This is a genomic window from Streptomyces sp. NPDC050085 (assembly GCF_044460595.1).
Lineage (GTDB): Bacteria > Actinomycetota > Actinomycetes > Streptomycetales > Streptomycetaceae > Streptomyces.
This window is the reverse complement of sequence record NZ_JBITJZ010000005.1, coordinates 641,606-696,193: the sequence shown is the minus strand read 5'-3', so window position 1 is coordinate 696,193 and position 54,588 is coordinate 641,606. Positions and strand designations below refer to the sequence as shown.

The 54,588-nt window shown below is 70.4% G+C and carries 58 protein-coding genes (2 of these 58 only partly in view); 27 read left to right on the top strand and 31 right to left on the bottom strand.

The window, feature by feature from the left end; translation table 11 throughout:
* The 3 genes from ACIBUY_RS22835 to ACIBUY_RS22825 all read right to left on the bottom strand — a co-directional run.
* Positions 1–185: the start of a TerD family protein gene (locus tag ACIBUY_RS22835; protein WP_365569760.1), read on the bottom strand. 382 nt of this gene lie to the left of the window's left edge; the window shows 185 of its 567 coding nt (coding positions 1–185); it begins with the start codon at positions 183–185; the stop codon falls past the left edge of the window.
* Between the two features lie 189 nt (positions 186–374).
* On the bottom strand, positions 375–2,510 hold the full coding sequence (uvrB, locus tag ACIBUY_RS22830) for an excinuclease ABC subunit UvrB (RefSeq protein WP_365569757.1): 2,136 nt from the start codon (positions 2,508–2,510) through the stop codon (positions 375–377).
* A gap of 40 nt (positions 2,511–2,550) precedes the next feature.
* Positions 2,551–3,414, bottom strand: a complete 864-nt coding sequence (locus tag ACIBUY_RS22825; RefSeq protein ID WP_399153467.1) for an MHYT domain-containing protein — start codon at positions 3,412–3,414, stop codon at positions 2,551–2,553.
* Between the two features lie 270 nt (positions 3,415–3,684).
* On the opposite strand from ACIBUY_RS22825, the gene ACIBUY_RS22820 reads away from it, so the two are divergent.
* Together ACIBUY_RS22820 and ACIBUY_RS22815 are read left to right on the top strand one after the other, a co-directional pair.
* On the top strand, positions 3,685–4,560 hold the full coding sequence (locus tag ACIBUY_RS22820; protein ID WP_399153466.1) for a glycerophosphodiester phosphodiesterase: 876 nt from the start codon (positions 3,685–3,687) through the stop codon (positions 4,558–4,560).
* Between the two features lie 54 nt (positions 4,561–4,614).
* On the top strand, positions 4,615–5,175 hold the full coding sequence (locus tag ACIBUY_RS22815; RefSeq protein ID WP_365569751.1) for a methylated-DNA--[protein]-cysteine S-methyltransferase: 561 nt from the start codon (positions 4,615–4,617) through the stop codon (positions 5,173–5,175).
* Between the two features lie 73 nt (positions 5,176–5,248).
* Here the strand turns inward: ACIBUY_RS22815 and ACIBUY_RS22810 are convergent, their stop codons facing one another.
* Positions 5,249–5,608: a cupin domain-containing protein gene (locus ACIBUY_RS22810; protein WP_399153465.1), complete on the bottom strand. Its 360-nt coding sequence runs from the start codon at positions 5,606–5,608 to the stop codon at positions 5,249–5,251.
* A gap of 145 nt (positions 5,609–5,753) precedes the next feature.
* Between ACIBUY_RS22810 and ACIBUY_RS22805 the strand changes: the two genes are divergently transcribed.
* The 4 genes from ACIBUY_RS22805 to ACIBUY_RS22790 all read left to right on the top strand — a co-directional run bounded on the left by ACIBUY_RS22805 (position 5,754) and on the right by ACIBUY_RS22790 (position 9,449).
* Positions 5,754–6,017, top strand: a complete 264-nt coding sequence (locus ACIBUY_RS22805; RefSeq protein ID WP_365569745.1) for a GlsB/YeaQ/YmgE family stress response membrane protein — start codon at positions 5,754–5,756, stop codon at positions 6,015–6,017.
* 202 nt (positions 6,018–6,219) lie between these two features.
* Positions 6,220–7,446: a formaldehyde dehydrogenase, glutathione-independent gene (gene fdhA, locus ACIBUY_RS22800; RefSeq protein WP_399153464.1), complete on the top strand. Its 1,227-nt coding sequence runs from the start codon at positions 6,220–6,222 to the stop codon at positions 7,444–7,446.
* A 180-nt stretch (positions 7,447–7,626) separates the two neighbouring features.
* Positions 7,627–8,532 carry a pseudouridine-5'-phosphate glycosidase gene (locus tag ACIBUY_RS22795; RefSeq protein ID WP_399153463.1) on the top strand — a complete coding sequence of 302 codons (906 nt, stop codon included), beginning with the start codon at positions 7,627–7,629 and terminating at the stop codon, positions 8,530–8,532.
* Entirely contained in the window at positions 8,529–9,449 is a 921-nt protein-coding gene (locus ACIBUY_RS22790) for a carbohydrate kinase family protein (protein ID WP_399153462.1), read from the top strand. The genes ACIBUY_RS22795 and ACIBUY_RS22790 overlap by 4 nt, the downstream gene beginning before the upstream one ends.
* Positions 9,450–10,314: 865 nt before the next feature.
* On the opposite strand, the gene ACIBUY_RS22785 is transcribed toward ACIBUY_RS22790, so the two are convergent.
* Positions 10,315–11,115 carry a methyltransferase domain-containing protein gene (locus ACIBUY_RS22785; RefSeq protein ID WP_399153461.1) on the bottom strand — a complete coding sequence of 267 codons (801 nt, stop codon included), beginning with the start codon at positions 11,113–11,115 and terminating at the stop codon, positions 10,315–10,317.
* A 214-nt stretch (positions 11,116–11,329) separates the two neighbouring features.
* Here ACIBUY_RS22785 and ACIBUY_RS22780 point away from each other — a divergent pair, with 214 nt between their 5' ends.
* Complete coding sequence (locus tag ACIBUY_RS22780; protein ID WP_365569487.1) at positions 11,330–12,421, top strand: magnesium and cobalt transport protein CorA; 1,092 nt, start codon at positions 11,330–11,332, stop codon at positions 12,419–12,421.
* A 95-nt stretch (positions 12,422–12,516) separates the two neighbouring features.
* Here ACIBUY_RS22780 and ACIBUY_RS22775 read toward each other — a convergent pair whose 3' ends face one another.
* Entirely contained in the window at positions 12,517–12,936 is a 420-nt protein-coding gene (locus ACIBUY_RS22775; RefSeq protein ID WP_365569484.1) for a CBS domain-containing protein, read from the bottom strand.
* Positions 12,937–13,021: 85 nt separating this feature from the next.
* Complete coding sequence (locus tag ACIBUY_RS22770; protein ID WP_365569915.1) at positions 13,022–13,666, bottom strand: uridine kinase; 645 nt, start codon at positions 13,664–13,666, stop codon at positions 13,022–13,024.
* Between the two features lie 84 nt (positions 13,667–13,750).
* Here ACIBUY_RS22770 and ACIBUY_RS22765 point away from each other — a divergent pair, with 84 nt between their 5' ends.
* The 3 genes from ACIBUY_RS22765 to ACIBUY_RS22755 all read left to right on the top strand — a co-directional run bounded on the left by ACIBUY_RS22765 (position 13,751) and on the right by ACIBUY_RS22755 (position 16,651).
* Complete coding sequence (locus tag ACIBUY_RS22765) at positions 13,751–14,473, top strand: DUF2293 domain-containing protein (RefSeq protein WP_399153460.1); 723 nt, start codon at positions 13,751–13,753, stop codon at positions 14,471–14,473.
* A gap of 29 nt (positions 14,474–14,502) precedes the next feature.
* The gene (locus tag ACIBUY_RS22760; RefSeq protein ID WP_399153459.1) at positions 14,503–14,988 is read left to right on the top strand and encodes a DUF1772 domain-containing protein; all 486 of its coding nucleotides are present in this window, start codon (positions 14,503–14,505) and stop codon (positions 14,986–14,988) included.
* A gap of 172 nt (positions 14,989–15,160) precedes the next feature.
* Positions 15,161–16,651: a glutamate synthase subunit beta gene (locus ACIBUY_RS22755; RefSeq protein WP_399153458.1), complete on the top strand. Its 1,491-nt coding sequence runs from the start codon at positions 15,161–15,163 to the stop codon at positions 16,649–16,651.
* A 55-nt stretch (positions 16,652–16,706) separates the two neighbouring features.
* Here the strand turns inward: ACIBUY_RS22755 and ACIBUY_RS22750 are convergent, their stop codons facing one another.
* Positions 16,707–17,174, bottom strand: coding sequence for a carboxymuconolactone decarboxylase family protein (locus ACIBUY_RS22750; protein WP_365569475.1), 468 nt, complete (start codon positions 17,172–17,174; stop codon positions 16,707–16,709).
* Positions 17,175–17,221: 47 nt separating this feature from the next.
* On the opposite strand from ACIBUY_RS22750, the gene ACIBUY_RS22745 reads away from it, so the two are divergent.
* Entirely contained in the window at positions 17,222–18,661 is a 1,440-nt protein-coding gene (locus ACIBUY_RS22745) for a PLP-dependent aminotransferase family protein (RefSeq protein ID WP_399153457.1), read from the top strand.
* Positions 18,662–18,794: 133 nt separating this feature from the next.
* On the opposite strand, the gene ACIBUY_RS22740 is transcribed toward ACIBUY_RS22745, so the two are convergent.
* Both ACIBUY_RS22740 and ACIBUY_RS22735 read right to left on the bottom strand, forming a co-directional pair.
* Entirely contained in the window at positions 18,795–19,067 is a 273-nt protein-coding gene (locus ACIBUY_RS22740) for a DUF397 domain-containing protein (RefSeq protein WP_365569469.1), read from the bottom strand.
* Positions 19,068–19,937, bottom strand: coding sequence for a helix-turn-helix domain-containing protein (locus ACIBUY_RS22735; RefSeq protein WP_399153456.1), 870 nt, complete (start codon positions 19,935–19,937; stop codon positions 19,068–19,070).
* Between the two features lie 346 nt (positions 19,938–20,283).
* Here ACIBUY_RS22735 and ACIBUY_RS22730 point away from each other — a divergent pair, with 346 nt between their 5' ends.
* Both ACIBUY_RS22730 and ACIBUY_RS22725 read left to right on the top strand, forming a co-directional pair.
* Positions 20,284–20,724, top strand: coding sequence for an ATP-binding protein (locus tag ACIBUY_RS22730; protein WP_365569912.1), 441 nt, complete (start codon positions 20,284–20,286; stop codon positions 20,722–20,724).
* A gap of 78 nt (positions 20,725–20,802) precedes the next feature.
* Complete coding sequence (locus tag ACIBUY_RS22725; protein ID WP_365569463.1) at positions 20,803–21,219, top strand: hypothetical protein; 417 nt, start codon at positions 20,803–20,805, stop codon at positions 21,217–21,219.
* Between the two features lie 85 nt (positions 21,220–21,304).
* On the opposite strand, the gene ACIBUY_RS22720 is transcribed toward ACIBUY_RS22725, so the two are convergent.
* The 5 genes from ACIBUY_RS22720 to ACIBUY_RS22700 form a co-directional block, all read right to left on the bottom strand.
* Positions 21,305–21,823, bottom strand: a complete 519-nt coding sequence (locus ACIBUY_RS22720; RefSeq protein ID WP_365580752.1) for a hypothetical protein — start codon at positions 21,821–21,823, stop codon at positions 21,305–21,307.
* Between the two features lie 44 nt (positions 21,824–21,867).
* Positions 21,868–22,721, bottom strand: a protein-coding gene (locus ACIBUY_RS22715; RefSeq protein ID WP_399153455.1) for an IS5 family transposase whose coding sequence is annotated in 2 segments (ribosomal slippage) — positions 21,868–22,409 and positions 22,409–22,721 — 855 coding nt in all. Because the reading frame shifts where the segments join, the coding sequence is not laid out codon by codon here.
* A gap of 67 nt (positions 22,722–22,788) precedes the next feature.
* A complete protein-coding gene (locus ACIBUY_RS22710) occupies positions 22,789–23,952 on the bottom strand; it encodes an acetoin dehydrogenase dihydrolipoyllysine-residue acetyltransferase subunit (RefSeq protein WP_399153454.1) in 1,164 nt (387 codons plus the stop codon).
* Position 23,953: 1 nt separating this feature from the next.
* Positions 23,954–24,982: an alpha-ketoacid dehydrogenase subunit beta gene (locus ACIBUY_RS22705; protein ID WP_365564583.1), complete on the bottom strand. Its 1,029-nt coding sequence runs from the start codon at positions 24,980–24,982 to the stop codon at positions 23,954–23,956.
* Positions 24,983–25,057: 75 nt separating this feature from the next.
* Positions 25,058–26,065: a thiamine pyrophosphate-dependent dehydrogenase E1 component subunit alpha gene (locus ACIBUY_RS22700; protein WP_399153453.1), complete on the bottom strand. Its 1,008-nt coding sequence runs from the start codon at positions 26,063–26,065 to the stop codon at positions 25,058–25,060.
* Between the two features lie 120 nt (positions 26,066–26,185).
* Between ACIBUY_RS22700 and ACIBUY_RS22695 the strand changes: the two genes are divergently transcribed.
* Positions 26,186–28,177 carry an ABC transporter ATP-binding protein gene (locus tag ACIBUY_RS22695; protein WP_399153452.1) on the top strand — a complete coding sequence of 664 codons (1,992 nt, stop codon included), beginning with the start codon at positions 26,186–26,188 and terminating at the stop codon, positions 28,175–28,177.
* On the opposite strand, the gene ACIBUY_RS22690 is transcribed toward ACIBUY_RS22695, so the two are convergent.
* The 3 genes from ACIBUY_RS22690 to ACIBUY_RS22680 form a co-directional block, all read right to left on the bottom strand.
* A complete protein-coding gene (locus ACIBUY_RS22690) occupies positions 28,110–28,292 on the bottom strand; it encodes a hypothetical protein (RefSeq protein WP_365564032.1) in 183 nt (60 codons plus the stop codon). The two genes, ACIBUY_RS22695 and ACIBUY_RS22690, sit on opposite strands and share 68 nt — an antisense overlap.
* 161 nt (positions 28,293–28,453) lie before the next feature.
* On the bottom strand, positions 28,454–29,146 hold the full coding sequence (locus ACIBUY_RS22685; protein ID WP_365564034.1) for a DUF899 domain-containing protein: 693 nt from the start codon (positions 29,144–29,146) through the stop codon (positions 28,454–28,456).
* 135 nt (positions 29,147–29,281) lie between these two features.
* Positions 29,282–30,667 (bottom strand): amidohydrolase, encoded by a 1,386-nt coding sequence (locus ACIBUY_RS22680; RefSeq protein WP_399153451.1) that lies wholly within the window; start codon positions 30,665–30,667, stop codon positions 29,282–29,284.
* A 359-nt stretch (positions 30,668–31,026) separates the two neighbouring features.
* Between ACIBUY_RS22680 and ACIBUY_RS22675 the strand changes: the two genes are divergently transcribed.
* A complete protein-coding gene (locus ACIBUY_RS22675; RefSeq protein ID WP_399153450.1) occupies positions 31,027–31,989 on the top strand; it encodes an endonuclease/exonuclease/phosphatase family protein in 963 nt (320 codons plus the stop codon).
* Positions 31,990–32,137: 148 nt separating this feature from the next.
* Positions 32,138–33,004: a serine protease gene (locus ACIBUY_RS22670; RefSeq protein ID WP_399153449.1), complete on the top strand. Its 867-nt coding sequence runs from the start codon at positions 32,138–32,140 to the stop codon at positions 33,002–33,004.
* Between the two features lie 38 nt (positions 33,005–33,042).
* On the opposite strand, the gene ACIBUY_RS22665 is transcribed toward ACIBUY_RS22670, so the two are convergent.
* Positions 33,043–34,818: an FUSC family protein gene (locus ACIBUY_RS22665; RefSeq protein ID WP_399153501.1), complete on the bottom strand. Its 1,776-nt coding sequence runs from the start codon at positions 34,816–34,818 to the stop codon at positions 33,043–33,045.
* Between the two features lie 158 nt (positions 34,819–34,976).
* On the opposite strand from ACIBUY_RS22665, the gene ACIBUY_RS22660 reads away from it, so the two are divergent.
* Positions 34,977–35,594 (top strand): 2'-5' RNA ligase family protein, encoded by a 618-nt coding sequence (locus tag ACIBUY_RS22660; RefSeq protein WP_399153448.1) that lies wholly within the window; start codon positions 34,977–34,979, stop codon positions 35,592–35,594.
* Here ACIBUY_RS22660 and ACIBUY_RS22655 read toward each other — a convergent pair.
* Both ACIBUY_RS22655 and ACIBUY_RS22650 read right to left on the bottom strand, forming a co-directional pair.
* Positions 35,501–36,277, bottom strand: a complete 777-nt coding sequence (locus tag ACIBUY_RS22655) for a nucleotidyltransferase domain-containing protein (RefSeq protein ID WP_399153447.1) — start codon at positions 36,275–36,277, stop codon at positions 35,501–35,503. The genes ACIBUY_RS22660 and ACIBUY_RS22655 overlap by 94 nt on opposite strands.
* A 23-nt stretch (positions 36,278–36,300) precedes the next feature.
* On the bottom strand, positions 36,301–36,738 hold the full coding sequence (locus ACIBUY_RS22650) for a hypothetical protein (RefSeq protein WP_399153446.1): 438 nt from the start codon (positions 36,736–36,738) through the stop codon (positions 36,301–36,303).
* A gap of 180 nt (positions 36,739–36,918) precedes the next feature.
* Here ACIBUY_RS22650 and ACIBUY_RS22645 point away from each other — a divergent pair, with 180 nt between their 5' ends.
* From ACIBUY_RS22645 to ACIBUY_RS22625, 5 genes are all read left to right on the top strand, one after another.
* Positions 36,919–37,293 (top strand): hypothetical protein, encoded by a 375-nt coding sequence (locus ACIBUY_RS22645; protein ID WP_399153445.1) that lies wholly within the window; start codon positions 36,919–36,921, stop codon positions 37,291–37,293.
* A gap of 232 nt (positions 37,294–37,525) precedes the next feature.
* Positions 37,526–37,654 carry a DUF6408 family protein gene (locus tag ACIBUY_RS22640; protein ID WP_365564052.1) on the top strand — a complete coding sequence of 43 codons (129 nt, stop codon included), beginning with the start codon at positions 37,526–37,528 and terminating at the stop codon, positions 37,652–37,654.
* Positions 37,655–37,979: 325 nt separating this feature from the next.
* Positions 37,980–39,995, top strand: a complete 2,016-nt coding sequence (locus ACIBUY_RS22635; RefSeq protein ID WP_399153444.1) for a DNA/RNA helicase domain-containing protein — start codon at positions 37,980–37,982, stop codon at positions 39,993–39,995.
* Positions 39,996–40,096: 101 nt separating this feature from the next.
* Positions 40,097–41,989: a DNA/RNA helicase domain-containing protein gene (locus tag ACIBUY_RS22630; protein WP_399153443.1), complete on the top strand. Its 1,893-nt coding sequence runs from the start codon at positions 40,097–40,099 to the stop codon at positions 41,987–41,989.
* Entirely contained in the window at positions 41,986–42,180 is a 195-nt protein-coding gene (locus ACIBUY_RS22625; RefSeq protein ID WP_365564059.1) for a hypothetical protein, read from the top strand. The genes ACIBUY_RS22630 and ACIBUY_RS22625 overlap by 4 nt, the downstream gene beginning before the upstream one ends.
* A gap of 44 nt (positions 42,181–42,224) precedes the next feature.
* Here ACIBUY_RS22625 and ACIBUY_RS22620 read toward each other — a convergent pair whose 3' ends face one another.
* Entirely contained in the window at positions 42,225–42,821 is a 597-nt protein-coding gene (locus ACIBUY_RS22620; RefSeq protein ID WP_399153442.1) for a Uma2 family endonuclease, read from the bottom strand.
* 71 nt (positions 42,822–42,892) lie between these two features.
* The gene (locus ACIBUY_RS22615; protein ID WP_365564065.1) at positions 42,893–43,504 is read right to left on the bottom strand and encodes an ATP-binding protein; all 612 of its coding nucleotides are present in this window, start codon (positions 43,502–43,504) and stop codon (positions 42,893–42,895) included.
* Between ACIBUY_RS22615 and ACIBUY_RS22610 the strand changes: the two genes are divergently transcribed.
* Genes ACIBUY_RS22610 through ACIBUY_RS22600 form a run of 3 tightly spaced genes read left to right on the top strand, consistent with a single transcriptional unit; the run spans position 43,436 to position 44,564 of the window.
* The gene (locus ACIBUY_RS22610) at positions 43,436–43,861 is read left to right on the top strand and encodes a helix-turn-helix transcriptional regulator (protein WP_365564068.1); all 426 of its coding nucleotides are present in this window, start codon (positions 43,436–43,438) and stop codon (positions 43,859–43,861) included. The genes ACIBUY_RS22615 and ACIBUY_RS22610 overlap by 69 nt on opposite strands.
* The gene (locus tag ACIBUY_RS22605) at positions 43,816–44,364 is read left to right on the top strand and encodes a DUF5753 domain-containing protein (protein ID WP_365564071.1); all 549 of its coding nucleotides are present in this window, start codon (positions 43,816–43,818) and stop codon (positions 44,362–44,364) included. Before ACIBUY_RS22610 ends, ACIBUY_RS22605 begins: the two co-directional genes overlap by 46 nt.
* The gene (locus ACIBUY_RS22600; RefSeq protein WP_399153441.1) at positions 44,361–44,564 is read left to right on the top strand and encodes a DUF397 domain-containing protein; all 204 of its coding nucleotides are present in this window, start codon (positions 44,361–44,363) and stop codon (positions 44,562–44,564) included. Before ACIBUY_RS22605 ends, ACIBUY_RS22600 begins: the two co-directional genes overlap by 4 nt.
* 216 nt (positions 44,565–44,780) lie before the next feature.
* Here the strand turns inward: ACIBUY_RS22600 and ACIBUY_RS22595 are convergent, their stop codons facing one another.
* Positions 44,781–45,749, bottom strand: a complete 969-nt coding sequence (locus ACIBUY_RS22595) for a glycoside hydrolase family 6 protein (protein WP_399153440.1) — start codon at positions 45,747–45,749, stop codon at positions 44,781–44,783.
* A 66-nt stretch (positions 45,750–45,815) separates the two neighbouring features.
* Positions 45,816–47,303, bottom strand: a complete 1,488-nt coding sequence (locus ACIBUY_RS22590; protein WP_399153439.1) for an NCS1 family nucleobase:cation symporter-1 — start codon at positions 47,301–47,303, stop codon at positions 45,816–45,818.
* A gap of 168 nt (positions 47,304–47,471) precedes the next feature.
* On the opposite strand from ACIBUY_RS22590, the gene ACIBUY_RS22585 reads away from it, so the two are divergent.
* Complete coding sequence (locus ACIBUY_RS22585; protein ID WP_365564080.1) at positions 47,472–48,146, top strand: GntR family transcriptional regulator; 675 nt, start codon at positions 47,472–47,474, stop codon at positions 48,144–48,146.
* 58 nt (positions 48,147–48,204) lie between these two features.
* Here the strand turns inward: ACIBUY_RS22585 and ACIBUY_RS22580 are convergent, their stop codons facing one another.
* Genes ACIBUY_RS22580 through ACIBUY_RS22570 form a run of 3 tightly spaced genes read right to left on the bottom strand, consistent with a single transcriptional unit; the run spans position 48,205 to position 52,354 of the window.
* Positions 48,205–49,440, bottom strand: coding sequence for a nitrate/nitrite transporter (locus ACIBUY_RS22580; RefSeq protein ID WP_399153438.1), 1,236 nt, complete (start codon positions 49,438–49,440; stop codon positions 48,205–48,207).
* On the bottom strand, positions 49,437–50,966 hold the full coding sequence (locus ACIBUY_RS22575) for a YfcC family protein (protein WP_399153437.1): 1,530 nt from the start codon (positions 50,964–50,966) through the stop codon (positions 49,437–49,439). The genes ACIBUY_RS22580 and ACIBUY_RS22575 overlap by 4 nt, the downstream gene beginning before the upstream one ends.
* Complete coding sequence (locus tag ACIBUY_RS22570) at positions 50,963–52,354, bottom strand: M20/M25/M40 family metallo-hydrolase (RefSeq protein ID WP_399153500.1); 1,392 nt, start codon at positions 52,352–52,354, stop codon at positions 50,963–50,965. Before ACIBUY_RS22570 ends, ACIBUY_RS22575 begins: the two co-directional genes overlap by 4 nt.
* 123 nt (positions 52,355–52,477) lie before the next feature.
* Between ACIBUY_RS22570 and ACIBUY_RS22565 the strand changes: the two genes are divergently transcribed.
* Complete coding sequence (locus ACIBUY_RS22565) at positions 52,478–52,939, top strand: RNA-binding S4 domain-containing protein (protein WP_399153436.1); 462 nt, start codon at positions 52,478–52,480, stop codon at positions 52,937–52,939.
* Between the two features lie 101 nt (positions 52,940–53,040).
* On the opposite strand, the gene ACIBUY_RS22560 is transcribed toward ACIBUY_RS22565, so the two are convergent.
* The 3 genes from ACIBUY_RS22560 to ACIBUY_RS22550 all read right to left on the bottom strand — a co-directional run.
* Entirely contained in the window at positions 53,041–53,472 is a 432-nt protein-coding gene (locus ACIBUY_RS22560) for a DoxX family protein (RefSeq protein WP_399153499.1), read from the bottom strand.
* Between the two features lie 104 nt (positions 53,473–53,576).
* Positions 53,577–54,269, bottom strand: coding sequence for a class I SAM-dependent methyltransferase (locus tag ACIBUY_RS22555; protein WP_399153435.1), 693 nt, complete (start codon positions 54,267–54,269; stop codon positions 53,577–53,579).
* Between the two features lie 39 nt (positions 54,270–54,308).
* Positions 54,309–54,588: the 3' portion of an acyltransferase domain-containing protein gene (locus ACIBUY_RS22550; protein WP_399153434.1), read on the bottom strand. It continues 710 nt past the right edge of the window; only the last 280 of its 990 coding nucleotides appear in the window; its start codon lies beyond the right edge, outside the window; its stop codon occupies positions 54,309–54,311.

The window sequence follows — 54,588 nt, the reverse complement described above, 5'->3', positions numbered from 1 at the left end:
AAGAAAACGACGTCCACGGGCTGCTTGTCGGCGAAGAGGACCGCGGAGGCGTCGAGGTCGATCTCGCGCGTGCGGGTGCCGAACAGTCCGCGGCGCGGGGCCGCCTGCCAGCCGAGGCCCATCCGTACGGCGGTGAGGGTGCCTCCGCCCTGCTTCTCCAGGCTGATGGCCTGGCCCTTGGTCAAGCTGATGCCGGGGCCTTTGGAAAAACCTGAAGCCGTCACGCGCTGTCCCCTCCTCGAACCGTCCCCTGTTGCCGCGTGTGCACGCGGTTGGTCAAACCCTAGAGGTCGGCACTGACAGCACCGCCACCGCGGGCGGGGTTTTGTGGCGGTCTTGCAACACACCCACACAACCCCGCCCGTTGGGGCAGGTCAGGCGATGCCCGCCTCCTTCATCTGACGCAGTTCCTTCTTCATCTCGGACACCTCGTCTCGCAGGCGCGCCGCGATCTCGAACTGCAGGTCCGCCGCCGCGGCCCGCATCCGCTCCGTCAACTGCTCGATCTGCTCGGAGAGTTCGGCCGCGGGACGGTCGGTGGGCACGGTCGGCTCCGCCTTGCCGCGCTTCTTCTTGCCCGTGTCCGCCGTGCCGAGCGAGGGGACGGGGGCCTTGGCACCCTTTCCGTCCTTGCCGCCCTTGCGGTAGCCGCTGCCGAGCAGCTCCTCGGTGTCGACGTCCTCGCGCGCGATGGACGCCACGATGTCGTTGATCTTCTTGCGCAGGGGCTGCGGGTCGATCCCGTTCGCCTCGTTGTACGCGACCTGCTTCTCACGGCGGCGGTTGGTCTCGTCGATGGCCTTCTCCATCGCCGGGGTGATCTTGTCGGCGTACATGTGGACCTGGCCCGACACGTTACGAGCGGCACGGCCGATCGTCTGGATCAGGGACGTGCCGGAGCGCAGGAAGCCCTCCTTGTCCGCGTCGAGGATCGCAACGAGGGAGACCTCGGGCAGGTCGAGGCCCTCACGCAGCAGGTTGATGCCGACCAGGACGTCGTACTCACCGGCGCGCAGTTCGCGCAGCAGCTCGACGCGGCGCAGGGTGTCGACGTCGCTGTGCAGATAGCGGACCTGGATGCCGAGTTCGAGGAAGTAGTCCGTGAGGTCCTCGGCCATCTTCTTGGTCAGCGTGGTGACCAGGACGCGCTCGTCCTTCTCGGTGCGCGTGCGGATCTCGTGCACCAGGTCGTCGATCTGCCCCTCGGTGGGCTTGACGACGACCTCCGGGTCGATGAGTCCCGTGGGGCGGATGATCTGCTCGACGAAGCCGTCCCCGCGCGCGAGTTCGTAATTTCCCGGTGTCGCCGACAGGTAGACGGTCTGGCCGATGCGCTCCTGGAACTCCTCCCACTTCAGCGGGCGGTTGTCGAGCGCGGACGGCAGCCGGAAGCCGTGGTCGACGAGGGTGCGCTTGCGGGAGGCGTCGCCCTCGTACATGGCGCCGATCTGCGGGACGGTGACGTGCGACTCGTCGATGACGAGCAGGAAGTCGTCCGGGAAGTAGTCGAGCAGCGTGTTCGGCGGGGAGCCGGGCTCGCGGCCGTCGAAGTGCATCGAGTAGTTCTCCACGCCGGAGCAGGAGCCGATCTGGCGGAGCATCTCGAGGTCGTACGTGGTGCGCATGCGCAGGCGCTGGGCCTCGAGCATCTTGCCCTGCTTCTCGAGCGTGGCCAGGCGCTCGCCGAGCTCCTTCTCGATGTCGTTCGCCGCGCGCTCCAGGCGCTCGGGGCCCGCCACGTAGTGCGTCGCCGGGAAGATGTACAGCGAGTCGTCCTCGCTGATGACCTCGCCGGTGAGCGGGTGCAGCGTGGACAGCGACTCGATCTCGTCGCCGAACATCTCGATGCGGACCGCGAGCTCCTCGTAGACCGGGAAGATCTCGATGGTGTCGCCGCGCACCCGGAAGGTGCCGCGCTGGAAGGCCACGTCGTTGCGCGTGTACTGGATGTCGACGAAGCGGCGCAGCAGGTCGTCCCGGTCGATCTCGTCGCCGACCTTGAGCGGGACCATGCGGTCCACGTACTCCTGCGGCGTACCGAGGCCGTAGATGCACGAGACGGAGGCGACCACCACGACGTCACGGCGGGTCAGCAGCGAGTTCGTCGCGGAGTGGCGCAGGCGCTCCACCTCCTCGTTGATCGAGGAGTCCTTCTCAATGTACGTGTCCGACTGCGGGACGTACGCCTCGGGTTGGTAGTAGTCGTAGTACGAGACGAAGTACTCGACCGCATTGTTCGGCAGGAGCTCACGGAACTCGTTGGCCAGCTGGGCGGCCAGCGTCTTGTTCGGCGCCATCACCAGGGTGGGGCGCTGGAGCTTCTCGATCATCCACGCCGTGGTGGCGGACTTGCCGGTGCCGGTCGCGCCGAGCAGGACGACGTCCTTCTCGCCTGCTGTGATGCGCTTCTCCAGCTCGGCGATGGCCGCGGGCTGGTCACCGCTGGGCTGGTACGGGCTGACGACCTCGAAAGGCGCCACCGTGCGTTCGATCTTCGATACGGGCCGCATGGAATCCACCGTACGACCCGCCACTGACAACCGGGTCCGCTCACCAGTCCTGCGGGGTGCGCGGCCGCTGTCCGTCGGGGGCGCGGCGGGGGCGCGGGACGGTGCGGCGCTGGGGGCGGTCGTCCCGGCCCGTGGCCTGCTGGGCCTGCTGGGCGTCGCGCCAGTCGGGGCGGCCCATGACCATCAGCGGGTCGAACATGACGACCACGCCGGCCAGGAGCAGGAAGCACAGGGGGCCGATCAGCATGGGCGCCAGGATGCCGGCGGGCGAGTCCCCTCCGGGGGAACCGGCGATGCCGCCCTGCGTCTGGACGTGGACGGCCGCCATGCCCGTGTAGTGCATGCCGGAGACGGCGAGCCCCATGACGAGACTCGCGCCGAGGCTCCACAGGATGCCGCGCACCTGGACGGCGGCCCACAGGGCGGCGGTCGCGGCCGCCATGGCGATCACCACGGAGGCGGCCACGGTCAGCGTGTTGTACTCGATCGTCCCGTGAAGCCGCATTCCGGCCATTCCCAGGTAGTGCATCGACGCGACCCCGAGGCCGGTGATCGTGCCCCCTGTGAACAGGGCCGGGCCGGTCGCTCCCCGGTAGCCGACGATGAAGACGCCGATGCCGACCATGACGATGGCGACGCCGAGGCTCGCGAACGTCAGGGTCTTGTCGTAGTGGATCGGCACGCCCTTGACGGTGAAGCCCATCATCGCGATGAAGTGCATCGTCCAGATGCCCGAGCCGATCGCCGCGGACCCGAGCGCGAGCCAGCCGGCCCGCCAGGTGTTGGCGACGAGGAGCGATCTGGTCGTGCATCGCAGGCCGAGGGCGCCGCCCAGGCAGGCCATGAAGTACGCCACTACCGGAGTGACCAGCCCGTAACTGAAGCCGTCGACCGTCCCCTGCATGCGTCGCAGCCCTTTCACCATTTTTTGTTGCCCGAGATGTCCCGCTTGTCCCCCGCCAACAGCCGTGGAACCGGCCGTGGTTGAGGCTGAGAGTAAGGCTCCCACGGGAACGCTCGAACGATTTTCCGGCAAAGAATCCCGGCATTGAACGCGGGGTCGGTCGCAGTTGGATAACTACGTTCAACCCGTGACCATCCTTCGCCTGTCTTCTGTTGACTCAGAGCTGCCACTCTCGTGCAGTCCGTGACTTACGACGCACAGGGAGCAGCCGTGTACGCACGCGCAGCAGCCGCACTGGTCTCGGTGACGGGATCCGCCGTCATCGCAGTCCTCGTCCTGCCCACTGCCGCACAAGCCGCCACCGGACACGACAGAACCACCGTCGTCGCCCACCGCGGCGCCTCCGCCTACGCCCCCGAGAACACGCTCGAGGCGGTCGACAGGGCGGACGACCTCGGCATCACCTGGGTCGAGAACGACGTGCAGCGCACCAAGGACGGCGCGCTCGTCGTCATCCACGACACGACCCTCGCGCGCACCACAAACGTCGAGCAGCTCTTCCCCGACCGCGCCCCGTGGAACGTCCGGGACTTCACCGCCGCCGAGATCGCCGAACTGGACGCGGGCAGCTGGAAGGGCGCCGAGTTCGCGGGCGCGCGGATCCCGACGCTGCACCAGTACCTCAGGCGCGTCGACCACAACCACCAGAAGCTGCTCCTGGAGGTCAAGGCGCCCGAGCTGTACCCGGGCATCGAGGACCAGATCCTGCGCCAGCTGCGCCGGGACGGCTGGCTCGGCAAGGAGCACGTGAAGCACCGGCTGGTCGTGCAGAGCTTCAGCGCCGACAGCATGCGGACCGTGCACCAGCGGCGCCCCGACCTCACGACCGGGTTCCTCGGCACACCGGCCGTCGCCGATCTGCCCGCGTACGCGAAGTTCGCCGACCAGATCAATCCGTCGTACTCCACGGTCTCCGCGGACTACGTGAAGGCCGTGCACGCTCTCAAGGGCCCGCACGGCAAGCCGCTCAAGGTCTTCACGTGGACCGTCAACGATGCCGCGACCGCGCTGCGCGTGGCCGGGTTCGGCGTCGACGGGATCATCACCAACACCCCGGACGTGGTGAGCGACGCCCTCGACGACTGAGGCGAGCGGCCTGCGGCGAGGGCGTTGTCAGTGCCCGGTCGTAACGTGGTCGGCATGAACGCCACTGGGCAGAACGAGGACGCGCACCGGCTCGTGTGGGCCGCCGTGGGCAGCGACATCGGGCCGCTGCTGCTCGCCGCGACGGACGAGGGTCTGGTGACCGTGGTCTTCCACGCCACCGAGACGGTGCGCGGCGAGATGCTCGGCCGGCTCGCGTCCCGCTTCGGGACCGAGCCGGTCGAAGCGCCCGACGCGCCCGTGCTCGCCGAGGCGATACGCCAGCTCGCGGAGTACTTCGCCGGGCGGCGCCGCGACTTCGAGCTGCCGCTCGACTGGTCGCTGATCGCCGGGTTCAACCGGGAGGTGCTGCGCGAGCTGGCGGCAGGCGTGCCGTACGGCTCGGTCGTGGGGTACGGGGACCTGGCCCGCCGCGTCGGGCAGCCCGGTGCCGCGCAGGCCGTGGGGGCGGCGATGGGGTCGAATCCGCTGCCTGTCGTGGTGCCGTGCCACCGGGTGGTGGAGAGCGACGGAGGGATCGGCGGGTTCGGGGGCGGGCTGGAGACCAAGCGGCAGCTGCTGGCTCTCGAAGGGGTCCTGCCCGAGCCGCTGTTCTGACGCTCCGAGCGGACCCCCGGGAGTCCCGAGTGGGTCTCGAGCGGTGCTCAAGTGATGGTCTACGAAAGGAAGTTCAGCTCAGCGTGATGTGGTAGGCCTTGCGCAGCGTCTCGTGCACCGTCCACGTCGTGCGATCACCCTCGCGCAGCACGGCGGCCGTGCCGGGGCCGATCTCCAGGGTGTCGCCGCCCTCGACCTCGACGGTGGCGCGGCCGCTGACGACCACGAACAGTTCGTTGGCCTCGGTGTCGGTGACGACGCCCGGCGTGATCTGCCAGATGCCGCGCAGCTGCTTGCCGTCGGCCGACTCCCACAGCACCTTGCCGGTGACGACCGGGGCGCCGGAGACGATCTGGGCCGGGTCGAGCGGCTCCGGCTCCAGCTCGGCGTCCGGGACGTGGACGGCAAAAGAGGGCGCTTCGTTCGTGGTCATGGCCGGTCACCCTAGTTGGCCTGCGCCTCTCCTCTCACTGGACGGCTCGTAGCGTCCGGGGCGCGGCGACTGGACGGCCCGTCTAGGGGAAGACGTCTGTCAGACGCGCAAAGCGATTTGACGACTTGTCCCCTGGAGGCACCACATGGAGATCTCCGGCATCATCAGCGCCATCGTGATCGGCATCATCATCGGTGTGCTCGGCCGGCTCGCCCTGCCCGGCAGGCAGCGCATCGGCATCCTGGCCACGGTCGTCGTCGGCATCGTGGCGGCCCTGCTCGGCTCGGCGATCGCCGCGGGCTTCGACGTGCAGGACACCAAGGGCGTGGACTGGATCGAGTGGCTGATCCAGATCGGTCTTGCGGCACTCGGCGTCGCCCTGCTCGACCGCGGCAGGCTGCGTCGCTGAGACGCCAAGACGCCAAGGCACTGAGGCAACTGAGGCACTGAGGCACTAGCCGCTGAACCGCTGAGAGCGCCCGCCGTTCCCTCTTCAACAACCCTTCCGCCGGGGCTCCTCAGAGCGCCGTTTCGGTAGCAGACTCCGCCGTGCGCACAGCCGGAACATCCGCCGTACGACGAGTCACGAGCCGAAGGGACGGCGATCAGGCATGAGCGGAAACAGGGCAGTCGCGTATCTCAAGCCGGGTGCGGTGGAGGTCAGGACCATCGACCACCCGACGCTTGAACTGAAGGACGGGCCGGGGGTGGCGTCCGCGAACGTCGGCCGGACGTGCCGGCACGGCGTGATCCTCAAGGTGCTCGCCACCAACATCTGCGGCAGCGACCAGCACATGGTGCGCGGCCGCACCACCGCACCCGAGGGCCTCGTCCTCGGGCACGAGATCACCGGCGAGATCGTCGAGAAGGGCCCCGACGTCGAGTTCCTGGACGTCGGGGACATCGTCTCGGTGCCGTTCAACATCGCGTGCGGGCGCTGCCGCAACTGCAAGGAGCGCAAGACCGGCATCTGTCTGAACGTCAACCCCGCACGCCCCGGGGCCGCTTATGGCTATGTCGACATGGGTGGCTGGGTCGGCGGACAGGCCGAGTTCGTCATGGTCCCGTACGCGGACTTCAACGCGCTGCGCTTCCCCGACCCGGAGCAGGCGCGCGAGAAGCTGCTCGACCTGACGATGCTGTCGGACATCTTCCCGACCGGGTTCCACGGGGCGGTGACCGCGGGCACGCAGGTCGGCTCGACGGTGTACGTCGCCGGGGCGGGTCCGGTCGGCCTTGCGGCGGCCGCGTCCGCGCAGCTGCTCGGCGCGGCGGTGGTGATCGTCGGCGACCTGAACGCCGAACGGCTCGCGCAGGCACGGAGTTTCGGCTGCGAGACGGTCGATCTGACGCGCGGCACGGTCGAGGAGCAGATCGCCGAGATCCTCGGGGTGCCCGAGGTGGACGCGGCCGTGGACGCGGTCGGCTTCGAGGCCCGCGCACACGGCCAGGGCTCCCCCGAGGCGCCCGCGACCGTCCTCAACTCGCTGATGGGCGTAACGACGGCCGGTGGCGCGCTCGGCATCCCCGGTCTGTACGTCACCGACGACCCCGGCGGCGTCGACCAGGACGCGCGCACCGGGACGCTGAAGGTGCGGCTCGGGCTCGGCTGGGCGAAGAGCCACCGGTTCACGACCGGGCAGTGCCCCGTCATGACGTACCACCGGGGGCTGATGATGGCGATCCTGCACGAGCGGGTGCACATCGCGAAGGCCGTGAACGCGACGGTGATCGGGATCGAGGACGCGCCGCGCGGCTATGCCGAGTTCGACCAGGGCGCGAGCAGGAAGTACGTACTGGATCCGCACGGTGCGCTGAGTGGCGTACGGCCCGTGTGAGATCGAGGAACGTCGAAAGGACAGAAAAGGACAGAAGAGGTCGGGGAATTCGGGGAGTGGGGCTCCACGCGCGCGTGGAGCCCCACTCCCCTTGTGGTGTTTGACGTCAGTCGGGTCACGCCAGGGATGAGAGGGACGGGTGACGGGACAGGTGTGTCCCAACTGGCGGAGGGCGAGCGCATGTTGGTGGTTTCGGAGGAGATACGGGACGCCGTCGGGGCGGGCCGTCCGGTGGTGGCCCTGGAGTCGACGATCATCGCGCACGGGCTGCCGAGGCCGCGGAACCTGCGCGTCGCCGCGGAGCTGGAAGCGGTCGTACGGGAGCAGGGCGCGGTGCCCGCGACGATCGCCGTTCTCGACGGGCGGCCCCATGTCGGCCTGGACAAGGCGCAGTTGGAGCGGATCGCGAGCGGGGACGGGATCCGCAAGCTGAGCCACCGCGATCTGCCGCTCGCCGTCGCGACGGGGGCGAGCGGCGCGACGACCGTCTCGGCGACCGCGTTCCTCGCGGCGCGTGCCGGTCTGCGGGTCTTCGCGACGGGCGGGCTCGGCGGGGTGCACCGGGGGTGGACGCAGACCCAGGACGAGTCGGCGGACCTGGGGCTGCTGGCGCGGACCCGGATCACCGTGGTGTGCGCGGGGGTGAAGTCGATCCTGGACGTGCCCGCCACGCTGCAGCGCCTGGAGACGCTGGGTGTGGCGGTGGCGGGGTTCGGGACGGAGCGCTTCCCCGGGTTCTATCTCGCCGACTCCGGTGAGCCGGTGGACTGGATGCTGCGGACGCCGCAGGAGGTCGCCGAGGTCATGCGGGCCCAGGACCGCCTGGGCGGGGGCGAGTCGGCGCTGATCGTCGCCAACCCCGTACCGGAAGCGGAGCAGCTCGATCCGGGGTTGCACGCGCGCGTGCTGGAGAGCGGGCTGCGGGCGTGTGCGGAGCAGGGGGTCAGCGGGCAGGCCGTGACCCCGTTCCTGCTGGATCATCTCGCGCGGCACAGCGACGGCGCGTCCCTGGAGGCCAACTTGGCCGCCGTACGCGGAAACGTACGGCTCGCCGGGCGGATCGCGGCGGCCTGGGCCGGGGTGTGACACGGGCGGGCGGGGCGCTGCTCGTGGTCGGTGACGTCGTCACGGACGTCGTCGCGCGGCATCACGGGGCGCTCGCCGAGGGCACGGACACGGTGGCCGAGATCCGTACGGTGCCGGGTGGCGCGGGGGCCAACATGGCGTGCTGGGCGGCGCGTTGGGGCTGCCCCGACGTGACGCTGCTCGGGCGGGTCGGGGCGGATTCCGCATCGTGGCACGAGGAGGCTCTCGTACGGGCAGGGGTGCGGCCGCGGCTCGTGGTGGACCCCGAGGCGCCGACCGGGGCCGTGGTCTGTCTCGTGGACGTACGAGGTGGGGGTGAGCGGACGTTCCTCACGGACAGCGGGGCGTGTCTGCGGATCGGGGCCGAGGACTGGTCGGGCTCGTACCTCGACGGCGTCGGGTGGCTGCACCTGTCCGGGTATCTGTTCTTCTCCGCGTCGGGGCGGGAGTTGGTGGCGGCGGCGGTCGGGGACGCACGCGCGCGTGGGGTGCCGGTGAGCGTGGATCCCGCGTCGGCCGGGTTCTTGCGGGAGTTGGGGGTCGGGCGGTTTCTGGCGCTCGCGGACGGGGTGGAGGTCCTGGTGCCCAGCCGGGACGAGGCGGTGCTCCTCTCCGGAGAGGGGAGCGCGGAGGGGGCGGGGGCGAAGTTGAGCGGGCGGTTTCCTGTGGTGGTGGTGAAGGCGGGGGCGCATGGGGCCCTGGTGGCTCGGGGCGGGGTGGTGCGGGGGCGGGTCGCTGCGCCGGCGGGGGTGGTGGTGCGGGATTCGACGGGCGCCGGCGACGCGTTCACCGGGGCACTTGTCGCTGCGCGGCTCCGGGGAAAGGGGTGGCGGGAGGCTGTGGTGGAGGGGTGTCGGGCCGGGGCGATGGCGGTGGGGGGTGTGGGTGGGCGGCCGCCTGGGACCGGGGTGGGGTGACTGTGCCGGACACACCTGTCGCGGCGCGGCCCACAGGCCCGGGCCGGACGAAGGGGGCGCGGGCCGAACGAGGGGCCAGCGGGAGGTATCAGGCCAAGGCGACGGCAGTGGGAGGTGCGGGCGGGCGGGCGCCTGGGGCCGGGGCGGAGTGACTGTGCCGGACACACCTGTCGCGGCGCGGCCCACAGGCCCGGGCCGGACGAGGGGTGGGCGAGGGCCGTGGTGGACAAGCCTCAGGCCAAGGCGATGGCCGTGGGGCATCAGCGGACAGCCACCCACGGCCAGGATGCGAGGACCGCGCCGGACACACCAGCCGCAACCCACAAGCCCGGGCCGGACGAAGGGTGAGCGGGGGCCACGGTGGACAAGCCTCAGGCCAAGGCGATGGCCGTGAGGCATCAGCGGACAGCCACCCACGGCCAGGATGCGAGGACCGCGCCGGACACACCAGCCGCAACCCACAAGCCCGGGCCGGACGAAGGGTGGGCGGGGGCCACGGTGGACAAGCCTCAGGCCAAGGCGATGGCCGTGAGGAGTACCAGCGGACAGCCACCCACGGCCAGGATGCGATGACCGTGCCGGGTGCAGTGCACCTGTCGCGACCCACTCCCCCCCCCAGCCCGACGGGTGCAGGCGGACGGCCTCCTAAGGCCAAGGGGCCAAGGGGCCAAGGGGTCAAGACCATGCCGGGCACAACCGCCGCTCCCCGGCAACCCCGGGCCGGACAGGCGTGGACGGACGGTCGCCCACAGCCGGGGGGGGGCGTGACCGTGCCGAGTGCACCCGACGCGGCCCACACCCCCTCCCAGACCCCACCCCGCTCCACCGCGACGCCGCTCCTGGGCTGAGGCGTTGTCGTGTTGGGCTACGGCTTTCTGCCCCACGCCGAGATCAGGGGTGACGTCGCCAGGTCCATCGTTCCCTCGGCCACGTTCGCCAAGTGGCGGTCGATGTCCTCGTTCGTGGCCAGGCCCGCTTCCACCAGGGAGGCCCGGACCTGTTCCACCGTCGCCGCCTCCAGGGCCGTACAGGCCGGGGACGTCAGGGGGAAGTACGCGTCGGCCTCCACCTGGCGCAGGCCCGCCTCGCGCAGCAGGCGGGGGAGCTTGCGGCCGTAGGAGAGGTCGGCGCCGCGCTGGGAGAGGAGGGCGCGGAAGCCGTGGCGCAGGCGGTTGGCCAGTTGCTGCTCGGGGCCGTGCTCGTCGGGGCAGAGCAGCGGCTGCAGGGCCGCGTCGGCATCCTCGATCAGGAGGCGGCCGCCGGGGCGCAGGGCGCGGATCATGGACGCCAACGCCCGTTCGCGGTCCGGGACATGGACCAGGACGAGGCGAGCGTGGACCAGGTCGAAGGCCTCGGCCGGGGGCTCGTCGACGCCGACGTCATGGCGGCGCACCTCGACGGGCGTGCGGACCGTCGTGGTCTGCCAGGACGTGTCGATGTCGGTGGCGAGGACGCGGCCGGTCGGGCCGACCTTCCGCGCCAGCCAGGACACCACCGAGGTCCCGCCGGCCCCGACTTCCCAGCAGCGCCAGCCGGAACCGATGCCGAGCCGCTCGATGTGCCGGAACGTCGTGGGGTCGAACAGGGTCGAGAGCGCGTCGAAACGCTGTCCCGCCTCGGGCTGCTGGTTGTCGAGAAGGTACGCATGGCCACCGGATCGCGTCATGCCCCGAATCATCCCAGCCTCCTGACCCGATAGCAGTCATTTGCCCTGCTTCGAGCCCATCTCGGGGGCTGCCGTGATGTCAGCGGGCGCTGGCACACTGGCTCTTCAGGGAATCCCGGTGAGGGGGTTGTGGGGCCGACAAAGAACCCACAGAGAACCCACAGGGACCCACAGAGAACCGACGTACGCGAACGGGCACGACGAGGAGCCGAGCATGTCGATGGCGGGCAACCTGCGAAAGGTCGCGCGGCTGGCGCGCCGCCGGCCCCGGGTCGATCTGAGCCACCCGGCGCGCTCCCCGCTCGGGTCGGCGGTGGTGAACTGCGTGACGTACCGGGACGGCGTGCGCGAGCTCGGCGGCCGCGACCTCGACGAGGCCGTCCGCGCGGTGCGCAAGGCGGACGACGGGTTCGTGTGGCTGGGCCTGCACGAGCCGTCCGAGCTGGAATTCGCGGACATCGCCGAGCTGTTCGACCTGCATCCGCTGGCGGTGGAGGACGCGGTCCACGCACATCAGCGGCCGAAGATCGAGCGGTACGGGGAGACCCTGTTCACGGTCCTGAAGACGGTGTGCTACGTCGAGCACGCGGAGCTCACCGCGACCAGTGAGGTCGTCGACACCGGCGAGATCATGGTGTTCCTGGGGCGGGACTTCGTCATCACGGTGCGGCACGGGCGGCACGGCTCGCTGGGCCCGGTGAGGGAGAACCTGGAGGCGGACCCGCAGCAGCTCGCGAAGGGGCCCGCCGCGGTGCTGCACGCGATCGCGGACAGCGTGGTGGACGACTATCTGACGGTGATCGACGCGGTCCAGTCGGACATCGACGCCGTCGAGGCGGAGGTCTTCGCGCAGAACGGGGCGCGGGTCGACCCGGGCCGCATCTACCAGCTCAAGCGCGAACTCCTCGAGCTGAAGCGGGCGGTGGCGCCGCTGGCCCGTCCGGTGCTTGAGCTGGCCGGGCGCCCGTTCCCCGTGGTGCCGGCCGAGATACAGGCGTACTTCCGTGACGTCTCGGACCACCTGATGCGGGCGGTCGAGCAGATAGCGGCCTTCGACGAACTGCTGAACTCGATCCTTCAGGCCCATCTCGCCCAGGTGACCGTCGCGCAGAACGAGGACATGCGCAAGATCACGGCGTGGGCCGCGATCGTCGCCGTGCCGACGATGGGCTGCGGGATCTACGGCATGAACTTCGACCACATGCCGGAGCTGCACTGGCGCTACGGCTATCCGCTCATGCTGTCCGTCATCGCCGCGATCTGTGTCGGCGTGTACCGGGGGTTCAAGCGCAACGGCTGGCTTTAGCCGCCGCATCGGCCGGCTTTAGCCGCCGCGTCGGCCGGCTTTGGCCGCCGTGTGTACCGCGCGGGGCCGCCGCCCGGCCCGCGGCGGCACTCGACTCAGTTCTTCGCGTAGACGCTCTCCACCCACGCCGCGATCTGGTCCTCGGACAGGTGCGTGGCCAGGTCGGCCTCGCTGATCATGCCGACGAGCCGCTTGTTCTCGATGACCGGCAGGCGGCGGATCTGGTGGTCCTGCATCTCGTGCAGCACCTCGTCGAGCCCGGCGCTCGCGTCGACCCAGCGGGGCGTGCCCTTGGCCATCTCGCCCGCCGTGACCTTGGCGGGGTCGTGGCCCATCGCCACGCAGCCGACGACGATGTCGCGGTCGGTGAGGATGCCGCAGAGCCGCTCGTTCTCGTCGCTGATGGGCAGCGCGCCGACGTTCAGCTCGCGCATCAGCTGGGCGGCCCGGTCCAGGGTCTCGTGGGCGGGGATCCAGCGCGCACCGGGGTGCATGATGTCCGCGGCGGTGGTCATGGTCGTACCTCCCGGAGCCGGGGTGGGGTCCGGCGCCGTCCCTCATTCTCGCCGCGCCCGGTACGGGCCGCATGTCCTCGCGGGCTCACCCCTGTGACCAGGCAGGATGACGCGGATCGTCCGCCCGTACGACGATGTCGGCGCGCTCGGCCGGACCGGTCTCGGTGTCGTAGCGGGCGAAGGCCGGCAGGGTCCAGTGCTCGTCCTGTGGGGTGCGGCGGCGCAGCGCGCCCGGGGACAGGCCGACGTGGACCGTGAGGTCGAACGGGAACCAGTGGTTGAGCAGCAGCGGCCCGTGCAGCAACAGGGCGCCGCCGGGCGGGAGTTGGACGTAGGGGCTGCGGGTGGCGCGGTCGGTTGCCGGGTCCCACAGGTCGGGCAGGACGCGGCCCGTGCCGTCCGGTTCGAGGGGGCCGAACACCTCGCGCCACAGGGCGCCCGTGTCGAACCAGCCGCTGTAGTACGACTCGACGTCCTCGCGCCCGAACTCGTAGCGCAGCGAGGCCGGACGCAGGAAGCCCTCCGTTGCGATGGGCAGGGCGGTGCGGCCGCGGGTGCGCAGGGCCTCGGCGACGCGGGTCGCGAGGTCGCCGGGGCGGGCGGCCGGGGCCCCGTCGATCGCGACCTTCGGCCAGGGGCTCCCGTCGGCCGGCTTCAGGTCGAGCAGGCGCTCGGCGAGGGTGTCGCCGAGCCGTTCCCAGGTGATCGCTTCGAGTCGCACGCCGTCCATGATGCCGGGCGGTGCGCGAGCCCCTTCGGCAGGCCTCTTTGGCAGGCCTCTTTGGCATGCCTCTTCGGCGGGCATGAACCCCGTATGAGCAGCGCAGCCCGGCCGTCCGCCGGTGTTCGAGGTCCGCTCGTCTTCCAGCCGGTCAGGCGCAGGCGGTGCGGGGCCTGCCGCACGGGGCCGCTCACGCTGCTGGCCCTGGAGGACGGGCAGCCGCGCTGTCTGGACTGTGTGGACCTCGGGCATCTGGTGTATCTGCCGCGCGGGGACACGGCGTTGACGCGGCGGGCCCGTGAGGAGAGCGCGCTGTCCGCGGTCGTGGTGCGGTTCCACCGGCGGCGCGGGCGCTACGAGCGGCAGGGCGTGCTCGTCGAGGCGGACGCGCTCGCCCGGGCCGAGGCGCGCTGCCTGGCGGACGCGGAGGTGCGGGCGCGGCGGCGGCAGCGGGACGCGGCGCGGCGGGCGGCGGCGGACGAGCGGTTCGTGGCGGCGTTCGCGGCGGAGATACGGCGGTTGTTCCCCGGGTGTCCTGCCGAGCGGGCGGCGGCGATCGCCGGTCACGCGGGGGCGCGGGGCAGCGGCCGGGTGGGACGCAGCGCGGCGGGGCGGGCCCTGTCGGAGGGGGCCGTGGTGGCGGCGGTGCGGGCGGCGGTGCGGCACGTCGATACGCCGTACGACCGGTGGTTGATGGAGGGGATGGGGTGGAAGGAGGCGCGGACGCGGGTGGCCGGGCCGGTCGCCTCGGTGTTGGCGGTGTGGCGGGAGGAGGCAGGCGCGGAGGGGGGCGCGGCAGGGGGAACTGCGGCATGATCTCCCTGTCGGATGAGGGGGGTTGGGAAATGATCGAGGGGCCGTACTTTGTCCTCGTGGTGCTCGCCGCGTTGTGGTGCGGGGTCAGTGCGGGGGTGTTCGTCGGGTTCTCCACGTTCGTGATGCGGGGGCTCGGCGCGCTGCCCGCCGCGCGCGGGATCGCGGCGATGAACTCCATCAACGTCGCGGCGGTGAACCCGGCGTTCATGGTCGTCTTTCTCGGTGCGGCGGTGCTGTGCGCGGTGATCGCCGTGGTGACGTTCGTGCTCTGGCCCGAGGACGGGACGGTCGAGCTGCTGCTCGGCTGTGCGCTGTACCTGGCGGGGTCGTTCGGGGTCACGATCGTGGCGAACATTCCGCGCAACGACGCGCTCGCCAAGCTGGCCGGTGACGAGGAGTCCGAGAGCAGTGCCGCGTACTGGCGGAGGTACTTGAGCGAGTGGGTGATGTGGAACCACATCCGGGGCGGCGCCTCCATCGCCGCGTCGGCGTCGTTCGTGCTGGCCCTCACCTGACCTGGCTCGCGCCTGACCCGGCCCTCGCCTGACCTGGCGGGTGTGCGGAAGCCATCCGGACCGTCCGGACGTATCGTGACGAAAAGGCACGGTGCCCAGGTAACCGGTGCACAAGCAATGGTGCACAGGCAATGGTGCACAGGCACGGGTAAGGACGCGTAGGGAGACGGCCATGGCCGACCCCAAGGGCTTTCTCACCACGCCCCGGCAGGAGGCCCCGCGCCGCCCTGTCGGAGAGCGGGTCAAGGACTGGGACGAGGTGTACGTCCCCGGCGGGCTGCTGCCCATCGTCGGGGCGCAGGCCGACCGGTGCATGGACTGCGGGATCCCGTTCTGCCACCAGGCGTGTCCGCTGGGGAACCTGATCCCCGAGTGGAACGAGCTGGTGGCGCGGGACGACTGGCGGGCCGCGAGCGAGCGGCTGCACGCCACGAACAACTTCCCCGAGTTCACCGGGCGGTTGTGCCCGGCCCCGTGCGAGGCGGGCTGCGTCCTCGCCATCAACCAACCTGCCGTCACCATCAAGAACGTCGAAGTCGCCATCGCCGACCGCGCCTGGGACGAGGGCTTCGTCTCCGCCCAGCCGCCCGACCGGCTCTCCGGGCGGACCGTCGCCGTCGTCGGCTCGGGGCCCGCCGGGCTCGCCGCCGCGCAGCAGCTGACGCGCGCCGGGCACACGGTGGCCGTGTACGAGCGGGACGACCGGCCGGGCGGTCTGCTGCGCTACGGCATCCCCGCCTTCAAGATGGAGAAGCACCAACTGGACCGCAGGCTGCGGCAGTTGGCGGACGAGGGAGTGCGTTTTCGTACGTCGACGGAGATCGGGCGCGAGGTGACCGCGGCCCGGCTGCGGGCCCGCCACGACGCCGTGGTGATCGCCACCGGAGCGACCGCGTGGCGTGACCTCGACGTGCCGGGACGGGAGTTGGCCGGGATCCACCAGGCGATGGAGTATCTGACACCGGCCAACCGGGTGTGCGAGGGCGACCTGGACGTGTCGCCGCTGAACGCGGCGGGCCGGCACGTCGTCATCGTCGGCGGCGGGGACACCGGGGCCGACTGCCTGGGCACCGCGGTGCGTGAAGGGGCCGCGTCCGTCACGCAGTTGGACATCTACGGCAAGCCCGACGACGTGCGCGACGAGGCGGCCGAGCCCTGGCCGACGTATCCGAAGCTGTACCGGCTGTCCGCCGCGCACGAGGAGGCGGGCGAGCTGGAAACGGCGCCGGCGGCCGACGCGGACGCCCGGCTCTTCGCGGCGTCGACCCTGCGGTTCACCGGGGACGCGGACGGGCACGTACGGGAACTGCACCTGGTCGAGGTGGACGCGGACCGGCAGCCGCGCGACGGGACGGACCGGGCGCTGCCCGCCGATCTGGTGCTGCTGGCGCTCGGCTTCACCGGGGTCGAGCGCCAAGTCGGCGGCCTCGTGGACCAGTTGGGGCTCGGGGTCACCGCGAGGGGCGGCCTCGAACGCGATGCGGCGTTCGCCACGCGGGTGCCGGGCGTGTTCGTCGCCGGGGACGCCGGGCGGGGGCAGTCGCTCGTGGTGTGGGCGATCGCGGAGGGGCGGGCCGCCGCGGCGGCCGTGGACCGGTGGCTGACGGGAGACACCCGGCTCCCCGAGCCGATCAGCGCGCACGACCGGCCCATGACCACCTGAGCCCAGGCCACCTGAGCCCAGGCCATCAGAACCCCGGGCATCAGAGCCCCTGGCATCAGGGTCGGCGCTCGTCCGTGCCCGCCCGCTTGGCCGTCGCCAGGGCGATGCGGTTCCAGGTGTTGATCGTGCAGATCAGGGCGATGACCTGGGCGAGTTCGGCCTCGTCGAAGTGGGCGGCGGCCTCCGCGTAGACGGCGTCGGGGACACCGGCGTCCGCCACCCGCGTCACCGCTTCGGTGAGGGCGAGCGCGGCCTGCTCCTTCGGCGTGAAGAAGTGCCGGGCCTCGCGCCACACCGCGACCAGGTGCAGCCGGTCCTCGCTCTCGCCTGCCTTACGGGCGTCGTTCGTGTGCATGTGGAGGCAGTACGCACAGTTGTTGATCAGCGAGGAGCGGATCTGGACCAGCTCCACCAGGGCCGGGTCGAGGCCGGTGCGCGCCGCGGCGTCGAAGCCGATGAGGGCGCGGAAGGCCTTGGGGGCGGACTTGGCGAAGTCGGTGCGAGGTGCGCGGGTCGTCGTCATGGGAGTAAACCTATGGCGCCGATCGACCCACTGTAGGGTGCACTTCCATGGCTGAATCATGGGTCAATTCGGCGGAGCGGATCGGGGTCGATCTGCATCTGGAGCTGTCCGGGTCGGGCAGTCGGCGGGGTGCGCTCGCCACCGCGCTGCGCGAGGCCGTACGGTCCGGGCGGCTCGCTCCCGGCACCCGGCTGCCGCCCTATCGTGCCCTCGCCGCCGATCTGGGCGTCGCCCGGAACACGGTGGCCGACGCCTACGCCGAGCTGGTCGCCGAGGGCTGGCTCACGGCGCGCCAGGGGTCGGGGACGCGGGTCGCGGAGCGGGCGAAGCCGCTGGGCAGGCCGCAGCGGGTGCCCAAGGAGGCGCCCGTACGCTCCCGGGGACCGCTGCACGATCTGCGGCAGGGCGTCCCGGACGCGTCGGCGTTCCCGCGGGCCGCGTGGTCGGCCGCGTACCGGCGGGCGCTGACCGAGGCGCCGTCCGCCGCGTTCGGGCCGGGCGATCCGCAGGGCCGCATCGAACTGCGCACCGCGCTCACGGAGTACCTGGCGCGCTCGCGCGGGGTGCGCACCGAGCCCGGACGGATCGTGATCTGCTCGGGGTTCGCGCATGCGCTGCGGCTGCTGTACGGGGACGTCGGCGACAGGGTGCTCCGGGGTCCGCTGGCCGTGGAGGCGTACGGGCTCGGGTTCCATCGGGGGATCCTGGAGCGTGCCGGGGTGCGTACCGTCCCGCTGACGGTCGATCAGGACGGCGCGAACATTGGGGAGTTGACGTCCGCAACCGGGATCCGGGGTGTGCTGCTGACGCCCGCGCACCAGTTCCCGACCGGCGGGCCGCTGCACCCCGAGCGGCGGGCGGCCGTCGTGGACTGGGCGCGGATGCGCGGCGGGGTGGTCGTGGAGGACGACTACGACGGGGAGTTCCGCTACGACCGCAAGCCGGTGGGGGCGGTGCAGGGGCTGGATCCCGAACGGGTCGTGTACGTGGGCTCGGTCAGCAAGAGCCTGTCGCCCGCGCTGCGGCTCGGCTGGATGGTGCTGCCGCGGCACCTCGTGGTGGACGTGGTGGCGGCCAAGGGTGAACGGGAGGCGTGGGCCGGGGTGTTGGACCAGTTGGCGCTCGCCGAGTTCCTGCGGTCGGGGGCGTACGACCGGCACGTCCGGCGGATGCGGCAGCGGTACCGCCGGCGCCGGGACCTGCTCGTGGCGGCGCTGGCCGAGCGGGCGCCCGGGCTCGAAGTGAGCGGGATCGCGGCGGGGTTGCACGCCGTCGTGCGGTTGCCTGCCGGCAGTGAGCGGGCCGTGCTGAAGGCGGCGGTCTGGCGCGGGATCGAGGTGGAGGGGCTTGCGGAGTTCCTGCATCCGGGCGCCGAGCCCTCGTTGGGGGACGGGCTGGTCGTGGGGTTCGCGGCGGCGGCCGAGCGGGGTTACGGGGCTGCGGTGGACGCGCTGTGCGGGGTGTTGCCGCCCGGGGTCGAGGGGTAGCCCCGCGCCCCTTGGCCCCACAGGCCGGACGCCTTGACCCCACACGCCGGACGTCGCCCGGCCACGAGAGGTCGTCTGGCTACGAGAGGTCGCCCGGCCACGAGAGGTCGTCTGGCTACGAGAAGTCGTGCGGCTACGAGAGCAGGAAGTCGGCCGCTCCGGCCTTGGCGCCCTCGATGAACGCGGTGATCTCACCCGGCGTGTAGATCAGGGCCGGTCCGTCCGGGTCCGAGGACTGGCGTACGGCGACGCGGCCGTCGGCGAGCTTCATGGCCTCGAGGCAGTTGCCTCCGTTGCCACCGCTCCACGGCTTGTGCCAGCCGTCGGCGCCGAGTTCACGGGCGGGCATGCCGTTGTAGATCGGCTCGCCGTCGACGCCTCGTATGCGGTCCTTGATCCGGTCCATTCACAGCTCCTTGCGGAGATCGCGGAGGATCTCCTTTGTGCGTTGTGCCGTCGCGGCGTGCGCCGCCATGCGGTCCATGACCTCCAGGTGGGTGGCCACCTCGGGCCGCGCGTCCAGGTAGACGGCGCCGGTCAGGTACTCGCTGTAGACCATGTCCGGCAGTTCTGACATGGCAAATCGGAACAGGACGAAGGGGCCGTACGTGCCCGGGTGCGGTCCTGAGGCGAACTCCGCGATCTGCAGCGTCACGTTCGGCCGCTCCGTCGCCTCCAGGAGCCGGTCGATCTGGCCGCGCATCACGTCCGCGTCGCCGACCGGCCTGCGCAGCGCCGTCTCGTCCATGACCGCCCAGAACCGGGGTGCGTCCTCGCGGGTGAGCAGGCTCTGGCGCCGCATGCGCAGGGCGACGTGCCGGTCGATCAGCTCGGGGTCCTCGACGAGGGCGCGGCCGATCGCGCCGGAGCGCAGCACCCCGCGCGCGTAGTCCTCGGTCTGCAGCAGTCCCGGCACGAAGTGCGGCTCGTACGACCGGATGAGCGAGGCGGCGCCCTCCAGGCTGACGTACATCGAGAACCAGCCAGGAAGGATGTCGTGGTACCGCTGCCACCAGCCCGGCTTGTTCGCGTCCTCCGCGAGCTGCACGAAGGTGTCGGCCTCGTCCTCCGTGACGCCGTAGGACTTCAGCAGGAGCTGGAGGTACGGGATCTTGAGCGAGACCTCGGCGGTCTCCATGCGGCGGACCGTCGCGGCGGTGACGCGGAGTACTTTCGCGGCGTCCTCGCGCTTGAGCCCGGCGCTCTCGCGCAGGTCCTGGAGGCGTCGGCCGAGGACCACCTGGCCGACCGTCGGAGCGGACCGCGGTTCGCTCACGCCCCTCACCTCCCGTAGTCCGGCCGTCGCCGACCGCTCGTCCATCTGTCCGGAACCAGCCGTGGAAGGGAGTCCGGAGAGAGTCGTTCACCGGCCATTTCCCGGCGGTCCACCCTCAATGGGCGCCGCGCGACGAGCTGTTGCGAGCAGTGTGCCATGTCCGCTCCGCGCGGCACACTGCACTCTGCACTTTTCAGAGTGGCTCTTGCCAAGTGTTCACGACGGGGAGATAGTGGCATGCGTGACTCCGTCCGCGCCCTTAGGAACAGAAGCCGGCGAGGCTACGCTCGGTGACCTTCCGGGTACCCCTTCAGGGTTCCCGGCATCCCGCCGCAGCAGCTTCGAACTGGCTCCCCACCCGGGCTCCGCCGCACAGGCCCGGCGTATGACGCGCGCCCACCTCACCGGCTGGGGCGCGTGCGAGGACACCTGCGACGCGGCGGCGCTCGTCGTCTCCGAGCTCGTCACGAACGCGATCGTGCACACCGCCAGCCGCCGCATCCACTGCGAGCTGCGCGAGCTGTGCGACGACGCGGGTGAGCGCGTGCGGATAGCCGTGCGCGACGAGGGCTGCATTCCCGGTGACGCCCGCCCTGCGGGCCGGATAGCGCCCGAGGAGGAGCACGGCAGGGGGCTCCTCCTCGTGGCCGCCGTCTCCACCGCGTGGGGCGCCCAGGAGACGGGACCCGGGCTGCTCGTGTGGGCGGAGCTGCCCCGCGACGCCCGGACGATGACGGGTCCCGGCCCTGTGCCCGACCCCGTCGACGGGGCGGCCCTGCCCTGGTGAACCTCCGCCCCGGCCGGGCGGACGCGGAACGACAAGCGTGCTGAACGGGAACGGATGGGCGTGGTGACGACGCGGACGATGCAGCTCGACTCTCTGGTGGGCCTCGCCCGGCGCCTGCGCACCCCGCACCCCGCCGCCCCGGTGCGGCTGTCCGTGCCGGACGGCATGACGGCGCCGCTGGGCTGCGACGCCGTGGCCGTGCCGGAGGCGTTCGCGCGGGCCATGACGCGGCGGCTGCCGCGAATGGGGTGCGTGTACGCGGACGGGGCGCACTGGTGGTGGCTCGTGCCGTCGGACTCGGACGTGGCCCTGGAGTGGCCCGCACCCGCGCGGTACGCGGCGGGCGCCGTGGTCCCGGACGCCGGACGCACGCCCGATCTGATCCACTGCCCCGACGGCTCGGTGCCGTACACCCCGCCGATTCCGTTGTACCTGGCGCTGTGCCGGGTGACGGGGACGACGCCTGCCTGGTCCCGGGCCGCCAGGGCCTCGTAAGGGGCGCGTGGCCTAGGACCTGTCTCTTTGGTCGGTGAGGCGTCTGCGCACAAGCGGGATGCTGCTGGGCTTGTGGGCAGCGATGTCAGTACACAAGCCATTCCCTGTTGGGTAGCTGGCCTTCCCAACTGTCCACGCCCATGTCAGCCCACTCGGGTGCCACCATCACCGGGCGGGTGCGGTTGAAATCGCCGTTCTGTTGGCAACGCATGACCAGGCCGAAGCCGGGGAGTCCAGCCTCTCCGTTCAGACCGAAACGAAGCCTGCCTTCGTGGGTATCTGCGCCCGCTTCCAGCCACGGCGTCAGCTCCGACGGCAGCAGACCTACCAGCCGGACCTCTCCGAAGCAGATCTGAGGACCGTGGCAGGCGTCGATAGCGACTGCGGCCAGCGTCCAGTCTTCCGAGTGGTAATAGGTGTCGACGCCCCTGCTGGAGAAGGGAACCCAACGCTCACGCTGGTTCCGACCACTGATCGGCTCCCGCAATGCGGCAGCGACTTCCTCAACGGTCTGTCCGAACCTCAAGGGCCCTACACCTTCGAGCGGAGTCCAGGTCCACTGCTCCCGGTCTTCATCCGGGACCATCTTGCGCTCCAGCCACATGAACGACTCCTCCTGCAACCCTGATGCATGCGCCATGGATTCTCTCAGGTCCGTTCTTGCTCGCTTCTTGTTCCTCGCGCCCAGATGAGGATGGCGGCGAGGTGAAGAGCGGCGTTGTAGACGATGGCGAGTTTGTCGGTGCGCATGGCCAGGCCGCGCCATTGCTTGATCCGGTTGATGCATCGTTCGACTGTGTTGCGCTGTTTGTACGCCTCGGTGTCGAAACTTGGCGGCCGGCCGCCGGTGCGGCCTCGCCGCAGGCGGTGGCGAACTTGGTCGGAGGGCTGGGGGATGACTGCACGGATGCCGCGTCGGCGGAGGTGACTTCGGATCGCGCGGGACGAATACGCCCTGTCCTCCAGCACGGCATCAGGCCGAGTCCTCGGCCGTCCCAGACCGCTTCGCGGAACTCTGATGCCAGCCATGACCGCCTCGAAGGCCGGCGCGTCCCCTGCCTGTCCCGCCGTGACACGCAGGACCAAGGGCCGTGCGTGGCTGTCACTGGCGAGATGAACCTTCGTACTCAGGCCACCGCGGGAACGGCCAAGCCCATGGTCGTCGGGCTCAGCCAGATCCGGAGCCCCTTTTTCCTGGCTCCGGCGGCGTGCTGGTGGGCTCGACAGACGGTGGAGTCCACCGACACGGTCCAGCCGATGTCGCCAGCGTCGTCGGCCGCTGCCAGAAGTGCGGCAAGGATCCGTCCCCAGGTGCCGTCCATGGCCCACCTGAGCAGCCATTTGTGAGCGGTCTGGAACGCTCCCAACTCGTCCGGCAGGTCCCGCCACGGTGAGCCGGTGCGGCACTTCCACGCAATGGCCTCCAGGGTTCGGCGGTGATCGGCCCATCGCCGCCCACGGACCGGATTGGCCGGCATCAACGGCTCAACCCGGTCCCACATGGCATCAGTGATGACTAATCGAACGGACACACCCGATCAACTGACAAACGAATCAAAGAGACACGCTCTAGGTGCCCATCGCCGCCTCGACGGCCGAGGTCACTTCGGCCGGGGCCTCCATGTGCACCATGTGGCCCGCGGCACCGACCTGCCGCACCTCGATCAACTCCCCTTTCAGTACGACGGACTCGGGCGCCGGAATCACCCGGTCGCCGCTCCCCCACACCACCCGCACCGGAACCGGCGGCGGCTCCTCCCCCGTCAGATCCAGCTCCTCGAGCATCGGCAGCAGAGCCGACAGGGCCGTCGGAACCCCGTCCAGGCGCTTGTACTTCAGCAGGTCGTCCACCAGCTGCCGGGTCACCTTCGTCTCGTCCGCAAACAACTGCAGCAGCTGCGGCTTCAGTTCGCGCCGCGTGCGGGCCGTGGCGAACCCGCGGAGGTACGCCCGGTCGACGGGCGCGCCCAGACCGGCGGGGGCGACCAGCGTCAACGACCGTATCCTGCGCGGCCGTTGGCGGGACGCGACCGCGAGGGCCACCGCGCCGCCGAGCGAATGCCCGACCAGGTGCACCCGGTCGAGGCCGAGCACGTCGAGGAACCCGGAGACCGCGTCCGCGAGGACGTCGAGCGTCCCGGCCCCGACGTCCTTCGTCGAGTCGCCGTGCCCCGGCAGGTCGAGTGCGTACACGGTGTGGCGGGCCGCAAGGAGTTCGTGGACGAACAGCCAGGAGTCCTTGTCGCCGCCGTAGCCGTGCAGCAGCAAGACTGTCTCCGCGCCGTCGCCCTCGGTGGCGTACGCGAGGGAGCGCCCCGCCACCTCGACCGTTCCGGTCACCGGGCCGCCCCCGTCGCCCTCGGCCGGCTCCCCGCGCGCGAGCCGTGAGCGGGCGTCGGCGACGGCCAGGTCGATCGCCGCCTGTGGTACGTCGGCGGGGCCGAGCAGGGCGATGGCGCAGCCGACGGGGGCGGCGGTACCCGACGGGGCGACGATCGCGCGCAGCACGCCCGCGCCCGGTGCTTCCAGCGTCCCGGCGATCTTGTCGGTGTCGATCTCGGCGAGGTCGTCGCCCTCCTCGACCAGGCCCCCTTCGGCGACCAGCCACTCGGTGATCTTCCCGGTCTTCATGGACAGGCCCCACTTGGGCATGGCGACCGGCACGATGCGGTCGCCCGCGTCACCCGCGTCACCAGCTACACGGGTGAGGCCTTCGGGCGGTTCGTCGCTCACGTCACGCCTTCCAGTCCAGGACACTCTTCACGGCCGTCGCGACCTGGGCCGCGTCCGGTATGTAGAGGTCTTCGAGGGGCGGGCTGAAGGGCACGGGGGTGTGCGGTGCGGTGACCGTCCCGATGGGGGCCCGCAGTGCTCCGAACGCCTTCGTCGCGACCAGCGCCGCGATGTCGGCGGCCATGCCGCAGCGCGGACCCGCCTCGTCGACCACCACCAACTTCCCTGTGTGCGCGACCGATTCGAGGATCGTGTCCTCGTCGAGCGGGCTGGTGGTGCGCGGGTCGACGATCTCGCAGCGCACCCCGGAGGCGGCCAGCCCGTCGGCGGCCTCCACGGCCACGGACACCATCCGGCCGAGGGCGACGATCGTGACGTCGTCGCCCTCCCGGACGAGGTTGGCCTCGCCGAAGGGGATCGTGTAGCTCTCGACGGGGACGTCGCCCATGGTGTCGTACAGCGCCTTGTGCTCGCAGAAGATCACCGGGTCGTCGTCCCTGATCGCCTGGATGAGCAGGCCCTTCGCCTCGTACGGGGAGGAGGGCAGCGCCACTTTGAGGCCCGGCACGGAGGTGAACACGGGGTACAGGGACTGGGAGTGCTGGGCGGCGGCGCGCAGTCCTGCCCCGTACATGGTGCGGATGACGACGGGGGTGACGGCCTTGCCGCCGAACATGTAGCGGAACTTCGCGGCCTGGTTGAAGATCTGGTCGAAGCACACGCCCATGAAGTCGATGAACATCAGCTCGGCGACGGGGCGCAGGCCGCGCGTCGCGGCACCGATCGCCGCGCCGATGAACGCGGACTCGGAGATGGGCGTGTCCCACACCCGTCCGGGAAAGCGGGGTTGGAGGCCTTTCGTGACGCCGAGGACACCGCCCCAGGCGTCGGACTCGCCGGGGGCTCCCGCGCCGCCCGCGTTGTCCTCGCCGAGGACGACGACGGAAGGGTCGCGTTCCATCTCCTGCGCCAGGGCCTCGTTGATGGCTTCGCGGTAGGTGATGCTGCTGCTGCGCGTCGCTGCCTTCATCGACTCCATCGACTCCATTGCCTTCATCGACTCCATTGCCTTCATGGTCTTCATGGCCTTCATGGGAGCCCCCGTTCAGTAGGTGACGTAGACGTCGGTGGTGAGATCGGCGGCGGTGGGCAGCGGCGCGGCCTTCGCCTCGGCCACGGCCTCGTCGACGAGCCGGGCCACCTCCGCGTCCACGGCGTCGAGTTGAGCGACCGTCAGGTCACGGCCGGCCGTGACGCGGGCGCGGAAGCGGAGCAGGCAGTCGAGTTCGGCGCGGGCCCGGCGCACCTCGCCGGCCCGGTAGGTCTGCTGGTCTCCCTCGAAGTGGCCGAAATAGCGGGTGAGTCGGACCTCGATGAGGCTGGGGCCGCCGCCGTTCCTGGCCCGGGTGACGGCTTCGGCGGCCGCTTCCCGTACGGCGAAGTAGTCGAACCCGTCGACCGTCAGGCCCGGCATGCCGAAGGCGGCGGCGCGGGCGGCGATGGAGCCGCCGCCGACCGACCACTCGGCGGCCGTAGCCTCCGCGTAGCCGTTGTTCTCGGCGACGAAGACGGCGGGCAGGTTCCATACGGTGGCGAGGTTCAGGGACTCCAGGGTCGTGCCCTGGTTGGAGCCGCCGTCGCCGAAGAAGGCCACGGCCACGCCGCCGTCGCCGCGCACCTTCGAGGCGAGCGCGGCGCCGCAGATCAGGGGCGGTCCGCCGCCGACGATGCCGTTGGCGCCGAGCATGCCGCGACTGAGGTCGGCGATGTGCATCGAGCCGCCCTTGCCGTGGCAGGAGCCGGTGGTGCGGCCGTAGATCTCGGCCATCATCGCCTTCACGTCGACGTGCTTGGCGATGCAGTGGCCGTGGCCGCGGTGGGTGGAGGCGATCACGTCACGCTCGTCGTCGAGCAGCCCGCACACGGCCGTCGCGGAGGCCTCCTCACCCGCGTACAGATGGACGAAGCCGGGGATGTCGCCGGTGGCGAACTCGTCGTGGAGGCGCTCCTCGAAGACCCGGATGGTGCGCATCGTGCGGTAGGCGTCGAGCAGCTCGGCGGCGTCGGGTGCGGCGGCCGGTGGACCCGGGGGTGTCCTGAGTGTGTCGGTCACGGCGTAACTCCCTTGCTCAGAGGGGTACTTCGGACGCTTCGTGGGCACAGCTCATGCCACTGCGGGGGTGGGCACCCGGCAAGGGTTGCCCGGGGTTGCAACGGGGACGGGGGTGGTTCGATGAGCAGGATCAAGCCGGACGCCGCGCGGGGTGCGGCCGAGCCGGTGACGTCGGAGTCGGAGGAGCTGCTGTTCGGCGGGCCGCTGCGCTACGACATCGGCTGGTCGGCGCACGAGGACGCCTTCCTCCAGCTGAGCTTCCGGGCGATGCTGACGCGGCTGCCCGCGCTGCTCGCGTCCAGTTTCCGGCTGGCCAGGGACGCGGACCGGCGCGCGGCCGGGATCGTGCTCGCCGCCGAGACGGGCCGGGGCGTCGCCCAGGCGGTCACCCTGCTCGCGGCCAACAGCGTCCTCGCGCGGCTCGTCACGGGCGGCTCGATGGCGGACCGGCTGCGCGGGGCCGCGCCCGCGCTGATCGCCATGGCGTCCGTGCTGTTCGTGGCGGCGCTGCTGCGCGCGGCGTCGACGTACGCGACGGGCCGCCTGGAGCCGAAGGTCGAACGGCTCGCCACGGAACGGTACTTGGAGCGGGCGGCGGCGGTGGAGCTGTCGGCGATCGAGGACGAGGCGTTCCACAAGCTGCTCGACACGGCGCAGTACGGGGCGTCGTCGGCACGCCGGATGATCTCCATCGCGACGCGCGTGGTGAACGCGATGATCTCGCTGATCGCGGCGGCGAGCGTGCTGACGGTGCTCCACCCGGCGCTGCTCCCCCTCCTGGTCACGATGACGCTGCCGAGCGCGTGGAGCGCGCTGACGATCGCGCGGCGCCGCTACCGCTCGTTCCACGTGTGGGTGCAGCACGCGCGGGCCGGGCGGCTCATCAGCAGCCTGCTCATCGACACGGCGGCCGCGCCGGAGATCCGGGTGCACGGCGTCGGCCCCTTCCTGCTGCGCCACTTCCGCTCGATGTCGCAGACGCAGGAGGCGGAACAGGCACGCCTCGCCCGGCTCGCGGCGCGTACGGGCCTGGTCGCGGCGGCGTGGACGGGCCTGGCGACCGCGGCGACGTACGCGACGCTCGGCCTGCTGCTGCTCACCGGCGCGATGGCGCTCTCGGTGGCGGGCACGGCGGTGATCGCGATCCGCACGGGTTCGTCGAGCCTGGACACGCTGGTCCTGGAGATCAACTCACTGCACGAGGACGCGCTGTTCGTGGGCGATCTGGAGCGCCTCGAGGTGGAGGCGGCCCGCCGCGCCATCCCGCAGGGCGGCACTCGACTCCCCCCGGATCCAAAGGAGATCAGGTTCGAGAACGTCACGTTCTCCTACCCCGGCAGCGCGGCCCGGCCCGCCCTGACCGACGTGACGCTGTCCGTCCCCATGGGCCGCATCGTCGCGCTCGTCGGCGAGAACGGCTCGGGGAAGACGACCCTGGTGAAGCTGCTCGCCGGGCTGTACGCCCCGCAGGGCGGCCGCATCCTGTGGGACGGCGTCGACGCGGCGGGCGCCGACCGGGTCCAACTCGCCGAGCGGGTCGCGATGGTGGCGCAGGACTTCAAGCGCTGGCCGTTCACCGCGCGCGTCAACGTCGGCATCGGGCGCCCGACGTACGAGCCGACGGAGGAGCGCGTCACCGACGCCGTGTCGCAGGCGGGTGCGGGTGATGTCGTACGGGATCTGCCGCGCGGCATCGACACGCTCCTTGCACGCGCGTTCAGCGGCGGGCACGAGCTGTCGGGCGGGCAGTGGCAGCGGATGGGCATCGCGCGGGCCGCCTACCGCCGGGGCCGGATCCTGATCGTCGACGAGCCGACGGCGGCGCTCGACGCGCGGGCCGAGCTCGAAGTCTTCGAGAAGATACGGGCGTTGGCGGGCACCGGCCAGACGGTCATCCTCATCACGCACCGCCTGGCGTCTGTGCGCCACGCCGATCTGGTGCACGTCCTGGAGCAGGGCCGCCTGGTCGAATCGGGCTCACCCGAGGAGCTGCTGACGGCGGGCGGCGTCTACGCGGAGCTGTACCGCCTCCAGGCGGACCAGTTCACCCGACGGGCTCGGCCGCACTCTCCCGCACGATCACCAGGAACGCGTCCGTCGCCAAGTCCATGACCACCTCGGCCGGTTGACCCTCCTGGCGGCGCAGGCGGGCGAACTCCTCCGCGGGCCAGGAGCCGCGGGGCCCGCCGGCCGGGAAACGCTGCAGTACCACTCGTCCATTGATCATCGTTCGTCCTTGCCCCCGTTGTCGTGCCTACATGAGGGAGAACGCTGACAGGGCGGGCAAGGACTCGCAACGTGACGATAATGACACCGAGTTGAGACGTGTTCAGGCCAGGTGGCACGGGCCGGTCACGCCACGTCGCCTTCGGATTCGGGCGTTCGGCCTCAGTCGAGGTACTCGTCGTGGTACCTGATGCGCGCGCTGCCCGCGGGCGCGCCCAGCGCGGACGCGCGGCCTTCGGGACGCTCCCACTCCTCCTGCCGGCCGAGGGCGGTGAGGTCGAGGAGGTTGCTGGTGAACCCGATGTTGTCGAGTCCGCGGTCGAACGTCGCGTACGTGTGGAAGATCCGCTCCCCCTCGCGCAGGAAGCAGTTGAGCGCGGGCCGCTCCTGGAGCCCGTCGTCGGGGGTGTCGACGGTGGCGCCGAAGTCCGCGTTGAACTCGCTCAGATGCGACGAGTACCAGGGCACCGTCCACCCCATCCGGGCCTTGAACGGCAGGATCTTGGTGTACGGCGCGCGGGAGACGGCCGCGAACGCCGTGCCGCGGGCCCGCAGGTGCGCCAGGTGCCCGATCTGGTCGAGGAACCCCGAGCAGCTGCGGCAGCCCGCGTCCCAGTCGGGCGCGAACATGAAGTGGTAGACGACGAGTTGGGGCCGCCCCTCGAACAGGTCGAGGAGTTCGGCCTTGCCGTCCGGGCCCTCGAGGACGTACAGCTTGTCGACCTCGACCATGGGCAGCTCGCGCCGCCGTGTGTTCAGCGCGTCCCTGGCGCGGGTCGCCGCCTTCTCCAGGGCGAGCAGCTCCTCGCGGGCGGCGCGCCACTCCTCGCGCGTGACCACCTTCGGCAGCCCCATGGTTCCTCCTCGGATCGGGTCTCCAGGAGGGGTGACCGGGGCCGCCCGCGGAACTCATCGCTCCCGCCGAAGATTCTTTTCAAAACCTTGGATGCGTCTCGGACTGTGCGTGCGTCCCGGACTTCCGGGCGGCCCTCAGGTGTCGTACTCCTGGATGCGCCTGCCGTGTCCGCGCTCGACGAGTGCGGGCAGCAGCTCGCTCAACTCCCCCGCCACGGACGGCACATCGACGGTGGTGAGCCGCCCGCCGCGCATGAGCACCCGTCCGTCGACGATCGTCGTCCGTACGTCGTGGGAGCGGGCGCTGTGCACGAGGGTCGCGGTGAGATCGTGCACGGGCTGGGTGTGCGGCCCGCTCAGGTCGACGAGGACGAGGTCGGCCCGGCGCCCGGGCGCGAGGGACCCGATGCTCGCGCCGAGGCCGACCGCGCGGGCGCTGTCGAGGGTGGCGTGGCGCAGCGCCTGCCGGGCGGTGAGCCAGCGCGGGTCGCGTTCGGTCCGCTTCTGCACGAGGGCGGTGAGGGTCATCGCCTCCCACACGTCGAGGGTGTTGTTGGAGGCGGCGCCGTCGGTGGCGAGGCCGACGTGCACCCCGGCGTCGACGAGTGCGCGGACGGGTGTCGTGTCCCACCCGAACTTCAGATAGCCGCGGGGCGCGCTGGCGACGCCGATCCGCCCGGTCGCGGCGCGCAGTGCGGGCAGGTCGCGGTCCAGGATCCCGGTGCCGTGGGCGATGAGCAGGTCGACGTCGAGGAGTCCGGTGTCCTTGAGTACGTCGATGGGGGTGCGGCCGTGGCGGGCGAGGCTGGTGTCGGTCTGGGCGCGGTTCTCGGCGGCGTGCAGATGGACCAACAGGCCGTGCTCACGGGCGAGTTCGGCGGTGGCGGTGAGGTCGGCGTCGTCGACGGTGTACGGGGCGTGGGGCGCCAGGGAGGTGGTGATCCGCCCGCCCGCACTGCCCCGCCGGCGCAGCGCGAAGTCGAGCGACCGCTCCCGCCCTTCGGGCCCCTGGGAGGAGAAGAAGGCCTCGCCGAGGTTGGCCCGAAGGCCGGTCTCGGCGACGACGTCGGCCACGGTGTCCATGGCGAAGTAGTGATCGGCGAAGCACGTGACGCCGCCCCGGATCATCTCGGCGCAGGCGAGCCGCGCCCCGAGCTCGACGATCCGCGAGGTCAGATTCGACTCGATCGGCCAGATCCAGTCGTTGAACCACTCCTGCTCCGGCCGGTCCTCGACGAGCCCGCGCAGGGCCACCATCGGGCTGTGCGTATGGCAGTTGACGAACCCGGGGAGAGCGACGAGTCCGCGTGCGTCGATCCGTTCAGCGGCGGCGGGTGCCGACGCGGCGCTGTCGGCGACCTCGGCGATGACGTCTGCGATGACGCCGTCGCGGATGACGAGGGTGACGTTCGGCCTGAACTCGATGGAGTCCGCGGCGAGTTGAGGGTCCGTCTCGTCGGGGTCGGGGTGGATCAGGGCGGTGCAGTTGCTGATGACGAGGTCGGCGGGGGCGGGGTTCATGGGGGAACGGTACGGGGCGCGGTCGGCGCCGTTGGGGGACATCACCGTAGGAGGCAGCGGCGAAGCCGCGCCTTCAGGGGCGCGGGGAACCGCGCGAAGCAGGACCACCGGGCGTCCGCCGCCAACGCAGAAGGACCACCGGGCGTCGGCCGCCAACGAAAGAGGCCCGGCAGACGCAACGGCGCAACCCCGCTCAACCACCCCCAGCGGCCCTCCTCTACGCCCCCCGCCGTACATCCCCACCCCCAACCAGTCGCACCCCGGCCCCACTTGACCCCCACCCCCTGTTCCCCGGCAGGGCCCCGCGGGACGCTGACCGCCCCGGCCCCGCAGCGGCCGCCCCGAGGACGGAGCACGTCATGCTCGTCGGCACCTGGAACCTGGAGAACCTCTACCGCCCCGGAGGCCCCTTCGGCCCCCGCGACAAGGCCGCGTACGAGGCGAAGCTGGCCTCGCTCGCCGCCACGATCAACCAGCTACACCCGACTCTCCTCGGCATCCAGGAGATCGGCGACCCGGAGGCACTCGACGATCTCGTACAACTCCTCGACGGACGCTACTTCGTGACGCTGTCTCAGTTCCCCGACGAGCGCGGCATCCGGGTCGGCGTCCTCAGCGACGTGGCGGTGAGCATCGTCGCGGACACCCCCGCGCTCCCCGCCCCGCTGCACCCGGTGCAGCTCGACGACAGCGGCCGCACGTCGGACCGGACGGGCCGCGGCGTACTGGCCGTCAGCTTCTCGACGCGCGTGACCTGGCTGACGGCGGCCGTCTGTCACCTCAAGTCGAAGCTGCTGAGCTACCCGGGCGGCCGGTTCTCCCCGCGCGACGAGGGTGAGCGGGCGCGCTACGCGACGTACGCGCTGCAGCGCCGGGCGGCGGAGGCCACGGCGGTGCGGACCCTCGCCGACGTGCTGATCGGCGAGGACGGCCGGCGCGAACGCGTCGTCGTGCTCGGCGACTTCAACGACGAGCCGCACGCCGCGACCACCCAGATCCTCCAGGGCCCGCCCGGCTCCGAGATCGGCACGCCCGGCTTCGAACGCCCGGACAAGGGCGACGCGAAGCGCCTGTGGAACGTCGCGCCGCTCATCCCCGAGGACCAGCGGTTCTCGCGCGTGTACGCGGGCCGCCGCGAGCTGATCGACCACGTCTTCGTCACGCACGCACTGACCGGCCGCATCACGCGCGCGGGCACCGGCATCCCGCACGAGGCGGCGGCGGAGCTGCACCCGCTGCCGTCGATCGGCGACACCCCGGCCGAGCGGCGCGACGCACCGGGCTCGGACCACGCGCCGGTCTGGATACAGCTGACCCCGTAGGCCTCTTTCAGCCACTCCCGTCCGCTGAGAACGCACTGTTGTCCGCTGAGCCGTACGCCATCACAATGCTCATGCCAAACACGGTGTTCCACTGAGACCGAGTACTGAGACCGAGTACTGAGACTGAGTACGGGAGAGGACCCCCCACGTGAAGAAGTCCCTCGCCGGCGCGCTCCTCAGCGTCCTGCTTCTCGGCGCGACCGCGGCAACCGCCGCCCCCGCCACGGCACTTGACACCAGCACCCCGACCACCGCGACGGCCGCGGCGACCCCGAAGGTCAGAGCCGTGACCTTCGCCGGAACGGTGGCTCTCAGCAACTGTTCCGGCTCGGTCGTCCGCGTACCGAACTCGCAGCCCACCGACCCGGCCCTGGTCATGTCCAACGGCCACTGCCTGGAGTCCGGCTTCCCCGGCCCGGGCGAAGTGATCGTCAACCAGCCGTCGAGCCGCACCTTCAGCCTGCTCAACTCGGCGGGCAGCAAGGTCGCGACGCTGCGGGCGAGCAAGATCGCGTACGGCACGATGACCGACACGGACGTCTCGCTCTACCAACTCACCAGCACCTACCAGCAGATCCAGAACTCGTACGGCATCAGCGCCCTCGAACTGTCGGCCGCCCACCCCACCCAGGGCACGGCGATCAGCGTGGTGTCCGGCTACTGGAAGCGGACGTACAACTGCGCGATCGACGGTTTCGCGTACCGCCTCAAGGAGGGCGAGTGGACCTGGAAGGACTCGGTCCGCTACACCTCCGCCTGCCAGACGATCGGCGGCACGTCCGGATCGCCGGTGCTCGACCAGGCGACGGGAAAGGTCGTCGCGGTCAACAACACCGGTAACGAGGACGGAGAGCGCTGCACGGACAACAACCCGTGCGAGGTCGACCAGAACGGCAACGTGACGGTCCGTCCGGGCATCAACTACGGGCAGGAGACGTACGGGATCGTGCCGTGCGTCGGCACCGGCAACAAGATCAACCTCTCGGCCCCGGGCTGCACGCTGCCCAAGCCGTAGCCGTCCAGTAGCCACTCAGCAGCCCGTTCCGTAGCTGTTCAGGCGGCGAGTTCCGCGAGCAGCACGCCGATCCGTTCGGCGTGCTGCTCCGGCACCCGCCCGGTGTCGTCGACCTGCACGGCGCACGCGGTGGTCACGTCGACGAGCCGCTCGAGGACGACGGTGACGTGCCGCGACCCGTCCGAGTGCCGGGCGAGGACGGGGAGTTCGGCGGCGGCCACCTCCACGGCAGCCCGCGCCTCGGCCAGCGTCCGGTAGGCCTCGCGCCGCAGCGCCCACCGCGCGGACCTGTCCTCGTCACCGCTCAGCACGTGCCGTACGTAGATCTGGGCGGCCTCGCGCGCGACGGCGATCCGCGCCCGCACCCCGCCCCCGCGGTGCGCACCCGGCCACGGCAGGTGGCCCGCGATCAGTACGAGGGCGCAGGCGAGCAGCGTCTCGCTGATCCGGCTGACGGAGGCCTGCGCCTCGCCTCCGACCATCACGAGCGACAGCACGAGCACGGTGACGACGGCGGTCTGTGCGGCGAAGTGCCGGGTGGCGACGGGTATGAGCGCCCCGCACAGCGCGACGAGCACGACGAGTCCCGCGGGCCGCGGCAGGAAGGCGGCCAGCCCGGCGAAGACGGCGGCCCCCGCGACCGTGCCCGCGGCCCGGCACAGCACGCGCGAGGCGAGCGGCCCCAGATCGGGCTTGACGAGGAAGACGGCGGTGGCGGGCAGCCAGTACCAGTGCTCGGGGTGCAGCGCCTGGGCAACGGCCGCGCTCGCCCCGAAGCAGAGCCCGACGCGGGCCCCGTACTCGCGCCCTCCGCCGCCAACTGCCTTGCGCAGCAAGGGCATCGGGCCGCCGGTGCGACGGCGGGCGGGCCCGGAGACACCACCCCCGTCGAACACCTCGGCGGCCCGCAACAACGCCTCGTCCAGCGCGCGCAGCCCCGCGTCGTACCGGGCCGGAGCGGGCAGCGGCCCCGACGCCGCGCCGGTCCGCACGGCGGCGGCGAGCAGCCGGGGCCCAACGGCTGCCCGGGCGGGCACGGGCCGCCCGGTCCACGCCAGCGCGGTGGCCGCCTCGGCGAGCGGCAACGCGGCGCCGAGCCGGGCCCGCAGCCGCCGCGTCCCCGCCCCGCCCCCGCTCCCGCGCAACGCGTCCTGCGCCTGGTCGAGAGCGGCGGTGAGACCGGCACGGCACCCCCGGGCACCGTCGGTACCGGCGGCCTCTATCAACCGGGCCACGGCGTCGTACACGGCAGCAACGGCAGCACGCTCACCGTCGTACAGATAACCGAGTCCCCTGCCGGCACTGCGCGCGGGCGAAGGCAGTGCGACCCGGAGCACGATCAGCCATCCGGCGCCCGCAGCGAACAACAGCCCCCGCTGCCACCCGGCCTCCGGCAACGGCATCCCCGCGCCGATGGCGACGGTCACCAGCAGCTGCGTACCGCAGGCCGAGGCGACGGGCCCCACAGCGCTGACGGCACCCCCGACGAGTCCGAGCAGGGCAAAGGCACCGACCAGGGCGAACCCTCCCCCGGCGAGCGCACTGCCCACCACCATCCCCACCGCCCCGGCGACCGCGGGCCCACCGAGCCGCGACACCGCGGAGAGCCGCGTCCCCGGCCGGTCGTTGACGCCGGCGAGCATGGCACCGAGGGCGAGCAGCACGCCGCTGGACGGCCGCCCGGCGACGACGGCAACGAGCAACAACGGCCCGGCGGCGAGCGCACCGCGCACGACAGCGGGCCACGGAACGGGAACGCGCTGGGCACGCAGGGCGTGGGCGAGCCAGGGCGGAAGGGAACGCAGGTGAACCATGACGATGTGCCGACCTCTGCCGTCGTACGCGTACACGTGGGTGGCGTGCACGGTGTGGTGCCGGACGACATCGGCCAGACCTGAACTGGTCCCTCCACGGTAAAGGGAGTTCATGGAGGGGAAGGAACGCCCGCATTTCCGCAATGTGACACTTGACCGTGCCCACGAGACAGACATCACTACAGACATCACTGCAGGAGAACAGCTGGCCGGACACCCCCGGCGACACGGCGCTGACGATCCACGTCCCGGAGGCGGACGCCCTGGTCCGCACGGGTTCGCGTGCTCACGTGACGGTGCTCTACCCGTTCCTGCCGCTGCCCCGCATCACCGGCCGACTGGAGCGGGACCTGCGGGCCCTCATCGCGATGAGTCCGGCCTTCACGCTGACGTTCCACGCGACGCAGCGCTGGCCGGGAGTCCTCTACTTGCCACCGACGCCCGCGACCCCGGTCCGCGCCCTCACCGACGCCCTCCGCGCACGCTGGCCGGAGGCGGTCCCGTACCGCGGCATCTTCGGCGAAGAGGGCCTGGCCCCGCACCTGACGCTGGCGAGCGGCGAGGGCACGGACGACATCCCGGCCTCGCCCTTCAGGAACGCCCTGCCCCTCCACACGCAGGTGACGGCAGTCCGCCTGATCACCACGGAGGGCGCGGGCACGGGTTGGCGCGACGCGGCGACCTACCCCTTGGCGCCCTCGACGGCACGGACCATCAACTCCCGCGCACGCTCGACGAGTTCACCCAGCTCCAGGGAGTTGTCCACCAGCAACTGATCAACGCCGCGCAACCCGGCCCGCGCCAACAGCCGCTTCTCATTGGTGACCCACTCCCCACGCGCGGCGAGCACGGCATGCCCGGCCTGCATGGCGGCGATGGCAACAGCACCCACCACCTCGACGCGTCCCCCGAGCGGCACGTTCCCGTGCAGCGCGTACTGCAGGGTCATGTCGGCCCGCCCCCACCAGGCGTCCGGGGCGGCCTTGCGCAGGGCAACCGGATACCCATCAGGAACGGGGGTCTCCCCCCTCAACACCCGATTGACGGCGAGCTCGGCGACGACGAGATAACTCGGGATCCCGGCAAGATGAAACATGAGCGGCTCGACCCGAACCCGCCCGGCTTCAGCCTCGGCAAGCTCATGCTCGACGACATCGAGATCCCGGTAGTGCACATCAACACGCCGCCCATCAACGCTCAACCAGGCCCCACCATTGAACACGCCCCCGCCCCACCCCCCGATCTCGGAGACTTCACCTTCCCACCCGACGTCCCGAAGGTGCCGCGGCTCGAAGCGCCCTTCACTCCCCCGGTAATAGACGGCGGTGTCCCAGTCGCTCTCGGGGGTGTGCGTCCCTTGGGCGCGCGATCCGCCGAGGGTTACGGCGTGCACGCCGGGAAGGGCGTGGAGGCGATCGGCGAGGTGATCGAGGAAGGCGTCATCGGTGTGCTTGGGCATGGGGAAACCGTACGCAACTGCCTTCAGCTGTGCCGCGGCGGCTGCCCCTGGTGCAGGTTCTTCACGACCCCGACCTGCATGACCACGCCGCTGTTCCCGTCCCCGCCCCGCATGTGATTCGTAATGGTGTACGTGTCGCCCTGCCGGGCCTCCGGAGGCGCCAACTCCGCGAGAATCTCCCGCAGATCGTCCGCCGCCTCCGGATTGGCCACCAAGGCCCGCCGCATCCGCCGCTGCCACTCACTCCGCGCCCCGGCGATCTCGTCCTCGTCACCCCTCGCGGCCACGACTTCGTCCCTGGCCTGATCCAACTCGCCCACCACGGCTGCCTCTTCACGCCCCTGTTCCCGCGACAGAACCTGCGCGAAACGATCCCGGATCCGAGTCCAGGCGTCGGTGGTCATCTGCGTGACCAGAGCCGTGGCGCTGGCGGTGGCGAGGGCGGTGAGTTCTGGGTCCATGGGCGAAAAGGTAACCGGACGAACGACACGGCGTCACCCCGCCGCGATCCTTGCCGCTCACCGCCGGGGCAGCGTGCCGACATGGAACAACGTGCTCTCGTGCGCCCATGTGCGCCCTCCCCGCCGCCTGTTCCTCCACCTACCTTCGCCTGTCATGAACCGGCAGAAGATTCTTCCCTATTGGGACTCATCGTTCTCGTCGTCGCTCTCGCAGGCTGGCTCACGTCAGACATCGGCCCCATCGGCCTGACCGCACTGTTCGCCCTGAGCTTCCTGTGGTTCCTGTTACAGGCACCCGTCCCATGTGGCGCCCCCATCCGTAAACAAGGCCAGACCTGCCGCAAGAATGCCCGCGGACTTCTCCGCGGATGCAGCATCGAGCAACACAAGTGGCAGCGCATACGCACTCTCGCCGTCCGCCCCGGTCTGCGCCAGACACGCCGCGAACTGTTCCCCGACCGCAAGACGGGCTTGGCCAGTCTCAGTGCAATCGTCGCGCTGATGTGCACGCTCATCACGACGACATTGGCGTTGCTCGGCAAAGGAGGCGGATGACAGTCGCCGTCCAGTCCCAACTCTTTGCCCACTCAAACCAGTTATGAGATAGCCTGCGCCAGCGCGATGCTGCCTCCCTGGAGGGTTACAGATCGGGCCTGCGAATGCAGAACCTTCAGAAGTCGGATGCGTAGAGCCATGAGCCACATGGTGAGGCCCCTCGCGGTGGCCGGAACGGTGCCCAGGTATGGGAACCCCTCCCTACCACCCGCCTCTGAAGGAGTTGCTTCACATGGTTCCCGTCGAGTACACGCCCAAGCGCCGGACCTGGCTCCGCGACATCCTCATCGGTGTCGCCACGGGCCTTGGGGTGGAGCTGGTGAAGGTGCTGGTGGAAAGCACCGCGCACCTCATCGTTTGACGATGAGGTGAGGGGACGGCCCGAGGGCCGTCCCCTTCTCTCTGTTCCAAGACCCTTCAGCCAACGTCGACGCAGGATCTCGCCAGGGAACCGTCGACGAGCAGGAATTGACGCAGGCGGCCCTTCATGCCCCGCGCGAGCTTCTCCTCGTGGTCCGCGACAAGCCTCAGGACGTCCCGCAGGTCCTCAGCGTCATTCCCGGATCACGGGCCGCTCGACCTGTCCGCGGGTAATGTACGCAGGGTCATCGCGGCCCGACGGGCTTCCTCACAGGACATGCCCCCACCCGCACGAGATCTGTCGTGCCTGTGGGGAAGTCTCTTTGTTGCTCCGGAAGTCCGCGGCCGCACTGCGGCCTCTCATCACGCCGACCGGACAGGCTCACCTTCCGCTCACCGCGAAGCTCATCAACGAGTACGTGCGGACGCACCCCAACAAGAAGCAACCGGGCGCCGGTCTTGTCGCCTCGTGGGACGAGAGCCTCCCGAGCGTCGTCGAGTCACTCCTCTCCCAGGGCCTCGACGGCGTCGAGGTCCTCATCGAGTACGCGACGCCCGGAATGGCGGGCGAAGCGGATGTGATCCTCGCCGGGCTGCACCCGGTAACGAAAGACCTCTCCTACGTCGTCATCGAGTTGAAGCAATGGCGAAAGGCCGAGGTCTCCCCGACCAATCCCATCGCAGTGGACGCCGGGTACGACAAGCCAAAACTCCATCCGGTCCGTCAAGTGCAGCGCTACTGCGAGTATTTGGTGCAGAACCTCGCGCCACTGTACGGACACCGTCAACGGATCGCCGGTGCGGCCCTGTTGCACAACGCCAGTTCGGAGGTTGCGTCTCTCTTCGCGTTGCGGCAGAGCGACCACGGGCGGCTGTTCACACGGGACCGTCTCGACGAGTTCCAGCGTTTCCTGTCCGCGCGCCTGGCGGCTGGGGAATCGGGCTCCCGCGCGGCGGATGTCCTGTGCCAGGCGCAGCAGTACGAAGTCCCTTCCTCAAGCGAGGCCTTCAGCCGGGTCGGAAGTCCACACCCTGTCTTCGCGCTCCAGAAGGAACAGGAGATCGCGTTCCAGGAAGTACGGGAAGCCGTGCGGGTCAGCGCAAACGGGGCCCGGCACCGCAAGAAGGTCATCATCATTCAGGGCGGCCCTGGCAGCGGCAAGACCGCGGTGGCCGTCGAACTCCTGCGCACGCTTCGTCAGGAGAACCACCACGTCGTGCACGCCAGTGGGTCCCGGTCGTTCACCAACAATCTGCGTCAGGCCGCCGCCAATGCCGCTCCGCGTGGTCACAAGGGCAGGGCCGAACGGCAGGCCCGTAAGGACTTTCGGTTCTTTCAGCAGTTCGGGGATCTCGAGCAGAACTCACTGCAGGTCCTGATCTGCGACGAGGCTCACCGCGTACGCCTCGTGTCGGACGGCCGCGACGTCAAGCGATGGGTGAAGGAGAGAGGGTGGCCGCAGGCCGACGAACTGATCCACGCCGCCGAGGTCCCCGTCTTCCTGCTCGACGACTGGCAGTCCCTGCGCCCCAACGAGGTCGGCACAGTGGCCTACCTCATGGATCGTGCAAAGGAATTGGGGTGTGACTACGAGGTCATCGAGCTCCCCGGAATGTTCCGCGCTGAGGGAAGTGCCGCATTCCGCGAGTGGGTGACGAAGCTGCTGACCCTCAAGCCGGCCTCCGTTCCCGCCTGGGTCCCGGACGGCCGTATCGACGTCCGTCTCGCCGAGAGCCCCGAGGAAATGGAGACCTTCCTGGAGAAGCAGATCCGCGAAGAGAAGCTTCAGGCTCGGATGACCGCGGGGTTCTGCTGGGAATGGAAGACACCGACACACGGAGAGCTTCTGCACGAAGTGCGTATCGGCGACTGGCACCGACCGTGGAACGCGAAGGACGGCGTCCAGATCGAGGACGTACCCGAGACCAGCCAATGGGCGACCGACCCTCGTGGATTCGGGCAGATCGGCTGCATCTACACCGCACAGAACTTCGAGTTCGACTGGGCAGGCGTCATCATCGGCCCCGATCTCGTGTGGCGCGACAGCCGCTTCACCGTCGATCGCAGCAAGACCCATGACGGCAAACTGAAACCCGCTTCGGTGAGCGACGAGCGCGTGGACCAGTTGGTGCGGCACGCCTACCACGTCCTGCTGACCCGCGCCCGCAGCGGCATCGTGATCTATGCCGAAGACCCGGACACACGCAATGCACTGCGCACGCTGATCAGCGGCACCATCGCGGACAACCCCTTGCGAAAGCCTCCGAAACGGAAGCTGCCCCCGGTGGCCACACCCTTGGAGAAGGACGTGGCCGAACAGCTCGCGATAGAGTTCGAGTAATCGTCAAAGCGGCCCGCCGGGCTTCCGCTCCGCCTCAGGCGGAGTCACGAAGGACATGCCCCCACCCGCACGAGTTCCTTCGTGCTGCCTGGGAGCATCCGTTGCTGTTCCGCGCCTCCGCCGCCGCGGTCTCCGCGGAGTGCCTGTCCGGTTCCCTTTTTCTCCGTATGACCGAGCAGTTCGCGCGCATGCACGGGTACAAGCCCAGCACCGCCGAGGCGCGCTCCTGGGAGCGCAGCATCCCGGTGCTGGCGAGCGCGCTCAATGATGCCGGGCTCGGTCAGGTAGAAGTACTCCTGGAGTACGGCCTCCCGCTCACCAGCAAGCGAGCCGACGCCGTACTGGCCGGCGTTCATCCGAAGACGGGACATCCCTCCTACATCGTCGTGGAGCTGAAGCAGTGGAGCAGCGCCGATCCCGTCGACAGTGATCCGTCCCTGTGCCAAGTCGATTCGTACAGCCGTCCCGTTCTGAATCCCGTGGACCAAGTACGGGGGTACGTGCAGTACTTGACCTCATTCAACGCCGCCCTCGCCGAGAATCCGGACAGGATCTGCGGTGCCGCGTATCTGCACAACGCCACCCAGTTCGGCATCGGCGGACTGTTCGAGAACGAGGATGAGTTCGGCCGGCTCTTCATCGGTGAGCGGCGCGGCGAGTTCATGGATTTCCTGCGATCACGGCTCAGCCCGGCTTCCGGTGCACGAGCAGCCGATGAACTACTCAACGCGAAGGTCGGACCGTCGCGGCAGCTGATGGCCGTAGCCGCCCAAGAGGTCAGGGAGCGCGAGCAGTTTGTACTGCTCGACGAGCAACAGATCGCCTATCGCACGGTACTCAACGCCGTTCGGCGCGCAAAGGAGTCGGACCACAAGGAGATCGTTGTGGTCACCGGAGGCCCCGGAACCGGAAAGAGCGTCATCGCGCTGTCCGTTCTCGGGGAGCTGTACCGCCAGGGCCTCACCGCACTGCACGCGACGGGATCCAGTTCGTTCACCACGACCATGCGCAAGGTGGCGGGCGCCCGAAAGCCTCAAGTCAGGGACCTCTTCAAGTACTTCAACAGCTTCATGACCGCCGAACGCAACGGACTCGACGTCCTCGTCTGCGATGAAGCGCACCGCATGCGCGAGACCTCGGCCAATCGGTACACCCCGGCCACTCACCGCACCGGCAAGGCCCAGGTCGAGGAGCTCATCGACGCCGCCCGCGTCCCGGTGTTCCTCCTGGACGAGCACCAGGTCGTTCGGCCAGGTGAGATGGGCACCGTCTCCGAGATCAAGGCCGCTGCAGCCGCGAAGAACCTGACGTGCCGCGTGGTGTCGCTGGACAGTCAGTTCCGCTGTGGCGGCAGCGACGCCTATCTGCAGTGGGTAGTGCGGCTGCTGGGACTAGTCGAGGGCGGCGTTCTCCCGTGGGATCCGGATGGCCGGATGCAACTCGTCGTTGCCGAGAGTCCGGAAGAGATGGAGAACCTCCTCAATAACCGGCGCGACCAGGGGTACAGCTCCCGGATGTCTGCGGGCTACTGCTGGAAGTGGACCAAGAAGGTTCCGGCGGGACAGTCACTGCCCGTAGATGTCGTCATCGGGGACTGGCAACGCCCGTGGAACGTCTTCGGCGACAGAGCCATCTCAGGTGCGCCACCCGCCGCGCTCTGGGCCACCGATCCAGCAGGTTTCGGCCAGGTCGGCTGCGTCTACACCGCCCAGGGCTTCGAGTACGACTGGAGTGGCGTCATCATCGGGCCCGACCTGGTGTGGCGCGGCGATCGCTGGGTCACTGACCGTACGGCATCCAAGGACCCGGTATTCAAGAAGTCCACCCCCGACGCCGACGTGAACCGCCTGATCCGCAACACATACAAGGTGCTCCTGACTCGCGGCATGATCGGCACGGTGGTCTATTCGACCGACGCCGAAACCAGGCAAAAACTCCGGGAGTTGGTGGGGCAGCCACAGAGCGGCATCGCGACGGCCGTCGGCGTCGATTGACCGGGGTCGACAGCTCGCCTGACGGACCTCTCGCCCAGATCGCCAACCGCCGCAACAAGATCGCCCACGAAGCTGGCCCGGAGGACGGCGACCTCAAGCAGCGTCGAGCCATCATCGATGCCGACGTCACGGACGCGATCGACTGGATCGAGCGGATCGCCTTGGCCATCGCGAAGGTCTTGGTTGCCTAAGTCCCGCCTCAGACACAGGCATTCAGCGGCGGAAGGCTGAGAGGTCAGCTCTTCGATGGGGGACCGTAGACAGGAAGACCACCGGTCCCCAGTTCTCCCCCGAGGTCGGCAGAGAGCGGGACGGCCTCCCCGTACTTGCCATGAATCACACCCTGGTAGCCGTCCTCGCCCGACGGGCGCGTGAACAGCGCCCAGGTCCCTGTACGCGGATCGACCTGAAGCAATCGCGCAACGCCTGCGGCGGCGTACCACTCGGTTTTCTCGTTGATGCCTTTCAGCCGCTCACTGGGTGAGATGACCTCGACAGCCAGGTCCACAGCGTCCGCATCCAGCAGCCAGTCGTCCGTCTCCTTGAAAGCGCGCGGCCCGATGGTCAGGTCTGGTGTCGTGTAGTCATCCGGGTCGTCCGGCATCGGAACCGACACGTTCTCGTAGGCCTCACGGTCCGGGGCCAGACCGGGCCGGATGGCGTCGCGGAGGTCGATGACGATCCCGGCGTGCTTACCGCTCGGACTGGGGGACATCACGAGCTTTCCTCCGACGATCTCGACGCGCATGCCCGTAGCCTGCTCGATCTTCTCGGCAGCATCTCGGAGGTGGCCCCGGCGAACGGGGATCGGGTGGTGAGCCAGGCCGGCCACGATGTCTCCTCCTTGCCGTCGCCTGCGCGGACCGCATGCTGACTTCAGGGTAGCCGCGCCCGCGCCGACGATCATTGCGACTGCCCGTCGCGTACGGTCACAGGCTCCGCCGCGTGCAGCCTGAGCGCCGGACCCTCGTCCAGGCCGAGCACGACCGCGAGCCCGCCCGCCGCGTACGGCTCCGCACGCACGCTCTGAACGGCACGCCACTCGCCCCACACCCGAACGCACTGTCCGGGGCGAACGGTGACCGCCTCGATCTCCTTCCCCTCCGGCGGCGCCACGATGTCCGGCGCCTTCAACTCCGCCCACACCGTCTTGCCGATCCCACACTCACGCACCTCCGCACCCCACCGGTGAGCCAGCACGTCCACGAGCATCAGCCCGCGGCCGCGTGTCTCGTCCTCCTCGGGCACGCGAATCTCGGGTCGGCCCGGCCCCATGCCGATCACCTCCAGGCGCAGGACTCCGTCGCTCTCGGGGCGCACCATGCGCACGCCGATGTACCGCGCGCACGGCACGGACACCCGCATGGCGTTGGTCACCAGCTCGGACAGCACCAACTCCGCCGATTCCAGGACCTCTTGCCCGACTCTCCACGCCCCGAGCACCGCGTGCAGCAGAGCACGAGCACGGGGAACGCTTCCTCGACTACATGGCAACTGGAGGGCGACTTCTCGCACCGAACATCAACCGTCCTCGGCCGCCAGCTCGGCGACGAGCTACGCCGCCACCGCGAGGCTGCAGGGCTGTCCACCACACAGGCCGCCCAGGAGATCGACTGCACCAAGGGCAAGATCAGCCGAATGGAGAACGGTCGGGTTCTCGTACGCACTCCCGACGTGATCGCACTACTGAAGGCGTACGGAGTCACTGATTCCGAGATCCACGAGCGGATGACTCGCTTGACCCGTACGGCCAATCGCCGACGCCGCGAGGGCTGGTGGCACCAGTACGGGGCCTTACTGGCGCCACCTACCGGGACTACATCGAGATGGAGACCATCTGCGACAGCATCAGGACCTTCCAGGCGCAGCTGATCCCTGGGCTGCTGCAGACCCCCGAGTACGGGCGTGCCGTCACGGTTGCCTCTCGCGCCTGGCAGTCATCCGAGGAGATCCACCAGTTCGTCCAGGTGCGGCTTGCGCGACAGCAACGCCTTCTCGACGAAGCTCCATTGGAACTGTGGGCCGTCCTCGCGGAGGGCGTTCTTCACCAGCAGGTAGGCGGGCCTGAGATCATGCGGCAACAGCTCGAACAGCTCGCCAGGGTTGCCGAACTGCCGAACATCACCGTCCAGGTCATCCCATACTCCCGCGGGGCTCATTCGGGTATGTTCGGCCCGTACTTGCTGATGAGCTTTCCGCAGGTGACAGCGCAGGATCTAGTACTGACGGAGACCCCGACCGGCAATACCTGGATGGAACGGGAGCCGGATGTCGCTCAATATCGCGCCCTCTTCGACGACGCGCGCACCTGTGCTCTGCCGCCGACGGAATCGCTCGCACTGATCCGTCGCGTCGCCGAGGAGCACAGACCATGAGCCACGATCGCCCCCACGTCCCCTGCTTCCGGGACGAAATATGGCGCACGAGCAGCTACAGCGGCGGGCAAGGCGAATGCGTCGAAGTAGCCCCCACCCACCCCAACACCACGCCCGTCCGCGACACCAAGTTGAACCCCGCCGGCCCAGTACTCACCTTCAGCCGCCCCGCCTGGCGGGCCTTCCTCGCCCGCCTGTGAGCACAGTTGACGACATGGCAAACCCGCGCAACGCCCACGATCTGACCGTCGCCGCAACCGTGGGGATCGCCCGTCCAGCCGCACACTCGGCTGTCCTTGGCCGCGCTCCCCGATGAGGGCAACAGCGGGGCCGATCACGACCAGGGTGCCGAGTGAGCGGGACCCTCGTACTGGACTACGAGATGTACCCCGGCCCGACCCGCTCGGCCTGACGCATCAACTGCGCCCGTTCCGCGCCAACTCCAAAGCCCTCCCCGCCCACCACCGCCCCGCCCCCGGCCCGCCCCGGCACGTCCCGTCCGACTCCCCCGGTCGCTTCACCCACAGGTACGCGTCGAGCGCCGCGTCCCCCGTGCGCGCAGTCGGTGGCGTGCCCAGTGCCCGGCCCGGCGGGTTGCACCACGCGTCGGTGCCCCGGTAGGGCCCGTTCCCATTTCTGCTGGTGTCGATCACGAAATGCTTGCCCCCGCCCAGCGCCGACACCAGCCGGTGTCCGTACGCCGAAGTCTCCTTGTTCGTACGGTAGTTGGAGACGTTGAGGGCCACTCCGTCCGCCCGGGCCGCCCCCGCCGCCCGCAGTGGTCCCACCAGGCGCCGCACGTCCGGGATCCAGCTCGAGTTGCCCGCGTCGAGGTAGACCCGGGTGTGCGGGGCCCTGGACAGGCGCGTCACCGCGTACGTCAACAGCCCGTACCGCTCACGGGCGTTCGCGCCCGCGCAGCCCGCCACCAACGACGCGACCGCGTCGGGCTCCACCACCACGTACGCGCCGCGTGAACCCAGGCCCGCCACGAAGGAGTTGACGTACGCGCGGTAGGCCGCCGCGTCGCCCGCGCCGCCCGCCGAGTGCAGACCGCAGTCCCGGTGCGGGATGTGGTACATGACCAGGACCGCGGTGCGGTGGGCGCGGGACGCGGCCGCGGTGACCGCCCGCACGGTGGGGCCGGGGTTCGGGTTGTTGAGCCAGGTCGCCTGCGGGCGGGTGGCGATCTTGTCGATCAGGCGGGCGTCCGACCAGCGGTGCTGCGCGCGATACGCCGCGGACTGGCGGGACGCCGCCGTGTTCGGGTCGACCCAGAACACCGTGCCGGGTCCTTGAGAGGAGGAGGTCGCCGGGAGCAGCGTCACGCACGCTGCCAGCAGGGCGCCGAGGACGGAGCGCGGGGGCATGAACATGGTGAGCATGGGCGGATGATGCGTCCACGGCCCCCGCAACAGGTGCCTTGACCGGTCGAGTTCCCCGGGGTGCACTCATTCGGCCCTCGCGAGAGCCCCCTCCGAAGCGACCACCGTGCTGGAGTCCGTACGTTCCGCACGGCAGATCAGCGCGTACAACCCCGCCGCCACCGCCGTCCCGATGAACCATGAATACGCCGCCACCTGGTCGAAGTACGGGACCAGGGCGAGGATCACCGCCAGTGCCGCCGACGGGACGAACGCCGCGAGCGCCTTCGGGTTCACGCCGCCGCGGTAGTAGTAGGGCGAGCCCGGCGTCGCGTCGAAGAGGGCGGCCGCGTCGATCCGGCCCCGCTTCACCCAGAAGTAGTCGAGCATGATGATGCCGAACAGCGGGCCGAGGAAGGCACCCAGGCCGCCGAGGAAGTAGTTCACCACGTTCGGGTTCGAGTACAGGTTCCAGGGGGTCACCAGCAGCGCCGCCACCGTCGAGATCGCCCCGCCCACCTTGAACGTGATCTTCTGCGGCCAGACGTTCGCCAAGTCGTACGCGGGAGAGACGAAGTTGGCGACGATGTTCACGCCCATCGTGGCGACGGCGAAGGTCAGGGCGCCGAAGACCAGGACCCAGGTGTTGCCGATCCGCGCCACCAGCATCGCCGGGTCCGTGATCGCCTCGCCGAACACCTCCAGGCTGCCCGCCGTCACCACGACCGACAGGACCACGAAGGCAGTTGAGTTGACCGGCAGGCCCCAGAAGTTGCCGCGGCGCACCGTCTTGTAGTTCGGCGCGAAGCGGGAGAAGTCGCAGAAGTTGAGCATCAGCGTGCCGTACGTGGCGAGGATCAGGCCTATCGCGCCGAACCACTGGCGGAACTGTTCGCCCGTCGACACCGGGTGCGGGGTGGTCGTGAGCGAGATCGTCCAGCCCGCCTTCGCCCAGATCCAGACCGCGAGGGCGAGCATCACGACCCAGATCGCCGGGCCGCAGAAGTCCTGGAACTTCCGTACCGATTCCATGCCTTGGGTGATGATCACGAACTGGAGCAGCCAGAGCGTCAGGAAGGAGGCCCAGCCGAGCGCGTCCAGGCCGAGGAAGGAGTGGTGCGTCCAGGACTCCGTCGACGGGAACGCCGCCAGGACCATGACGTTCACCGCCACCGACGCCAGATACGTCTGGATCCCGTACCACATGATGGCGATCACGGCGCGGATGAGGGCGGGGATGTTCGCGCCCCACACACCGAAGCTGATGCGGCTGACGACCGGGAACGGGACGCCGTGGCGCTGGCCGATGCGGCCCATCGCGTTGCAGCCGGCGTAGATGACGACGAAGCCGATGAGCAGGGCCGTGAAGATCTGCCAGGCGTTGAGGCCGAGCACCAACAGGCCTGCGGCGAACGTGTAGTTGCCGAGGTTGTGGACGTCCGACATCCACAGGGCGAAGAGGTCGAAGACCTTCCACTTGCGTTCGGCCGCGGGGGCCAGGTCCTCGTTGACCAGACGAGGATCGAGGGTGAAGGTGCTGCCGTCCTGTGTGCGCAGCGGTTCGGCCACGGGCATGTAGAGCCTCCCGGTGTGGGGGCAGCCTCCCGGAGCGGGGCGCCCTATTGGTATACCAAAGCGGCGTCATGGTCCCGCTCCTTGACGCACTCGGCAATGTCCGTGCGGTTACGGCTCGGTAAAAGGCCCCCGGCCGGGAAAGAACCCGGCATCGGCGAAGATGGGGGCATGACGACGGTGGAACCCCTGGGCGCGGTACGCGAACGCGTGCTCGCCACGCTGCGGCAGGACATCATCGGCGGTCGCCTGCGCCCGGGCGACCGGCTGGTGGAGCGGGAGCTCGCGGACCGGTTCGGCGTCTCGCGGGTCCCGGTGCGCGAGGCGATCCGGGCGCTGCTCGGCGAGGGCTTCGTGACGTACGAGACCCCGCGCCGGGCCGTGGTGCGCACCCTCACCCACACCGATGTCACCGAACTCTTCGAGCTGCGCGAGGCGTTGGAGGTCTACGCGGCCGGGCTCGCCGCCGAGCGCGCCCGCCGGGACGACCTGGCGCAGCTGGAGGAACTGCTCGAGCAGGCGGCGCGGGCCACCGCCGAGGGCGAGGACGAGACGATCGCCGACATCAACAGCCGCTTCCACGACCGGCTGCTGGCCATGGCGGGCAACGGCCTGCTGTCCACCGTCATGCAGCCGGTCGACGGCCGGCTGCGCTGGCTCACCCGGCGCAACGAGGCGTGGACCCAACAGCTCGACGAGCACCGGGAGTTGTACGACGCCGTGGCGGCGGGCGACGCGGACCGGGCACGGGCCGTGGCCCTGGGACACGTACGCACGAACTACCGGTCCACGGTGCGGCAGCTCTTCGGGGACGCACCCGAAGCGGCGGACCCGGGCCCCGCTTGAGCCCGGGCCCCGCTTGACCTACGACGGCGCCTTCTGGCCTACGACGGCGCCTTCCGACCTACGACGGCGCCTTCGCCGCCCTCATCCGACCGTACGCGTACACGCACCCCGCAAGCGCCAGGTCCGACAGCAGCATGAAGCCGATCGAGTACGAGCCCTGGCTGCTGTAGATCGCTCCCATGACCAGCGGCGGGACGAAGCCGCCCAGGCCGCCGACCGCTCCGACGATGCCCGTCACCGAGCCGACCTGCGGCTGCGGGGTGACCTGGGAGACCAGCGTGAAGACGGCGCCGCCCGAGGCGCCCAGGCCCGCCGCCATCACCAGGAAGCAGATCGTGCCCGCCGGGTACATCGGCGGGTCGAAGGCCTGGACGATCGCGCACACGGCGACGACGGCGAGCGCCCACGCGGTGACGACCGCCGGGTGGACGTGGTCGCCGAGCCAGCCGCCGATGGGCCGGAAGACCACCGCGACCAGCGCGAACCCGGCCGCCTTGGTGCCCGCGTCCGTGGGGCTGAGCTCGTACCACGTCTTGAGATAGGTGGGCAGGTAGACGCCGAACGCGACGATGCCGCCGAAGCCGATCGCGTACAACATCGACAGTTCCCAGGTCACGCGCAGCTGTCCGGCCTGGCGCAGCCGGGTGGCCAGTGAGGTCCTCGGCACGGGCCGGCCGGGGTGGTCGGTGATGAGGACGGCGGCGAGCACCGCGTACACGGCGAGCGCGACGGCGACGACGAGGAACGGGAGGTTCTCTCCGTGCTTGGCCATGCGCGGGGTGAAGTAGCCGGACAGGGCCACGCCGCCCATGCCCATGCCGAACACGCCGATCGCGAGGCCGCGGTGGGCGGGCGGGAACCAGGAGTTCACCAGGGGCACGCCGATGGTGAACGTGGTGCCGCCGAGGCCCAGCAGGAACGCGACGCAGATCAGCGCGACGAAATTGTGCCGGGCCGGGATGACCAGCAGCACCGGCACGATCGTGAGGGCCGCGACCAGCGGGAACATCAGCCGCGCGCCGTAGCGGTCGGTGAGTGCGCCGATCGGGATGCGGCCGAGCGAGCCGACGATCACCGGCACCGCCACCAGGAAGGACTGGCCGAACGAGCTGAGCTTCAGGTCGTCGCCGAAGGGGCCGGCGAGCGGGGCGATGAGGTTCCAGGCCCAGAAGGTGAGCCCGAAGCCGACGGTGGCCACGACCAGGTTCCGGTAGGCCGCGACGGGGGGTCGGTCCTCGGACGGCGAGGACGACGAGGACGACGAAGATGGCGTGGGCGGCGTGGGCGTGGTCACGTGAATGCCGCCCCCAGCGCCACGAAGGCGCAGATCAGCAGGAACAGCAGGGCGAGGAGCGGCCACACGAACCGCAGGTACTTGTCGTAGCCGACCTTGGCGAGGGCCACCCCGCCGATGGTGACGGCGGTCGTCGGCACCCACAGGTTCATCCAGCCGCTGGCCGACTGCCACGCGGTGACGACGACCGCGCGCGAGACCCCGGCGAAGTCGGCGAGCGGCGCGAGGATCGGCATGGCGAGGGTGGCGTGTCCTGACGTGGACGGGATGAGGAAGGCGAGCGGCAGGTTCACGACGAAGACGATGATGGCGAAGATGCCGGACGAGGTGCCCTTGACGACGCCCTCGATGGCGTGGAGCACCGTGTCCGTGATCTTCGAGTTGTTCATGATGACCGTGACGCCGCGCGCCAGCAGGATGACGAGCGCCGGGGAGACGAAGTCGGCGGCGCCCTGGATGATCGTCGAGCTGAGCTTCTGCTCGCCCATGCGCGCGACGAGCCCGATGAGCACGGCCGCGACGAGGAAGAGCGCCGCCAACTGCGGGAAGGACCAGTCGAGTTCGAAGCCGTACGGCGTCGCGTCGGCGTTGCCGGTGAGGGCGCTCGCCCACGGCACCACCGAGAAGATCATGAACGCGAAGACGAGGGCCGTGCCGATCAGCACGGCCTTGTGCAGAGCGGTCAGTTCGGGGACCTCGGCCGCGTCCGACGCCGCCTTGTCGCGGTCCTTGTCGCCGGGCAGGAACCCGGAGAGGGAGCGCTCCGGGCTCTTCTGTACGCGCTTGGCGTACCGGATGACGTACGCGACCGTGACCGCGGTCAGCACGAACCACATCACGAAGCGGAGCGCGATGCCGTCGCCGAGGGAGATGTCCGCGGCGGACGAGGCGACGCCGGTGGCGAACGGGTTGACCGTCGAGCAGAGCACGCCGATGCCCGCGCCGAGGATGATCGCGCCGACGGCGGTCATCCGGTCGTAGCCGAGCGCGAGCATCAGCGGCACGATCAGCCCGTAGAAGCCGAGGGTCTCCTCGGCGAAGCCCTCCACCGTGCCGAGCACCGAGAAGACGACCATGACGCCCGCGATGAGCAGCGCCCCGCGGTCGCGCAGGCGGTGGGCGAGGCGGCCGATGCCGCGGTCCAGGGCGCCGGTCGCGAAGACGACGGTGATGAACGCGCCGATCGCGAGCACGAAGAGGAAGACGCCCGCACTGCCGTACAGATCACCGGAGTTGTCGGGCGAGACGAGGGACGTCTTCGGGTCCTGGATGCCGTAGAGGCCGTTGACCGGGGAGAGGAAGAGGTCGTTGAGGCGGTCGACGAAGGACTGGCCGGAGGAGACGCGGTGGTACGTGCCCTCGACCGGGGCGCCGTCGCCGTTCCTGTCGTACTGGCCGGCGGGGACGAGGAAGGCGAGCAGCCAGACCGCGATCGTGACGACGGCGAGCACGGTCAGGGCGCTGGGGAAGGTGAACTTCTTCTTCGCGGGCGGCTGTTGCTCGGGAGCCTCGGTCTGCGTGGTCATGACGCGGCCCCGCCCTTCACGCCTTCGCCGCCCTGGAAGTCGGCGGCGTACTCGCGGACGAAGGCGCACATGGCGACGACGGTGGCGCGCAGTTCGGAGAACAGGACGCGTTCGTTGGGGGCGTGCAGATTGCACATGCTGTCCTGGGCGCCGAAGAGGAGGACCTCGGCGTGCGGGGCGGCCTGGGCGAGGCCGTTGACCAGGGGGATGGAGCCGCCGGTCGCGACGTACGAGGCGTCGGTGCCCCAGGCCTCCTTGAGCGCGGTACGGGCGGCGCGGTAGGCGGGTCCGCCGGTCGCCGCCTCGTAGCCGGGGCCCGTGTCGCCGGGCGTGACGGTGAGCGGAACGCCGAACGGCTTGAGCGCGCGCAGATGCCGGACCAGGCAGTCCTGGGCCTCGTTCGGGTCCTGGAGCGGATGGAAGCGCAGGTTCAACTTGGCGCGGGCGTACGGGACCACGGCCGACGCGGCGTGCTCCACGCTCGGGGCGTCGAGCCCGATGACCGTGACCGCCGGGCCGCTCCACAGGCGCTCGCCGAGGGTGCCGCTGCCGATGAGGGGGAGGCCGCTCTCGACGCCTGCCAGGTCGCGGAACTCGTCCTCGGTGTAGCTGGTGCCGGTCCACTCGTCGCGGCGCAGACCGGCGACGGCGACGTCGCCGTGCACGTCGTGCAGGGTCGACAGGGCCTTGAGCAGGACGAGCAGCGCGTCGGGTGCGGCGCCGCCGAACTCGCCGCTGTGGCGCGGCTCCTGGAGCGTACGGACCTCGACGACGACCTCGGCGGCGCCGCGCAGGCCTGTGGTCAGGGTCGGGGTGCCGGGGCGCAGGTTTCCGAGGTCGGCGATGACCATGGCGTCGCAGGCGAACCGCTCGGGGTCGGTCGGCGGGTACCCGTCGAAGGGGCTGCCGTACTCCTCCTGCCCCTCGAAGACGATCTTGACGCCGACGGGCGGGCGGCCGCCGAAGGCGCGGAGCATGCCGAGGTGGGCGATGACGTTGGACTTGTCGTCGGCGATGCCGCGGGCCCGCAGACCTCCTTCGCCCTCCTCGATGGGCGTCGGCTCGAACGGCGGCGACTGCCACAGGCTCTCGTCGCCCGGGGGCTGCACGTCGTAGTGGGAGTAGAGCAGCACGGTCGGGGCGTCCGGGGTCGGCGGCGGGATCTCGCCGAAGATCACGGGGGCGGTGTCGGGCAGGTCGATGCGCTCGACGTGCTCCACGCCCGCGTCGTGCAGCAGGCCGACCAGCAGGTCGTGGGCCTGGCGCAGCGGTTCCGCGGGGAAGCCGGGGAAGGCGATCGACGGGATGGCGGCGAGCCGCTCCAGGTCGGAGCGGAGTCCCTCCATCAGTGCGTCGACCTGGGCGTACAGGTCGTTGTCCGGGTCCATCGCGGCCATGGCGGGCGCCTCCCACTGTCGACTTCATGCGGTTTGCCCGGATTATCCGCTTTGAGTGGAGGCGCCTGGCCCAGGGCTCGCCGACAGTACGGGCAGCGGCATTAGGGTCGACGCATGGCATCGGAGACTTCAGGGCCCCCGGCGTCGACACCGGCACCGGCCCCCGCGGCCGGCGGCGAGAGCGTGCGGGTCGACAGCTGGATCTGGTCCGTACGCCTGGTCAAGACGCGCTCGGCGGGCGCCGCGGCCTGCAAGGGCGGACACGTCAAGGTCAACGGGACCGGCGTGAAGCCCTCGCACGCCCTGCGCGTGGGCGACGAGGTGCGGCTGCGCCGGCCCGGGCAGCTCGAGCGCGTGGTCGTGGTGAAGCGGCTGCTGCGCAAGCGGGTCGGCGCCCCCGCCGCCGTCGAGGCCTACGTCGACAACTCGCCGCCGCCACCGCCGCGCGAGGTCGTCGCCCCCGTCGGCATCCGCGACCGCGGCACGGGCCGCCCGACGAAGCGGGACCGGCGGGAGCTGGAGCGGCTGCGCGGCATCTTCGGACAGGGCCCCGGGGCACCCGACGCGGAGGACTGACCGACCCGGTCAGGACCTTTCAGAAGAACGCGGACAGCCCTGTCGCCGGGGCCCACTTCCCATGGGCCTCGGCAACAGGGCGGTTCAGGGTCCGCGCACCGTCAGGCGTCGCGCCGCAGCAGCAGGGACACGAGCTCCCGGTTGCGTCCGCGGTTGGCCCACGCCAGGGCGGCCAGCGGGACGATCAGGATCAGCGGCGTCGCCGCGTTCTCCCCGTCGAACGCGACGATCTGGGTGACGCACGCGCCGACCATCAGGGCGCTCAGCGCGATCGGCGTCACGCCGGACAGCACCGGCACCAACAGGCCGATGGCACCCGCGAGTTCGAGCGCACCGATGGCGTACATGCCCGGCGCGCCCCAGCCGATCGTGTCGAACGCGTCCTTCGCCTGGGAGACGGCGAAGAGCTTGGGCAGGGCGCTGGCGAACCCGAAGAACGCGGCGAGCACGATCGTGACCGTGCGCAGCGTGATCCGCGCGCGGCGGGAGCGGACGACGGGGGCGGCAGAGGCGGCGGCGGTGAGGTTCGTCATGACGGTCTCCTGTGCGGTGAGGGCGAGCAGTTGGTCACTGTCACCCACTAAGACCGCCGCCACCGCCAGAACTCATCGCCCCCTGGTCCATCCGTCCGGCGGGATCACACGGGCACCACCCGCACCCAGCTCCGGTCCTGCGACAGATACCGGTCGACCTTCAAGTCGGCCCCCGCCAGCTCCCGTTCGAACTCCTCGACCCGCATCGGGCGGATCGTGTACGTCTGGGTCCACACGGCGTCCGGGAACGTGTACTCCACCTTCACCAGGCGCGCCCCGTCCTCGCCGAACGGCACCGAGGACAGCTTGGTGATGACCCCGCCGCTCGGCAGGACGTGCTTGCGCGGCAGGTTCTCGTGCACGCCGTCGCGCTCGCGCTGGATCAACACGCAGCCGTCGTCGGCGACATGGCGCCGGATCGTGTCGAGCATGCCCCGCCGGACGACCGGGTCCGCCGTGTTCACCAGGATCGACGCGAGCATCACGACGTCGAACTTCTCGCCGAGGTCGAGACCCTCGATGGTGCCGAGCACGGTGCGCGCGCCCCGCACCCGCTCCAGCATCTGGGGCGACTCGTCCACGGCCGTCACCGTGAATCCGCGCTCGGTCAGCTGATGGGTCACCCGGCCCACCCCGCAGCCCAGCTCGAGCAGGGTCGCGCCCGCGGGCACCGCACCCGCGACGACGTCCGCCTCGCCCTCGGCGGGCAGTCTCGAGTACAGCTCCACCGCACAGCCGTCGGGCGTGATCGCGCCCGGTCCCGTCCCCTCGTGTCCCGTACGCATCTCAAGGCTCATGCACAGGGAACGAACAGCCCCCGCGCCCCGTTCCCACGGCTACTCCAGCGCGAACCAGCCGTGCCCCGTGTACCAGTGTCCGCCCGCGTCGAGGTGGTCGAGGACCGCGCGCTGCACCCGGGTGCGGCGCGGCAGGAGGTGGCGCGGTGTCTCGGCGCCGCCGAAGACGAACGCGACGGGGGTGTCGTCCTCCGGTTCCTCGTCCGCGTACGCGATGGCGAAGCGGTCCTGGAAGCGGACGATGTTGGAGTCGGCCGGCAGGTACGTCCTCAACTGCCGGTCCAGGAGCCAGGAATGGCACACGGCGAACCCGGCCGGC

Excerpts from the sequence above, each read along its gene's own strand:
- ACIBUY_RS22650 (WP_399153446.1), bottom strand. The coding sequence starts at position 36,738 with ATGGACCCAGAACTCACCGCCCTCGCCACCGCCAGCGCCACGGCTCTG.
- ACIBUY_RS22605 (WP_365564071.1), top strand. The coding sequence starts at position 43,816 with ATGGAGACCATCTGCGACAGCATCAGGACCTTCCAGGCGCAGCTGATC.
- ACIBUY_RS22705 (WP_365564583.1), bottom strand. The coding sequence starts at position 24,982 with ATGAAGGCAGCGACGCGCAGCAGCAGCATCACCTACCGCGAAGCCATC.
- ACIBUY_RS22805 (WP_365569745.1), top strand. The coding sequence starts at position 5,754 with ATGGAGATCTCCGGCATCATCAGCGCCATCGTGATCGGCATCATCATC.
- ACIBUY_RS22720 (WP_365580752.1), bottom strand. The coding sequence starts at position 21,823 with ATGTGGCTGGAGCGCAAGATGGTCCCGGATGAAGACCGGGAGCAGTGG.
- ACIBUY_RS22765 (WP_399153460.1), top strand. The coding sequence starts at position 13,751 with ATGAGCAGCGCAGCCCGGCCGTCCGCCGGTGTTCGAGGTCCGCTCGTC.
- ACIBUY_RS22680 (WP_399153451.1), bottom strand. The coding sequence starts at position 30,667 with ATGAACCCCGCCCCCGCCGACCTCGTCATCAGCAACTGCACCGCCCTG.
- ACIBUY_RS22785 (WP_399153461.1), bottom strand. The coding sequence starts at position 11,115 with ATGACGCGATCCGGTGGCCATGCGTACCTTCTCGACAACCAGCAGCCC.
- ACIBUY_RS22595 (WP_399153440.1), bottom strand. The coding sequence starts at position 45,749 with ATGCTCACCATGTTCATGCCCCCGCGCTCCGTCCTCGGCGCCCTGCTG.
- ACIBUY_RS22755 (WP_399153458.1), top strand. The coding sequence starts at position 15,161 with ATGGCCGACCCCAAGGGCTTTCTCACCACGCCCCGGCAGGAGGCCCCG.
- ACIBUY_RS22555 (WP_399153435.1), bottom strand. The coding sequence starts at position 54,269 with ATGAGCCTTGAGATGCGTACGGGACACGAGGGGACGGGACCGGGCGCG.
- ACIBUY_RS22760 (WP_399153459.1), top strand. The coding sequence starts at position 14,503 with ATGATCGAGGGGCCGTACTTTGTCCTCGTGGTGCTCGCCGCGTTGTGG.
- ACIBUY_RS22640 (WP_365564052.1), top strand. The coding sequence starts at position 37,526 with ATGGTTCCCGTCGAGTACACGCCCAAGCGCCGGACCTGGCTCCGCGAC.
- ACIBUY_RS22810 (WP_399153465.1), bottom strand. The coding sequence starts at position 5,608 with ATGACCACGAACGAAGCGCCCTCTTTTGCCGTCCACGTCCCGGACGCC.
- ACIBUY_RS22745 (WP_399153457.1), top strand. The coding sequence starts at position 17,222 with ATGGCTGAATCATGGGTCAATTCGGCGGAGCGGATCGGGGTCGATCTG.
- ACIBUY_RS22695 (WP_399153452.1), top strand. The coding sequence starts at position 26,186 with ATGAGCAGGATCAAGCCGGACGCCGCGCGGGGTGCGGCCGAGCCGGTG.
- ACIBUY_RS22575 (WP_399153437.1), bottom strand. The coding sequence starts at position 50,966 with ATGACCACGCAGACCGAGGCTCCCGAGCAACAGCCGCCCGCGAAGAAG.
- ACIBUY_RS22585 (WP_365564080.1), top strand. The coding sequence starts at position 47,472 with ATGACGACGGTGGAACCCCTGGGCGCGGTACGCGAACGCGTGCTCGCC.
- ACIBUY_RS22775 (WP_365569484.1), bottom strand. The coding sequence starts at position 12,936 with ATGACCACCGCCGCGGACATCATGCACCCCGGTGCGCGCTGGATCCCC.
- ACIBUY_RS22665 (WP_399153501.1), bottom strand. The coding sequence starts at position 34,818 with ATGGTTCACCTGCGTTCCCTTCCGCCCTGGCTCGCCCACGCCCTGCGT.
- ACIBUY_RS22565 (WP_399153436.1), top strand. The coding sequence starts at position 52,478 with ATGGCATCGGAGACTTCAGGGCCCCCGGCGTCGACACCGGCACCGGCC.
- ACIBUY_RS22780 (WP_365569487.1), top strand. The coding sequence starts at position 11,330 with ATGTCGATGGCGGGCAACCTGCGAAAGGTCGCGCGGCTGGCGCGCCGC.
- ACIBUY_RS22815 (WP_365569751.1), top strand. The coding sequence starts at position 4,615 with ATGAACGCCACTGGGCAGAACGAGGACGCGCACCGGCTCGTGTGGGCC.
- fdhA (WP_399153464.1), top strand. The coding sequence starts at position 6,220 with ATGAGCGGAAACAGGGCAGTCGCGTATCTCAAGCCGGGTGCGGTGGAG.
- ACIBUY_RS22725 (WP_365569463.1), top strand. The coding sequence starts at position 20,803 with ATGCAGCTCGACTCTCTGGTGGGCCTCGCCCGGCGCCTGCGCACCCCG.
- ACIBUY_RS22690 (WP_365564032.1), bottom strand. The coding sequence starts at position 28,292 with ATGATCAATGGACGAGTGGTACTGCAGCGTTTCCCGGCCGGCGGGCCC.
- ACIBUY_RS22685 (WP_365564034.1), bottom strand. The coding sequence starts at position 29,146 with ATGGGGCTGCCGAAGGTGGTCACGCGCGAGGAGTGGCGCGCCGCCCGC.
- ACIBUY_RS22795 (WP_399153463.1), top strand. The coding sequence starts at position 7,627 with ATGTTGGTGGTTTCGGAGGAGATACGGGACGCCGTCGGGGCGGGCCGT.
- ACIBUY_RS22560 (WP_399153499.1), bottom strand. The coding sequence starts at position 53,472 with ATGACGAACCTCACCGCCGCCGCCTCTGCCGCCCCCGTCGTCCGCTCC.
- ACIBUY_RS22600 (WP_399153441.1), top strand. The coding sequence starts at position 44,361 with ATGAGCCACGATCGCCCCCACGTCCCCTGCTTCCGGGACGAAATATGG.
- ACIBUY_RS22740 (WP_365569469.1), bottom strand. The coding sequence starts at position 19,067 with ATGGACCGGATCAAGGACCGCATACGAGGCGTCGACGGCGAGCCGATC.
- ACIBUY_RS22590 (WP_399153439.1), bottom strand. The coding sequence starts at position 47,303 with ATGCCCGTGGCCGAACCGCTGCGCACACAGGACGGCAGCACCTTCACC.
- ACIBUY_RS22825 (WP_399153467.1), bottom strand. The coding sequence starts at position 3,414 with ATGCAGGGGACGGTCGACGGCTTCAGTTACGGGCTGGTCACTCCGGTA.
- ACIBUY_RS22570 (WP_399153500.1), bottom strand. The coding sequence starts at position 52,354 with ATGGACCCGGACAACGACCTGTACGCCCAGGTCGACGCACTGATGGAG.
- uvrB (WP_365569757.1), bottom strand. The coding sequence starts at position 2,510 with ATGCGGCCCGTATCGAAGATCGAACGCACGGTGGCGCCTTTCGAGGTC.
- ACIBUY_RS22655 (WP_399153447.1), bottom strand. The coding sequence starts at position 36,277 with ATGCCCAAGCACACCGATGACGCCTTCCTCGATCACCTCGCCGATCGC.
- ACIBUY_RS22675 (WP_399153450.1), top strand. The coding sequence starts at position 31,027 with ATGCTCGTCGGCACCTGGAACCTGGAGAACCTCTACCGCCCCGGAGGC.
- ACIBUY_RS22750 (WP_365569475.1), bottom strand. The coding sequence starts at position 17,174 with ATGACGACGACCCGCGCACCTCGCACCGACTTCGCCAAGTCCGCCCCC.
- ACIBUY_RS22770 (WP_365569915.1), bottom strand. The coding sequence starts at position 13,666 with ATGGACGGCGTGCGACTCGAAGCGATCACCTGGGAACGGCTCGGCGAC.